Origin of the sequence: Cryobacterium mannosilyticum, from assembly GCF_004402705.1 — a bacterium.
GTDB lineage: Bacteria > Actinomycetota > Actinomycetes > Actinomycetales > Microbacteriaceae > Cryobacterium > Cryobacterium mannosilyticum.
In genome coordinates this window covers 57232-113781 of record NZ_SOFM01000035.1, presented here as the reverse complement: position 1 = coordinate 113781, position 56550 = coordinate 57232, and the positions used below count along the sequence as shown (strand labels likewise).

The window sequence follows — 56550 nt, the reverse complement described above, 5'->3', positions numbered from 1 at the left end:
GCTGGCCTCGACCAGGGCGCGGCCGGCGGTCAGTCGAACGCCCTCCGCGAGGTGCTCCGGCGTGAAGTTGTCGAGCATGATGGTGTCGACGCCGGCGGCCAGCACTGGCTCGATCTGGTCGATCCGGTCCACCTCCACCTCGAGGTGCGTGGTGTGCGAAATGCGGTCCCGCACCTGGAGCAGCGCCTCGGTGAGCCCGAGGCCGCCGGCGGTGAGCACGGCCAGGTGGTTGTCCTTGGCCATCACGGCGTCGGACAGGCTGAAGCGGTGGTTGTGGCCGCCGCCGCTCCGCACGGCGTGGCGCTCGATCGCGCGCAGGCCGGGGGTGGTCTTCCTGGTGTCCACGATCCGGGCGCGGGTGCCGGCCGTCTCGGCGACATAGAGTGCCGTGAGCGTGGCGATGCCGCTCATCCGTTGCACGAAGTTCAATCCGATCCGCTCCGCCTGGAGGATGCCACGGGCGGGCCCGGACGCCTCCGCGAGCACCTCTCCCGGCTTGAAAGCGGCGCCGTCCGCCACGAACAGGCGCACGTCGATGCGCTGGTCGGTCAGCCGGAACGCCGAGGCGAACACCGGGCCGCCGCTGAACACGCCGGGCTCCCGCGCCACGAGCTGGGCGGTCGCCACGGCGTCGGCGGGGATGAGCACCTCGCTGGTCACATCGCCCCAGGGGGCATCTTCGTCCAGGGCGGCGCGCACGACGGTGTCGATGGCAGTCAGGGTCAGCATGCGATGGCCTCCTCGGCCTCGGTGTTCGTTTCGGTCGTGTCTTTCGTCGCCCGGCTGAAGGCGACGGTATGGGCGAGCTCCGGCCGGCTGGCCGGGAAGTCGGAGCGGTAGTGGGCGCCGCGGGATTCCTCCCGGCCGAGTGCCGCCGCCACGGTGATCCGGGCGAGGTCGAAGAGGTTCGCATCTTCGTATGCCTGGATCTGCATATCAAGGCGGGGGTCGGCATCCGGGCCGGTGGCCGGTCGGTTCCAGCCGGCCAGGGTGGCGGCGGCGGCAGCGAGGCCCTCGCCGCTCCGGAGCACGCCCGCGTACTGCCACATGACTCGCTGGATCCCCTCCCGGTCGGCGAACGGCAGCGTCGATCGGCCGCTCAAGGCCGCCGCGGGCCGCGGGTCTGACGTGCCCTGGACGGCGTCGGCTCCAGCGTCCCCGGCGGTGTCCACACCGTCGACAGGGGAGACCCCCAACGCGCGCACGGCCCGGTCGGCGAACACGGCCGCCTCGAGGAGGGAGTTCGAGGCCAGTCGGTTCGCGCCGTGCGCTCCGGTGCGGGCCGTCTCGCCGACCGCGTAGAGGCCGGGCAGGCTCGTTCTGCCCCAGATATCGGTGAGCACGCCGCCCATCCAGTAGTGGGCCGCCGGGGCGACCGGGATCGGCTCGGTGGCCCAGTCCAGGCCGGCCTGGCGGCAGGCCGCGGTGATGGTCGGGAACCGGTGTTCGAGCAGGTCGCGGCCGAGCCCGGTGGCGTCCAGCAGCACGGGAGCCCCGTCCTGCCCGGCCATCTCATGGGCGATGCTTCGGGCGACGACGTCGCGGGGAGCGAGTTCGGCGCCCGGGTGCACGTCGAGCATGAACCGGGTGCCGAGCGCGTTGTGGAGCACCGCGCCCTCGCCCCGCACCGCCTCCGAGACGAGGGGGGTGCCGGGCACCGCGAGGGCGGTCGGGTGGAACTGGTAGAACTCCAGGTCGGCGACTGCCGCGCCGGCCCGCCAGGCCGCTGCCACGCCGTCGCCGGTGGCCAGGGCCGGATTCGTGGTGTGCGGGTAGAGTGAGCCCGCACCGCCGGTGGCGAGGATGACCGAGTCCGCGGTGAGGCTCTGCAGTTCGCCGTCGGGGCCGAGCAGAATCGCGCCGCCCACCCGGCCGCCCGCCACGACGAGGTCGACGAGCATGGTGTGTTCGCGCACGAGCAGGCGGGGCCCGGCGCCGTCGATTCCCGGGGTGAGCGTGCGGGCCCGTTCCGCGCGTTCCCGCACGGTGGCGACCAGGGCGGACTCGATGGCGGCGCCGGTCGCGTCGCCGCCGGCGTGCAGCACGCGCGACCGCGAATGCGCGGCTTCGAGTCCGCGGGTGACCCCGGATTCATCCCGGTCGAAGTCGACGCCGAAGCGGATGAGGTCCCGCACCCGGGCGGGACCCTCCGTGCACAGCACCCGGACGGCGGCGGCATCGCAGAGGCCCGCCCCGGCCCGCAGGGTGTCGACCATATGGGATTCCACCGAGTCGTCGGGGAACATCGCCGCGGCGATGCCACCCTGGGCGTACCGGGTGTTGCTGTCCGGCAGGGCCGCCTTGGTCACCAGGGTGACAGTGTGGCCGGCGTCGGTCGCCCGGATGGCGGCGATCAGTCCGGCCAGGCCGCTGCCGATGACGAGGATGTCGGCCATTTCAGGCGTCCTGGCGGGCCGGTGCGGGCGGCCGGGCCGCGAGCATCCGTTCGAGGGCGGTGCGGGCGGGCGCCGCGACGTCGTCCGACACGCGGATCCGGTTGAGCACGACGGGCGGCCGGTCGACGGTGCCGACCAGACCCTCGAGCACCCAGGCCAGGTAGCCGGCGTGGATGCGGTACATCGTCGAGCACGGGCAGATCACCGGGTCGAGGCAGAAGATCGTGTGTTCCGGATGCTGGGCCGCGAGGCGCTGCACCAGGTTGATTTCCGTGCCGATGGCGAACGTCGACCCTGCGGGAGCCGCCTCGATGGCCTTGGTGATGTAGTCGGTGGAGCCGTATTCGTCCGCGGCGTCGACGACCGCCATTGGGCACTCCGGGTGCACGATCACCCGCACGCCGGCGTGCTCCCGGCGGGCGGTGTCGATCTGGTCCACGGTGAAGCGCTTGTGCACGCTGCAGAAACCGTGCCAGAGCACGACCTGAGCGGCGTCGAGTTCGGCCGGCGTGTTGCCGCCCCGCAGTTTGCGCGGGTTCCACATCGGCATCCGGTCGAGCGGCACACCCATGGCTTTGGCCGTGTTGCGGCCGAGGTGCTGGTCGGGAAAGAACAGCACCCGCCGGCCGCGTTCGAACGCCCACTCGAGCACGGTCTCCGCGTTCGACGAGGTGCAGACGATGCCACCGTGCGCGCCGCAGAACGCCTTGAGCGCCGCCGAGGAGTTCATGTAGGTGACCGGGATGACGGGCACCCGGCCGTCGGCATCCGGGGCCGTACCGTACTGCTCCTCGAGCTGTTCCCAGCAGTCGGTGACCGAGTCGATGTCGGCCATGTCCGCCATCGAGCAGCCCGCGGCCAGGTTGGGCAGGATGACGGCCTGGGCCGGGGTGGAGAGCAGGTCGGCGGTCTCGGCCATGAAGTGCACGCCGCAGAAGACGATGGCCTCCGCGTCGGGCCGGCTCTTCGTGGCCTGGGCCAGCTGGAACGAGTCACCGACGAAATCGGCGTGCTGGAGCACCTCGTCCCGCTGGTAGAAATGGCCCAGGACGACCACCCGGTCGCCGAGGGTCTTCTTCGCGGCGCGGATGCGGTCGGCCAGTTCCTCCGGCGACGCCACCCGGTAGGTCTCCGGCAGCGCCCCCTGCCGTGGCGATCCGGTCGGGATCACGTCGCCCATGGACGAGCCCGGACCGTAGCCCGGTGTTCCGGCGTCGAACTCCCACGGCCCGGCGGCGAGCTCGGGGCTGCAGGTGCTGCCCGTGGCGGCTCCGGTGCTGATCAGCTGGATGGCCTGGTCAACGGATGCGATGGTCATACGGTTACTCCTCGATGGTCAGAAAAGCCAAAGCGGCAAATCAGGGGGCCGGGCATCCGGGTCAGCCGATCGACGGACCCAGCGGGCCCAGGTCGACGGCCCGCACGGAATCGTTGTATCGGTAGAGGCGGGGTGGACGGTGCCGGGCGCCGGCCACGCGCTCCCCGGTGTCAACGACGGTGCCGGAGGACTCGACCGTTCGGCGGAAGTTGGCCGGGTCGAGGGCCTTCTGCAGCACGGCCTCGTGCACATCCCGGAGCTGGGCCAGGGTGAAGGTCTCGCCGAGGAAGGCGTGGGCGATCCGGGAGTACTCGACCTTCGTGCGGAGCCGCCACAACGCGTACTCGACGATCCGGTTGTGGTCGAAGGCGAGCTCGGGGAGCCGGTCGGCCGGGAACCACTGCACGTTGTCGCCGTCCACGGCGAGCGCCGCCTCCCCTGACTCGACGAGCGCCCAGTAGACCACGGAAACAACGCGGGTGCCGGGGGAGCGGCCGGGGTCACCGAAGGTGTAGAGCTGCTCCAGGTACTTGGGCGCCAGGCCGGTGGTCTCCCGGAGGGTGCGTGCGGCCGCCGTCGCGAGTTCCTCGTCGGCCGGAAGGCTCCCGCCCGGAAGCGCCCACTGGCCGAGGAACGGCTCCCGGGTGCGGCGCACGAGCGGAAGCCAGAGGGTCTTGAAGTCGGACTCCGTGTCGGAACGAAGCGCGAAGATGACCGTCGAGACGGCGAGTGTCGCCTGTGCTGGTGCGGTCATCTGCGGTATCCACTAAGTAAAGGTCACTGTGACTCTAACTGGTGGCACCATCATATAGTCAGAATGACCCGAACTCACAACTTCGGAATGGCAGGTCAGACTCGATCGGATGCCGCCGCAGGCTCCAACGCCCTCACCCGGCGCGCTCCCTTGCCGGTCAGGCCCCAGATCGTGACCCGGGCCATTGCCTCGATCACGATTCCGCCGCTCATTTTCGAGGAGCCGCGGGTGCGCTCCACGAACGTGATCGGCACTTCGACCACCCGGAGTCCGGCGCGAACGGCGTGAAGCAGCATGTCGATCTGGAAGCAGTAGCCCAGGCTTTCGACGCTCGAGAGCCTCATCCGCTCCAGCGCGTTTGCGGTGTAGACCCGGTAGCCCCCGGTCACATCCCGCTCCTGCAGCCGCAGGAGCAGCCTGGAGTAGATCGAGCCGCCGCGGGAGAGCACCCGACGGTGCCACGGCCAGTTCTTCACCTCGCCGCCGGGGATCCAGCGCGACCCCATCACGACGTCGGCCGAATCGGCTGCGTCGAGCAGGGCGGGGAGCTGCTCAGGGAGGTGCGAGCCGTCGGCGTCGAGCTGCACGAGCCGGTCGTAGCCGCGGGAGAGGGCCCAGGAGAACGCCTCGAGGTAGGCGGCGCCGAGGCCGTCCTTGCTGGTGCGGTGCAGCACGTGCACCGCGGCGTCCGAGGCCGCTAGTCCGTCGGCCAGGGCGCCCGTGCCGTCCGGCGACGAATCGTCGACGACCAGCACGTCGGCATCCGGCACGCTGGCGCGCACGCGGCCGACGATCGGGCCGAGGTTGTCGCGCTCATTGTAGGTCGGGATGATGACCAGAGTCTGTGCCATGAAGCTACCTTGTCAGTTCGATGATGATGGTGCGGTTGACGGTCGTCGACCCGGTGACCGTGAATCCGAGCTGCTGCAGTGTGCGGATATCGTCTCCGGACGTGAATTCCTGGCTGCCCTTGTATTGAAGCACCCACACCGTGTTCGTGCCGGTGAGGCGATCACCGACGGCGGCCAGCGGGGCGGTCTGGTCCCACAGGTGGCCGGTCGAGTCGTAGGAACGGGTGAGGGTCACGTCCCGCATCCCCTGGAACGCCGCGGGGTAGAGGTGCAGGGCGAGGCGGGGCTTGCGGGAAGGCCGCACGCTGTCGTCGAAGACGACGGCGTCGCCGGGCCTCGCACCGGCCTGCACGATGTCCGCTGCCTGGCGCCAGTCGCTGCCGAAGTTCTTCCCGTATTGGCCGCGCTGGGCCTGGTAGACCGGCAGCATGAGCGACACGATCAACAGCAGGACCGACGCCTGCGCCCAGCGCGGCTTGAGCCAGGCGATTCCGATTCCCACCGCGATGGCAGCGGCGGGGGTGCAGATCGACAGGTAGCGCAGGGAGTACATGGGGGTCACGAAGTGTGTGCCGACGAGGAGCACGGCGCTCGGGAAGAGCATCCAGGCCAAGGCGATGGCGAGGGCATGCTTCGTCGCGCGGGTGTCGGCCCGACGGCCGCGGAGCACGAAGACGGTCACGACGGCCGCGCCGACCAGGGCCCAGGCGACGACCGCCAGGGGGGCGTTCCCGAACCACTGTTGCACGGCGGCGTCCAGCACCGCGATCTGCGGGCGGCGGCCGATGAAGGCGATCTGCTCGCGCTGGTGCACACTGGCGAGCATGACCGGCAGGGCAAGCAGCAGGCCGGCGACGCTGGACACCGCCCAGGCTCGGAAGGTCGCCATCCGCCGGGCGTCCCGCGGTGCCAGCAGGAATACTGCGAGCGCGAGCACCGGGATGAGCAGCACAACGTAGAGGAACATATAGATCCCGGCGGCGAGGAGCGCGGAGTAGCCGGCCCAGACCCCGGCGCGGGCGAGGCGGCCGGTCGGCGGGTGGCGCACGATGTGCTCGAGCAACACCACCAGCCAGACCGCGATGGCCGTCGCCATGGCGGTCGAGCGAGCCTCGGCTCCCATGTAGGTGACCCGGGGGAGCACGACGAAGACGAGCGCGGATATCGTCGCCACCGTGGTGCCGGTCAGTCGGCGCGCGAGGAGGTAGGTGCCCGCGGTGGCCACCCCGATGGCGATGGCGCTGGGCAGCCTGGTCGAGAACTCGGTTGCGCCGAAGGCCTGGATCCAGAAGTGCAGGATCAGGTAGTAGGCACCGTGGACCGCGTCCACATTTCCCAGCATCCTGAACAGCGACGAAAGGGACCGCTCCGCCGACATGACGCTCGCCGCCTCATCGCCCCAGTACGACGGCTGCCACGACCCGAAGGCCGACACGAGGATTCCGAGCAGGCCCAGCAGCGCGGCGGGCAGCAGCGGACCGCGCGCGGGCAGCGGCCGGGGCTCTGGCTGAGCCTCGGTGAGCGGGAGCGCGGAGAGGGAAGACACACCAACACGTTATGACACCCGGGTTAACGTTTACCCCGAGGGCCGGACGGCAGCCTGCGAAGGCTCTCAGGTTGCCCGGTCAGTCAGGACGCGCCGGTGCGGCGCGGCAGCCTGACCTCCACGGCAAGCCCGCCGCCGGTGTTCCGGAGCGAGATCCTCCCACCGGCGCGATCGACGATGGCGTGCACGATGGCCAGTCCCAGACCTGACCCGGTGCCGCCACCCGCCCGTGAATGCTCCGGCCGGGAGAACCGGTCGAAGGCCACCGGGATGAATCCGTCCGGCATCCCCGGCCCAGTGTCCAGCACGGTCATCACGGCCTCGGTCCCGGCCCGGTGCAGGGTCACCATGATCTCGCCCCGTCCATGCATGGCACTGATCGAATTGGAGACGAGGTTGTCGACGAGCTGGCCCACGTTTGTCGGAGAGACGGCGTAGCGGCCATCGGCATCCTCGCCGTCGACCTGGTAGTCGACGTCGAGATCCGCGCCGTCGCGCACCACCCGGGCGCGGTCCACCGACGCGGAGATCTCGGCGACGATGCCGTTCCAGGTAGTCTCAGGCGGCGGCTGCTGCCCTTCCAGCTTGGACAGTTCGAGCAGGTTGGTGGCAAGCCGGGCCAGCCGGTCGACGGTGACGGATGCGTCGGCGATGTCCTGCTCGAGGGCCGGCGCGTCTCCGGAATTGAGGCGGGCGAGCTCGAGTTGCGACTTCAGCACGGCCAGGGGGGTGCGGAGCTCGTGGCTGGCATCCGACACCACCTGCTTCTCGCGATCGACGCCGCGCCGGAGACGCCCGATGAAGTCGTTGAGCGTGATCGCGAGCCGGCTGACCTCGTCGTTTCCGGCGGGCACGAGCAAATGGGCCGACGCCCCAGCCGTGCTCAGGCTCTCCGCCTCGGCGCGGAGACGGTTCACCGGCCGCAGCGCGGCGCCGGTCAGCAACCAGGAGGCCAGGCCGAAGCCGACGGTGAGCACGATCGTGCCGATCGTCAGCACCCGGGTCAGCTCGTCGAGCAGCAACGACAGTGCCTCCTCATTGCGAGCGGTGACGATCACCCAGTTGCCGGTGTCGGTGACCGCGATCGTCGAGGCGACCAGGTAGCGGGTGTTGCCGGTGTCGACGGTCTGCGGATGCTCGCCGATCTCCGCCAGGTCATCAAGCCTGTTGTTCAGGCTCCGGGGGAGGGAGGACCTGTGCAGTTCCCCGCCGGGATCGATCACGGCGATGAGCTGGCCCTCCGTCGGCGCGTCGATCGGCTCGGTCGGGTTGCGGACCAGGTCGGCCACGAGAGGCGCCGCGTCGTTGCGCAGGAGCGTCTCCGTCGTGTCGATCAGGATCGACTGCACCTCGAGGCGGAAGAAGAACGCGGCGGAGCTGAACAGCACCGCGGCGACGAGCACGCTGCCGATGCTGATGCGGCCCCTGATCGACAGGCCGGGCAGTTTCATGTCGAGGCGTCCGTCACGGGGTCAACTCGACCGCATAGCCGGCGCCACGCACGGTGACGATGCGGATGCCCGCGGCGTCGGAGTCGATCTTGCGCCGCAGGTAGCTGATGTACTGGTCGACGATGTTCGGATCGATGTGCTCCGTGCCGTTCCAGATCTCCTCGAGGATCGTCGTCCGGTCGACCGTCTCACCCGCGTGGCTGCAAAGCAGGCGAAGCAGGGCGACCTCCTTGGGGCTCAGCGAGACGATGCGGCCGGCCACGGTCACCTTGAGGTCGCGGGAGTCGATGGCCAGGCGGCCGAGCTCGAGGCTCGCCGGGGTTCCCATCGAATGCCGGCGCAGCATGGCGCGAACCCGTGCGGTGAGCTCGGCGAAGGCGAACGGTTTGGTCAGGTAGTCGTCGGCGCCGCTGTCCAGGCCGAACACCCGATCCTCCACGGTGTCCCTGGCCGTGATCAGCAGCACGGGCATCGTGTTGCCCGAGTCTCGGATGCGCCGGCAGATCTCGAAACCGCTCATCCCCGGCAGCATCACGTCGATCGCGGCGAGGGCGAAATCGTCGTTATTGATCGCGATCAGCGCGTCCATACCGTTGCCGGCCCGGACGATCTCGTAGCCCTCGGCGTGCAGGCCGCGCTGGATGAGCTCGCCCATCTGGTCATCGTCTTCCACGACCAAGATCTTCATCGGGTGCCTTTCGGTTGCCGGAACCGCGTCACCTCATGCTGGCACGTCATCGTCCCCGTGCGCGGCGGCGCGGTGCGCCAGGGGAGAATCCGTGCCGGAATCGCAGCCGCTTGCCAGCCTGGTCGACGTTCGAGCGGCAGCTAGGCTGGCGCCATGATCGATTCCGCCGCTGCCGCCGATCCCGCTGCCGACAACCCCGCTGCCGCCGATCCCACCGCCGCGATCGGTGTTGCCGTCGCCCAGTTCAGGCCGGGCGCCGACCTGGCGGGCAACATCGCGGCCATGCGCGCGCTGGCTGCGACCGCGGCCGCCCGCGGCGCCCGCCTGCTGGTGTTCCCCGAGTACTCGTCCTTCTTCGAGCCCGTGCTGGGCCGCTCGTTCGTCGCGGCGGCGGAGCCGCTGGACGGCGTCTTCGTGACCGCGCTCGCCGCGCTCGCCGGCGAGTTCGGGATGCATGTCGTCGCCGGCATGCTCGAGGTCACTGCCGACCCGGATCGGTTCTCGAACACGCTCGTGGCGGTCGATCCGTCGGGGAAGCTGGTCGCGGCGTATCGCAAGCTGCACCTCTACGACGCGTTCGGGGACCGGGAGTCGGACTGGGTGCTGCCCGGCACGGTTGCGGCGCCGGAGACGTTCCGGGTCGAAGGGCTGACGGTCGGGATGCAGACCTGCTACGACATCCGTTTCCCGGAGGTGACCCGCCGGCTCGTCGACGCCGGAGCCGATCTCGTCCTGGTGCCGTCCGAGTGGGTGCGCGGTCCGCTGAAGGAACAGCACTGGCGCACCCTGGTCACGGCGCGCGCCCTGGAGAACACCGTCTACGTCGCGGCCGCCGACCACGCCCCGCCCATCGGCGTCGGCAACAGCATGGTGGTCGACCCGATGGGGGTCGAGCTGGTCACCATCGGCGAGACGACGGATGTCGCGGTCGCCTGGGTTTCGAAGACCCGGCTCGAGGCCGTGCGAGCCGTGAACCCGGCGCTGGCGCTCCGGCGGTTCACTGTGCAGCCCCGCTGAGAGGCATGCTCCGCTGGCGGGATCAGCTCTCCGTGGCGATCGTTTCCTGCGAGGTGGGGGCGGCGCGCACGGTGAACTTCTGATCCGGCCGATGATTTCGTTCCGGATGGCCGGGGATGTCGGGCTCGGCCATCGCCCGCTCCTCGCCGGTGGCCACGAGGCCCTGCGAACTGTTCGCCGAGCGCGTGAGCTGGGCCAGCCAGAGCGGATTGATCGTGGGCGGCTGGCCGCCGGAGAACTTGAAATAGAGCGGGATCGCCGGGTGCAGCCAGGCGGAACTGCGGCCGTCCCCGGCCTCGGCCGCGTTGCGCCACGACAGCAGGAAGCTCTCGCCGCGGCGCAGTTTCTGCACGATCACGATCTGCAGGTGCGCCAGGATCCGATCGTCGAATTCGACGGTGACCCGGTCGTACGTCAAGGAACCCATGGGTTGCCGCTTTCATTCGGTTGAAAAAAGCGCTCGTGAGCCTGCGATTCGGTGTGACCTTGTCTCAGGAACCAGTCGTCACCTCAGTGTGGTCGCATTGACGGTGGTTCACAAGCGAATCTGCGGCGGGGTTCCGGCTGCGCCGAGCAACCGCAGGGTCTCGCCCGGACTCTCGACGTGGCCGAAGTGCCCGGTGCCCGGCAGGGTGTGCGGAGTGAAGTCCCGGATGACCCGGCGCAGCCTGGCCGTGTCGGCCTCGGCGACGAACACGTCGGAACCTCCCCGGGTGGCCCGGACCGGGCACCGGATCCGGGACCAGACGGCATCCGCGTCGTAGCGGCCGGCGAGGGCGGATGCGGCGGCGAAGCGGCCGGGACGCACCTCGGTCGCAAGCGCGGAGATCACGCTGGGGTGCACCGCGGAGACCCGGGCGAAGAGGGGCGCGGTCAGGGGGCGGAGCACGCCCAGCCGGTCGAGTGAGCGCACCAGGGACGTGCCGGCGCGCCCGAACCCGGCGAGCACGCGCATCACCCCGAGCAGTGCGGTGTAGGCAGGGAGGATGCCGAAGCGGGACACCGGGTGCCGCACGCTGTCGATCACGGCGTAGGTCGTCGCCGAGACGAGGCCGACGGATGCCGTCTCCGCCACGAAGGACGCCGCGAGTTCCAGGGCGATGAAACCGCCCATGGAGTGGCCGAGCACCTGCCAGCGACGATAGCCGAGCGCCTCGGCGATTTCGGCGACGAGCGCGGCCGTCGCCTCGATGTCGGGCGCCCCGGCATCCGCCTGCCCGGCATCGGTGTGCGGGGTGCTGTCCCCCCAGCCGGGCAGGTCGGGGATGATCAGGTCGGTGAATCCCGGGCCGACGGCCGAGCGGGCCGACTGAAGCAGCGGTGTCCAGGTCGTCCAGGAACCGGCGGCGCCGTGGAGCAGGATCGTCGCGGTGTCGCCGCCGGTGCGGCGGCCGTGCCGCACCACGATCGTTCCGCCGCGCAGCCGCATGGTGCTGGTGGTCAGGCCGAACCGGCGGGGGTCGGAGGAGAGCGGGAACGGGCAGTAATCCTCGGTCGCCGGTGGCGGCACGGGCTGCACGGGTTGGGTGGCAACGGGCCGCGCCGGTCGCGTCAGCAGGATGGTCATGTTCCTGGTTCGTTGCCGACGATCGCGCGGATTGCTCGTTTCGGCGGAATAGACCAGGCTCCGCACCCGTTGCCGACAAGGGGCACCCGCCTTCCGATTCGGCGGCGGCGTCAGGCCGCCCGGTGGTGCCCGTCCGACAGAAAGAGCAACAGTGAATCTTTTCTCTCCCGTCACCCTTGGTGACCTCGAACTTCCCAACCGTCTCGTGATGGCACCCCTGACCCGGGTACGTTCCGGCGTGGAGGGCGTGCCGGGGCCGCTCGTCGTCGAGCATTACCGGCAGCGCGCCACCCTGGGCCTGATCGTCACGGAGGGCACCTACCCCAGCCACGTCGGTCAGGGCTTCCCCGGCCAGCCAGGTCTGGTCACCCCCGAGCAGATCGAGGGCTGGACCAACGTCGCCACCGCCGTGCACGCCGCAGGGGGACGCCTCGTCGCCCAGGTCATGCACGCCGGCCGGGTCACCCACGCCGCCACGAACGGCGGACGGGACGTCGTCGCGCCGAGCGCGATCGCCATCGCCGGGGAGACCCACTCCTACGACGGAAAGCACCCCTACCCGGTGCCGCGCGCGCTGCGCGAAGACGAGCTGCCGGGCGTGATCGCCGAGTTCGTTCAGGCGTCGAAGAACGCGATCGCCGCCGGCCTCGACGGGGTCGAGATCCACAGCGCCAACGGCTACCTGCTGCACGAGTTCCTCTCTCCGGCCTCGAACCAGCGCACGGATGCCTTCGGCGGCTCGCCGGAGAACCGCGCGCGCTTCGTCATCGACGTGGTCACGGCCGTGGCCGAGGCCATCGGCGCCGAGCGGGTCGGCATCCGTGTCTCACCGGAGCACAACATCCAGGACGCGCTCGAGCCGGATGCGGCCGACGTCGCCGCCACCTACGGCGCCCTGGCCGACGCCCTCGCGCCGCTCGGCCTGGCCTACCTGAGCATCCTGCACAAGGACCCGGCCGGCGAACTGGTTCAGGGCCTCCGCGCCCGCTTCGGCGGACCGGTGATGGTCAACAGTGGCTTCGGCGGCATCACGACCCGCTCCGAGGCGATGTCGATCATCGCCGACGACGTGGCCGACGCTGTCGTCGTCGGACGGGCCGCGATCGCGAACCCCGACCTGGTGCGCCGCTGGCTGAACGACCTGCCGCAGAACGCTCCGGACCCGCTCACCTTCTACGGCGCCGGCGCCGAGGGCTACACCGACTACCCGGCCCTCCAGCACTGACCGTCCCTCCCGCGCATAACTCCTGCAATTCCGGCCGGGCTTCCGGATCGCCCCCGTGAACACGGGGCGACGGATGCCGCGGCCCGCGATCTGCAGGAGTTACGCGCGGGCGGTGAGCCCGGCCAGTTGCTCCGAGGCACGCTCCAGCACGTCGACGCGCTTGCAGTACGCGAAGCGCACCAGTGACGCGTACTCCGGGCGGTGCTCCGGCGAGCAGAACGCGGCGATCGGAACCGCGACCACGCCGGCGAGGCCGGGCAGGGCCCGGCAGAACTCGGCGCCGTCCGGATAGCCCAGCGGGGCGGCATCCGCCACGATGAAGTACGACCCCTGCGGGCGGCTGACGGTGAACCCGGCCGCGGTGAGCCCCCGTTCGAGGACGTCCCTCTTGACGCGCAGGTCGGCGGCGATCCCGGAGTAGTAGCTCTCGGGCAGGTCGAGGCCGACGGCAATGGCCGGCTGGAACGGCGCGCCGTTGACGTAGGTGAGGAACTGCTTCACGGCCAGGATGGCGGTGACCAACGGCGCGGGCGCGGTCAGCCAGCCGATCTTCCAGCCGGTGGTATTGAAGGTCTTGCCGCCGGAGGAGATGGTGACCGTGCGCCCGCCGGCCCCCGGAAGCGTCGCGATCGGAGTGTGCGCCACGCCGAAGGTGAGGTGTTCGTAGACCTCGTCGGTGACGATCACGGCGTCGTGCCGCTCGGCGAGCTCCACGATCAGGGCGAGCGTGTCGGCCGGGAAGACCGCGCCGGTGGGATTGTGCGGGTTGTTGACGATGATCAGCCGGGTGCGGTCGGTGACCGCCGCCCGCAGCTCGTCCGGATCAGGCTGGAAATCGGGGGCTCGCAGCCGCACCGTGCGGTGCACGCCGCCGCCGAGCGCGATCAGCGCGCCGTAGGCGTCGTAGAACGGCTCGAACGTGACAACCTCGTCGCCGGGTTCGAGCAGCGCCAGGATCGTCGCGGCCAGTGCCTCGGTGGCGCCGGCGGTGACCAGGACCTCGGTTTCGGGGTTCGCCGCCAGCCCGTAGAACCGGTGCTGGTGACGGGCGATGGCATCGCGCAGCACGGGAAGGCCCCGCCCGGGCGGGTACTGGTTGACGCCGTCGCTGATCGCCTGACGCGCAGCTTCGAGCACCTCCGGCGGGCCGTCCTCGTCGGGGAACCCCTGGCCGAGGTTGATCGCGCCCGTGCGGGCGGCGAGGGCGCTCATCTCCGCGAAGATGCTGGCCGCGACCGTGCCGTCTGCGGCGAGGAGGCCGGCTCCGTGTGCGGTGCGCCGCCAGGCGCCGGGGATCGTCATCGTTTCGCCTGCATGCCTCCAAGCTACGACATCGGCCCGCGCGCCCGGCAACCGGCTGTGGAGAGTTCGAGCGGCATTGCCGAAACTGCTCTACGTTGGCCGCATGCGGTTCGTCAGTCGTCGCCGATCGGTCATGGGTGCCATGGCGTTGCTCGGCACGCTCGCGCTCGCCGGCTGCGCGCCGCCGGCCCCGCAAGCGCCGTCTCCCACGGCCACGGATGCCCCGGTCTTCGCCTCAGACGCCGAGGCTCTGGCGGCGGCCACCGAGGCATATGCCGCCTACCAGAAGATGTCAGATCTCATTCTCTCCCAGGGGGGCGCCGAACCTGAGCGCATTCGAGCGGTTGCTTCTCGGGAGTTTGCTGACACAGAGATCGCCGGATTCAAACAAGCGGCCGATAGCGGGTTACATAGTGTAGGTAGGACCTCATTTGACGGAATTGCCATCCAGAGAACCACCAAGTCGAAGGATGGGATCGCTGCGGTCTCTGTCTACCTTTGTTCTGACGTGAGCGAGGTCGACGTGCTCGACGTTAATGGCCAGTCCGTTGTTGCGGAGACTCGTCCAGCAAGGACGTCCTTTGAAGTCACCTTCGACAGGAGTTCTTTGAAAGGACCCGGGCTTGTTGTCGGTGCTCGGGAAATATGGGATCGCGGAGGTGCCTGTTGACAGGCCGCAACGGTCCAATCGCTGTCGTTTTCGTCGCCACTCTGCTATTTGCTCTTGCCGGTCCAGCTGCGGCTGAATCCGCTGCGTGCAGTTCCTTGGCAGAACAAACCGGCGGCTGTCCCAATGTCTCCGGGGCAGTGAACGGCGGCGGCGTCGATCTGTCCGCCGGATTCGACTCAGGGTCGGGCGGGGGAGGCCAGGCTGGCAGTGAGGCCGGCGGTGGCGCAGGGGGCGACCCGGCCGGCGGCGGAGGCCAGCAGTCCGCCGCGACGGTGCCCGGCCCGGGAACGATCGTGCGGGACGGGTTCACCATCAACTGCGTCGCCGGCACGCCCTGCGACCCGAACCTGATCGTCAGTGTCAGCGACCTCGTCAGCTTCCGCGCGGCGGCGCCGACGCACGAGATGGAGCCGCACGGCTGGAGCGTGGTCGGTCTGCCGACCAACTTCATCGCCACTGCCGCCGTGCACACCCGCTCGGGCACGCTGCTGGGGTTTCCGGCCGAAGTGCGGTTCACCCCGGTCGGTTTCCGCTGGGACTTCGGAGCCGGCCAGGGCCTGGACTCGGCCGGAGGCGGAGCATCCTGGGCCGCCCTGGGCCTTCCGGAATTCTCCGACACGCCCACAAGCCACATCTTCACGGAATCCGGCAGCCGCTCGATCACTCTCAGTGTCGTCTACTCGGCCGAGTACCGGTTCGCCGGTCGCGACTGGCGCGCCGTGCGCGGCACTCTGGCGGTCCCGGCGACCCCGCTCAGCGTGGTCGTCGCCCAGGCGCGCACGGTGCTTGTCAACCGGGAGTGCACCGCCGGCACGTCCGGCCCCGGCTGCTAGAGGTGCGGAGAGGCGAGCTCTGCAAGCAAGGTCACGGCTTGATCATTGAATGCTCCCAGCCTGCGCAAACCATTCACTCAGGTTCGGGCGCAAAGCTGGCATCGCTTGGAAGGAGCACACCATGACCGACAACACGCAGGACTCCGGCATCAACCCTGATCATCGCGACGACGCAGTTCCGTTCGAAGTCAATGCCGCCGGGGAAGCCATCGCTCCCACCGAAAACGCTGAGACCGTTCCGACTCCCGAGTCGGCGGCACCGGTGCAGGCTCAGCCAGAGCAGGCCCAGGCCCCGTCAGAGCAGGCCCAGGCCCCGTCAGAGCAGGCGCAGGCCCCGTCCGAGCAGGCACAGGCCCAGTCCGAGCAGGCACAGGCCCAGTCCGAGCAGGAGCAGGCGCAGGCCCAGCCGGAGCCGGCACAGGCCGGGCAGCCCCAGCCCCATCAGGCGCAGCCGACAGTCGCCTACGCCACGGACGCGTTCGGCCGTCCGCTGCCGGCGGACAGCACCGCCCCCAACTACTACGCCCCGAACATCGCACCACCGGCCTACGCCACCGCGAACGGGCTGCCGCCGCACACCCCGGGCTCCGGTCCGGTCCGGGACCCCGCCAGGCGGCGGGCAAGCATCGCCCTGATCGCTGCGCTGGCCATCGGCGCCCTCGTCGGCGGCGCATCCGGCGCGGGTGTGACGGCGTTCGTGTTCAGCAACCAGAGCAACGGCGTCCCCGTCAACCAGGCGCAGGGCCCGAGCAACGTCGTCGTCAACAACACCGACAGCGTCAACCAGATCACCGCCGTGGCGGCGAAGGCATCGCCCAGCGTGGTCACCATCGAGGCCAGCAGCGGGAACTCCGGCGGCACCGGCTCCGGTGTCGTGCTCACCGACGATGGATACGTGCTCACCAACACCCACGTCGTCACCCTCGACGGCGCGGCCGCCGACGTGACCCTCCAGGTCAAGGGCAACGACGGCAAGCTCTACGCCGCCACCATTGTGGGCACCGACCCGATCTCCGACCTCGCCGTGATCAAGCTGACCGATGCCAGGGGGCTCACGCCGATCGACTTCGCCGACTCCGGCAAGCTCAACGTCGGTGACACCGCCATCGCGATCGGCGCCCCGCTCGGCCTGGCCGGCACCGTCACCGATGGCATCGTCAGCGCGCTCAACCGCAGCATTTCGATTGCCTCCTCAGCCGCCCCCACGACGCCGGACACGACCGCACCCGATGGCCAGAGTCCCTTCTTCTTCGACCTGCCGAACAAGGACGGCAGCAAGTCCCAGCAGGGAACCTCGAACTCGGGCAGCATCTCCCTGTCGGTCATCCAGACGGATGCCGCGATCAATCCCGGCAACTCCGGCGGTGCGCTGCTCAACGCCAAGGGCGAGCTGATCGGGATCAATGTGGCCATCGCCAACGCCGGCGGCTCCTCCACTTCGGCGTCCGGCAACATCGGCGTCGGCTTCTCGATTCCGTCGAACCTGGCCAAGCGGGTCTCGGATGAACTGATCGCCAACGGCAAGGCCACCCACGGCCTGCTCGGTGCGAGCGTGACCAGCGCCGCCAGCGACCCGAAGAGCAGCACGGTCGGCGCCCTGATCAGCGAGGTCTCCTCCGGCGGTGCCGCGGAGAAGGCCGGCCTGAAGAAGGGTGACGTGATCACCAACTTCAACGGCGTTCCGATCACCGACGCCAACGATCTGACCGCCCAGGTCCGCGTGCTCGCGGCCGGCGACAAGGCCGAACTGACCTACGTGCGCGACGGCAAGTCCATCACCGTGTCCGTCACGGTCGGGCAGCTCGCCAGCTAGCAGACCGCTCCTTCCTTCCCGCTGCGCCGCCGGTTCCATGCCGGCGGCGCAGTTCTGCGTTCCGGGGCCACGCAGGGCGGCAAAGTCACGGCTGGTAGGCTCAAGCGACCCTCCGGAGGAATGCAAAAATGACCAGCCAGGTGCCACCTCGCGGAGACACACCGCTGCTCGGAGTCTCCTATGTGATGCCCGTGCTCAACGATGTCACCCACGTTCGCGATGCCGTTCTCAGCCTCCTGCACCAGGACTACACAGGCCCGTTCGAGGTCACCCTCGCCCTCGGCCCGAGCATCGACGGCACCACCGAACTCGTCGAGGAGATGGCCTCCGTCGACCCGCGCATCCGGGTCGTCGACAACGAGGTCGGATCCACGCCGGCCGGTCTGAACATCGCCATCCGGGCTTCGCAATACCCGGTCGTGATCCGGGTGGACGCCCACTCCGTGCTGCCGTCGGACTACGCGCGCATCGCGGTGGAAACCCTCGAACGCACGGGAGCAGACAACGTCGGCGGCGTCATGGACGCCCAGGGCGAGACCCCATTCCAGAAGGCCGTCGCCCGCGCCTACGGCACGAGGGTCGGTCTCGGCGGAACCCCCCTGCACGTCGGCGGCCCCGAGGGCAAGGCGGAGACGGTCTACCTCGGCTGCTTCCGGATGGACAGCCTGGTGCGGGTCGGCCTCTTCGATGAGGGCATCAAGCGCGGCCAGGACTGGGAACTCAATCGGCGCATCCGCGACGTCGGCGGAACGGTCTGGTTCACGCCGCGCCTGCGCGTTGTCTACCGTCCCCGGCCGAGTCTCGCCCGCCTGGCCAGGCAAATGGTCTCCACCGGGCTCTGGCGCGGCGAACTCGCCCGGCGTTACCCGGCGGCCAACGGCATCCGCTATTTCGCCCCGCCGGTGATGGTGGTCGGCGTCGTGCTCGGCCTGGTGCTCGGCCTGGCCGGACTTGCCGCCCTGCCCACCGGCGCGGCGCCGTGGCTGCTGCTCGGATTCCTCGCCCCAGCGGCCTACCTGCTGATCGTGGTCGTTGCCACAGTGGCCGTCACCCGCCCCGACGGGTTTCGTGCCGGCCTCTGGTTTCTCGTAGTCTTGCCGTGCATCCACTTCTGCTGGGGCATCGGATTCCTGCTCGGGTATCTCAAACTCACCACCAACATCACGGCCCACACCGGGAGGCACCCATGACGCCAGCGACACCCGCGCCCGCCAGGCCGGCGTCGATCGCCGAGTTGCGCGCCGTGGCCCAGCCGCCCGAGGTGCGCCTGCGGGCCAACGCCGAGCATTGGACCGCCTCGCTCTACCTGCGGGACATCTCTCCGTACATCACCTGGATGCTGCTGAAGACCCGGATCACCGCCAACGGGGTCACGGGGCTGATGATCCTGGTCGGCTGGTCGACGGCCGCCGCGCTGCTCATCCCGGGCGTCTGGGGCGCGCTGCTGGCGCTCATCCTCGGCCAGCTCCAGATGCTGGTGGACTGCTGCGACGGTGAAGTGGCCCGGTGGCGCAAGGAGTCCTCCCCGGCCGGGGTGTTCCTCGACAAGGTCGGCCACTACACGACTGAGGCCCTCATCCCGATCGCGTTCGGCATCAGGGCTGCGGCGTTCCCGTTCGAGGCCCCGGCGGACCTGCTCTGGACCACCCTCGCCCTGCTCCTGGCCCTGATCATCGTGCTGAACAAGGCGCTCAACGACATGGTGCACGTGGCCAGGGCGAACGCCGGTCTCACCAAACTCTCCGACACTCGCGGGGAGAAGACCCTCACGTCCAGCCGCCTCGCCCAGGTGCGTCGCCTCGCCCGATTCGTGCCGTTCCACCGCCTGTACCACTCGGTCGAACTCACCATCCTGATTTTCGTGGCCGCCATTCTCGGCAGCTTCGTGGGTGAGCCCCTCGTCGACCGGGTCGTGCTGATCGTGCTCATCCCGCTGTCGTTCCTGGCCCTGGTCGGCCACTTCGTCGCCATCATGGCCTCCAAGCGTGTCCGTTCCTGAGGCCACCCCGATCGGTCCGGTCACCCCGATCGGTCCGGTCACCCCGACGGTCGGCGTCGTCGTGCTCACCCAGGGGACGCGGCCCGACGACCTGGCCCGCGGCATCCGTTCGCTGCTGGACCAGCAGGATGTGCACCTCGACATCGTCTGCGTCGGCAACGGCTGGCAGCCGACCGGGTTGCCGGCGGGCGTCAAGTCCCTCGGGCTGCCGACCAACCTCGGGATTCCGGCCGGCCGCAACCGCGGGGTCTCCTCCGTCACCGGTGAGTTCCTGTTCTTCCTCGACGACGACGCCAGCATCCCAGACCCTCGGTTCCTCAGCGAGGCGATAGCCATGCTGCGCGCCGACCCGACCATCGGCCTTCTGCAGCCGAGGGTGGTCGACCCCTCCGGTCTCAGCTCGCCCCGCCGCTGGATTCCGCGCATCCGCAAGGGCGAGGCAACCCACTCCAGCAACGTCTTCTCGGTCTGGGAGGGCGCGGTGCTCCTGCCGCGGAAGGTCTTCGACGCGACCGGGGGCTGGGCGGAACCGTTCTTCTACGCCCATGAGGGCATTGAGCTGGCCTGGCGCGTCTGGGACCTGGGGCTTCGCACCTGGTACGCGGGCGACCTCGTTGCCAATCACCCGGTGATCCAGCCGACCCGGCACGCTGACTACTACCGGCTCAACGCCCGCAACCGGGTCTGGCTCGCCCGCCGGAACCTCCCCGCTCCCTTCGTGCCCGTCTACGCAGGCGCCTGGCTGGGCATCCAGCTGCTGCGCTGGTCGCGCAACCGTCCTGCCCTCCGAGCCTGGTTCGGCGGATTCCGCGAGGGCTGGACCAGCGACCCGGGGGAGCGGCGTCCGCTCAAGGCCCGCACCGTCTGGCGGATGACCCTGGCCGGGCGTCCGCCGATCGTCTGACTGCTCCGGGAACACCCGTTCGGGGGTCGCGGGGAGCCGCCGGCCCGCCGCAATCGGTACTCTTGACTGGTGGGTATACAAAGAGATGTCGGACTTGCACTCAAGCTGGTCAGGGACGTCATGGCATCACGCAAGGCTCAACGAGTCCTCGATGGACGCCTTGCGGTACGTGATCTCAGGCCGGACCAGCACTTCAAAATCGCGGTCTACTTCGCCGACGGCGATGTCAACCTGTACCAGATGCGCCAGTGGTACAAACCGCTGGCCAAGCTCGCCGAGACCTGGCCGGTGCTCATTCTCAGCCGGAGCGGCAGCGGGGCGCTTCCCCTGATCGACGAGGCACCCGTGCCCGTCGCCTATGTGCGGAAGGTCTCCGACCTCGAGCGGGTGCTCGAGGAGCAGGACATCCGGATCGTGCTGTACGTCAACCAGAACCCGCGGAACTTCCAGATGATGCGTTACGGGCGTCGCTGGCACGTTTTCATCAACCACGGTGAGAGCGACAAGATGTACATGGTCACCAACCAGATCAAGGCCTACGACTACGCCTTCGTCGCCGGGGACGCGGCGTTGGCCCGCCTCGACAAGGTGCTCTGGGACTACGACTTCGACAAGCGGGCCATCAAGATCGGGCGACCGCAGGCCGACCACTACGGCGGTACCCTCCCGTACACCCCGGACGAACGCCAGGTGGTGCTGTACGCCCCGACCTGGGAGGGTGACCGGCCGGCCGCTGCCTACGGTTCGATCGCGACGCACGGTGTTGCTCTCGTGACGGCCCTGCTCGACACGGGGCGGCACCGGGTGATCTACCGCCCTCACCCGCGCAGCGGTGTCGTGGACGCCGAGTACGCGGCCGCGAACCGCCGGATCATCGCGGCGATCGCCGCGGCGAATGCGCGTGACACATCCGCGAGGCACCTCTTCGACTCGAGCCCCGATCTGGGTTGGCAACTCTCCGCGGCGGATGTGGCCATCGTCGACATCTCAGCCATGGTCTACGACCGCCTGGCCGCCGGGAAGTCGCTGATGGTGACGCGGCCGGCGAACCCGGAAGCCCAGATCGACTCGAGCGGGTACCTCTCCGACTGCGAGTGGCTTGACGCAGCGGAGGCCCACGACATCGAGCGCGTTCTGGAAGATCTGAACCATGACACCGCGGTGCAGCAACGGCTGGCCGTGTGGGTGGAGCGGTACTTCGGGGACACGCGAAAAGGGGTCGCCACAGAGCGCTTCCATGCCGCGGTCCAGCACCTGATGGATGAATGGGACCGGTGCGACGCGATGCACCCTGCAGCAGCCAGCGTCGACGTCCTCGATGCGGGCCCGGTGACCCCGGACGACGCCGACCCCGACGACGGCGTTTAGTCCCGACGACGGCGTCTAGGCCCGACGACGGCGATTACGCCCGACGACGGCGTCTAGGCCTGAGGGGGCACGGGGCCATCCGCTGCAGCGTCTGACGCGCCCGCATCGGTGGCCCGTTCCGCCCGGGCCCGGCGCAGGGCCTTCGGCACCAGGCCGGGCAGCCTGCCGAGGGTTCCGCGGCCGAGTTCGGTCAGCCTGCCCGAGCGTCCCGGGAGCAGGACACTTTCCTGCACGGCCGCCTCCCGCACCTCGATTTCCCGCACCATGACGGCCCTGGCCCGGGGGTCGAGCTCAGGACGGAACCCGGCCGGGGCCTGCCCGAAGGCCAGCCGCGACGAGTGGATGACCCGCTTGCCCAGGATGTGGTTGCCGGCACCACCGATGACCGCGCCGACCCCGAACGGCAGGGCCTTGCCGATCAGGCTGGCACCCCCGCGGGCCGCGAACTGCTTGATGAACGCGCTTTTCAACCGGTCGGAGAGCGGCCCCATGATGGCCCGGGGGAGACTGGTCGTCACGAGTTCTCCCCAATATGCGGTGCGGGCGGTGCCGTTCCCGGAAAACTGGCCGGCGAGCTGGCGCACCAGGTCTGAGCCCTCATGGCCGAGCATCATGGTCATCACCAGCGCCCGCGCGCGTTCCGGGTCATCGACGGTGATTCCATGTACCTCGCTCACGGACTGCGTGAACAGCGCCGTGGCCTCGAGGAAACCGGCCGTTTCGACCCCGGACAGGGCGAGTGTGATCCCGGTTCCGACGCCGGGTATCACGGCAGTCGCGCCGACCGCCGCGCCCCCGGTCGTCACCGCGGCGAGGTAGCGCCGTTCGAGAATCGCCACGAGCTCCACGGGGCCGGCTTGGGGAGATCGGCGCCGGATGGAACGGATGTGCGCAAGCACCGCCGGGCGGTGGATCGCCATCACCCGGTCGAAGCTCTTGGTGAGGGCGGGCGGCAGTTGGCCGCCCTGGGGCAGTCCACCGGTGGTCGACACGATCGGTTTGGGTTTCCTTGCCATCGAACTGCTCTCCTTAGCGTCCCGACGAGTTTACGTGCCGGTGTCCACATCTGCCCGACCACTGGCGGGATGCTCAAGTGAAGCCTATAGATGGAGGATGCCAGAGCCTTCCTCCGAAGCATCCCGCATCCTGGGTGACCGCCTGCGTCGCCGTCGCCGCCAGTTGTCACTCAACCAGGAGGCGGTGGCGCACCGGGCCGGTCTCAATGTGTCGAACTACGCCCGCATCGAAAGGGGTCACGGCAACCCGACGTTCCACACCCTGATCAGACTCGCCGCGGTGCTCGGCCTCGAACCGGGCGAGCTGATGAGCGGGTTCTCGGCGGAGCACCTCCCGGAGCCGCGCGGCGGCCCTGAGACAGTCCTCATCCGGCGGCTGCGCTGACCCGTGGCGGCTGATCCGTCGCGCCGCCGGGCCGCCGCTCACGCGGGCTTGATGCCGTACTGGGCGTTGTAGAGCGCGAGGACCTCGTCGATGGGCCCGTCCAGCACGAGCGCTCCCTTGTCCAGGTACAGGCCGCGCGTGCAGAACCGCCGGAGGTCGCGTTCGTTGTGGGACACGAAGAACAGTGTGCGCCCGCCGGCGAGGAGTTCCTCGATCCGCCGGTAGCACTTCTCGCGGAACGCCTTGTCGCCCACCGCCAGCACCTCATCGACCAGGAGGATGGGCTCCTCGAGCCGGGAGATCACGGCGAAGGCGATCCGCACCTTCATCCCGCTGGAGAGGTGTTTGTAGGGAGTGTCGATGAAATCGCCGATCTCGGCGAAGTCGAGGATGTCGTCGAAGCGTGCGTCGATCTGGGCCCGGGTCATGCCGTGCAGGCCTGCAGTGAGGTAGACGTTGTCCCGCACCGTGAGATCGTCCACGAAACCGCCGGTGATCTCGATCAGCGGCGCCACCCCCTCGGTGACGTGCACGGTGCCCTCGTCGGGGAGGACCACGCCGGTGACCAGTTTGAGCAGGGTCGACTTGCCCTGCCCGTTGCGGCCGACGACGCCGATGGCCTCGCCGCGCTGCACCGTGAAGGAGACCTTGCGGAGCGCCCAGAACTCGTCCGGCCGGCTGCGCCGCCGCCCGCCGGCGAAGAGATCCTTGAAACTGCGGCGGCCGCGACGGTTCCGTCTGAAACGGATGCCGACCCCGGTCAGCGAAATGACTGGCGCCGCCACTAGATCTCCTTCAGGACTGCACGCTCGGTGCGCTTGAAAACCAGGATCCCGAGGCCGAGCATGGCCAGCGACATCCCGGCGCTGATGCCGACGGTGAGCCAGTCCAGGTCGCCTGGGAAGAACGCCGCCCGGTAGAGGCTGAAGATCCCGCTCAGCGGATTGAACGCCGCCCAGAAGTGCAACTGGCTGGGGAGGTCCGTGGTGCTGTAGATGATGGGGGAGGCGTAGAACAGGAACCGGAGCACAAGCTTGACCGCTCGCTCCAGGTCGCGGAAGAAGACGACGAGGGGCGCGACCATCAGCCCGATCCCGGCGGTCAGAACCGTCTGGATCAGGATGGCCAGCGGGAACAGGAACGCCCCCGCGGTGATCGGCGCGCCGGACACGATCGCGAAGAAGAGCAGAACCGGCACGGAGGCCAGGAACTCAATGCCCTTCGACAGCACCAACCGGTTGACCCAGATGGTCCGGGGGATCCTGGTGGAGCGGATGAGCTTCGCCTCGCGCAGGAACGCCCGGGTGCAGTCGGAGATGGTGCCGTTGAACCACATCCAGGGAAGCAGGGCCGAGAGCAGGAAGATGATGTACGGCTCATGGCCCGCCCCGCGATTGAAGACCTGCGTGAAGACGAACCAGTAGATACCGGCCATGACGAGCGGGTCGAGGATCGACCAGAAGTAGCCCAGGAGCGAGGTCGAGTAGCGGACCCGCAGGTCTCGCTGGGTCAGCAGCCAGAGCGAATGACGGTAGCGCGCAAACGACGTGCGTTGCTCGGGGCGCACTTCCGCATAACTACTCACTCGACCAATCGTAGGTGAGCCCGGCCCGGCCCGGCTCCATCTGGGACCCAGCGAGTCCCGGGCATGAAAAAGCCCCCCGGCACCTGATTGTTCCGGGGGGGCATGTTCATCGTCGACGTCTGGTTAGACGAAGAGGTTCGCGCGCTCCAGGTCTTCAGCGAAGTCGACCTCGACCGCGTAGAAGTCCGAGATGTCGAGCGGCTCGACGAGGAGGTTGTTCTTCTCGATGGCGAGTTCGATGCCGCGTTCGAAGTAGTCCTGGTCGCCGACCTTGGCGAGGTGGTGAAGCAGGACCGCCTTGTAGGCGCTCGAGATGTAGTTGATGCCGACCGCTTCGCCGAGCCCGCCCTTGACGGTCTTCGACAGCTCCTTGATGTAGCCTTCGGCGCTGGTGGTGTACTTCACCTCTTCATCCGACACCTTCGAGGTGTTCACGGTGACGAACGACTGGTCGCGGGCGACCATCGCCGCGGCCCGGTCGAGAATGGCGGGGTCGAAGACGACGTCGCCATTCATCCACAGCACGCCGCCGGTGCTCGACGCCTGAAGCGCGCGCATCAGGCTCTTCGACGTGTTGGTCTGGTCGTACTCTTCGTTGTAGACGAAGGATGCTTGCGGGAACGCCTCGATGATGTGCTCGAGCTTGTAGCCGACCACGATGGTGACCTTGGCCTTCTTGCCGAAGGCGTGTGCGATGTTGTCGAACTGCTGCTGCATGATCGTTCGACCGTCGTTGAGTTCGGTCAGCGGCTTCGGAAGCGAACGACCGAGTCTGCTTCCCATGCCTGCTGCCAGAATGACTACCTGGGTGGTCACGATTATCTCCTAAAAAAAGATTCGAGCGACCCCTGCATCCGATGCATAAGACTCTTGTTTCGAACAAGTTTGTCTAGGGTTCACTCATAAGTTCACGTATAGACACGCCGTTATGCCAGCATCAGTCTACCTTATGCCCTCTCTCCGGGGGAAGAGGCGGTTTCCGGAGTGTGCTCAGTCCGTGACCACGGGCGCCGTTTCGGCCCGGCATTTGTGTCGTCGGCTGACCTCCAACCTGCGGTGTCAGGCGGTCCTTGGTAGGTTAGCGGGGTGACTCTTGTGCCCCCCAACTCCGAGCCCGACGAGCCGACGACAGTCCCGCCCGTGGGGGTCGAGACGCCCGCGAAACCGCAGATTCCCGCGGACGAACGCGACATTCCGGTGTCCACGGCCGCGGCACCCGAGCCGACCGTGCGCAAGGCCCCGGTTCGCAAGGCTCCGGCCCGGCCGACGGGTGCCTCCCGCACCCCTGCGGCGCGCAGCAGCAAACCGTCCGCCGCTCCGCTCGCCGACGGCGCTGAGGTTCCGCCGACGTCCGCGGGGCCGGCCCCGAAGCCCCGGACGACAAAGCCCGCGGCGCGCACCGCCGCAGCCCGCCCCGCGACCGGTCGGGCCAAGGCTGCGTCAGCGGTCGAACCTGGCGCCGATGCGCTCGATTCTCCGGTGGCAACGCCGGCCGCCGCCCGGTCGGCGGCCGCGAAGGCGACGTCCGCTCGCACGGCCACCGCCAGGACCGAATCGGCCGCCAAATCGACTGCTGCCCGAGCCGACACGGCGAAGGCCCGCGCCGCGAAGGCCGCAGCGACCAGGGCCGCGGCACTCTCTGCATCCCTCGGCCAGGCCGTCGCCGAGCCGACCGTTGCCGAGCCGACCGCGGCTGAGCCGGCCGTTGCCGAGCCGGCCGTTGCCGAGCCGGCCGTCGCTGAGCCGACCGTGGCTGAGCCCGTTGCTGCGGAGACCGCAGTTGCTGAGCCTGCGGTCGGTGAGCCTGAGGCCGTGACGCCCGAACCGGTCGACGAGGCCGTGGAAACCGTTGTCCCACCGGCCTCGGCCGCCGAGACCCTGCCGCCAGACGACGCAGGCCCCGTCCTGGCACCGGAAGCGGATCCCACTGCGCCGCCGGCGGTGGCCGTCCGGGCACCGAAGAAGGCACCGGGACGGACGCCGCGCACCTCGACGAAACGGAGACCGAAGTCGGCCCCGCCGGTCCCGGAAGGACCGCTTACCCCGCTCGTGCTGTCGGTGACCGGGCTGAAGAAGAGTTTCGGCAACACCGTGGCCGTCTCCGGGATCGATCTCGAGGTGCGCGAGGGATCCTTCTACGGCATCGTGGGACCCAACGGCGCAGGCAAGACGACGACCCTCTCCATGATCACCGGACTCCTCCGTCCCGACGCGGGCGCCGTGCAGGTTCACGGCATCGATGTTTGGGGCAGCCCCATCGCCGCCAAGCGCATCATCGGCGTGCTGCCCGACCGGCTCCGGCTGTTCGACCGGCTCACCGGGGCGCAACTTCTCTACTACTCCGGCGTCCTGCGCGGACTCGACGGAGCGACGGTGCGCAAGCGGTCGGCAGACCTGGCCGCGGCGTTCGGCCTCGAGGATGCGCTCAATCGCCTCGTCGCCGACTACTCGGCCGGTATGACGAAGAAGATCGCCCTGGCCTGCGCGATGATCCACTCGCCGAGGCTCCTCGTGCTCGACGAACCCTTCGAGTCGGTTGACCCGGTGTCGGCCGTCAACGTCACGGAGATCCTGCAGAAGTACGTGGCCAGCGGCGGCACGGTTGTGCTGTCCAGCCACGGCATGGACCTGATCCAGCGGGTCTGCGATCACGTGGCCATCATCGTGCAGGGGGCGGTTCTCGCCTCCGGCACCATCGACGAGGTCCGGGGCGAGAAGACCCTCGAAGAGCGGTTCATCGAGCTTGCCGGCGGACGCAAGGTTGCGGAGGGCATGGAGTGGTTGCACAGTTTCTCGGACTGAAACTCCGCCTGCTCGCGAACCTGTTCCGGCGCAGTCCCTGGCAGGTCGTCGGCATCGCGATAGCGCTCGTCTACGGCCTCGCCGTGGCCGTCGGCCTTGTCATCGTGCTGGTAGGGCTCCGCTTCGTCGGCGATGTCGTCGCCGTGCGCGACGGACTCGTCGTCGCTGGGTCGATCGTCGTGCTCGGGTTCTTTCTCGTTCCCCTGGTCTTCGGCATCGACGACAGCATGGACCCGCGGAAGTTCGCGACCATGGGCATCCCGAACCGACGGCTGTCGGCAGGGCTGGCGCTCGCGTCGCTGGTCGGGGTGCCGGCCTTCGTGCTGGCGCTGGTGCTCCTCGGCACGATCGTGACCTGGTCGCGGGGAGTGGTCGAGACGTTGCTGGCCATCGTGGCGGCCGCCCTTCTCCTGGCAACGTGCATGCTGGCGTCCCGGGTGAGCACCTCGATCGCGGCGTTCCTGCTATCGACCCGCCGGTCCCGGGAGTTCACGGGCATCATCGGCGTGCTCTTCCTGGTGATGGTGGCCCCGGTCGTGCTGCTCATCCTCAATCTCGACTGGGAGCGCTACGGCCTCGACCTGCTCGGCGGGCTCTCGGCGATCCTCGGCTGGACGCCACTGGGGGCAGCCTGGGCGGTCCCCGGCGACGCCGCCACCGGCGCGTGGGGGCCGGCCTTCCTGAAGCTGCTGATCGCCGCCGCCACGGTCTACCTGCTGTGGCTGGCCTGGCAGACCCTGGTGGCACGGATGCTCGTCACCCCGGGCCGTGAGGCCCAGGCGCGCCAGTACGGCGGGCTCGGCTGGTTCGACCGGATGCCGCACACCCCGATCGGTGTCATCGCGGCCCGCAGCCTCACCTACTGGGGCAGGGACTCGCGGTACTGGATGTCGCTGGTCATGATTCCGGTCATCCCGGTCCTGGTGATCCTGCCGCTGTCCTTCGCCGGGGTTCCGCTTCCGTACCTCGCACTGCTCCCGGTGCCGCTGATGTGCATCTTCCTCGGCTGGACGATGCACAATGACGTCGCCTACGACCACACGGCCATCTGGCTTCACGTCGCCTCCGGAACCCGCGGATTCGCCGACCGGATCGGACGCCTGGTCCCGACGCTGTTCGTCGGCATCCCCTTGATCGGGATCGGATCGGCGGTCAGCGTTTCGTTCTTCGGCGACTGGACCGTGCTGCCGTCCGTGCTCGGCGTGAGCACGTGCATCCTCCTCACCGGGCTCGGCTTCTCGAGCTACACCTCGGCCCGGTTCCCCTACCCCTCCACGAAACCGGGAGACAGCCCGTTCGCACAGCCCCAGTCCACCGACACCGCCGCGGCGATGATCCAGTCGCTGACCTTCACCGGCTCGATCCTGTTGTCGCTGCCGTCGATCTGTTTCGCCGTCCTGGGCATCTTCGCCGATCCGATCTGGCACCTGCCGGCGCTGTTCTCGGGCGTCGGAGTCGGCCTGCTCACCCTCACCGGCGGAATCTGGCTTGGCTCTCGCACGTTCGAACGGCGTGGACCTGAGATGCTCGCGTCGGCGATCCGAGCCTGAGCCACCCGCAACGGATGCCGCGCTCCTGCCTACAATGTTCGTATGACTGAAGACTTTCGCGCGAGCATTGCAGAACCAGGCCAGCCGGGCGGCGGCACCTCCACGCTCGACCGCGAGCTCGAGGAGCTCATCAACCAGGAGCAAATCGAGCCGGGCGACCACGAGCGGTTCTCCCACTACGTACCCAAGGACAAGATCCTCGAGTCCGCGATCTCCGGAAAGCCCGTACGCGCCCTGTGCGGCAAGAAGTGGCTGCCCGGACGTGACCCGGAGAAGTTCCCGGTCTGCCCGACCTGCAAGGCAATCTACGAGAAGATGAAGGGCTAGCCCCAAGCCCTATCGGTACAGCGTCGGGATGACGGGATCGCCCCGGCCGAGCCGGAACGCTTCGATCGGCAGCTCCTGCATGACGCGGGCGTTGTGGGTCCGGGCCCGCACGGTGCCGGCGGCCCCGAGGTAGCCCTCGTCGATGACGCCGTCGGTGACGAACGGCACGAGCAGGGCTCGGTCGTGACCGTCCGGCGCCTCGAACCCGGTGGGGTCTTCGTCGGTCTCACCGACCAGCACGATCTCGGCCCGGGCGATTCCGGCGGCGTCGAGGCGCCGCACCGAGCGTTTGCGGCCGCCGACCGACGCCTTGGCGGTGGACGTCTTCGCGACGGAGACCCACTCGCCGGCGTCGTCCCGGTGCGCGACCAGCTTGTAGACCATCCCGGCGGCCGGGGCTCCCGAACCGGTGACGACGGATGTGCCGACCCCGAAGGCGTCGACGGGCGACGCCGAGAGAGCGGCGATCGAGTATTCGTCGAGGTCGCTGGTGACCGTGATCCGGGTGTTCACGGCGCCCAGGGAATCCAGCTGCGCCCGTGCCCCAGCGACGACGGTCGGCAGGTCGCCCGAGTCGATCCGGATCGAGCCGAGGCCGGGCCCGGCCACGCGGATGGCCAGGTCGATCCCGCGGATGACGTCGTAGGTGTCGACGAGGAGGGTGGTCGACACCCCGAAGGCGGCAACCTGGGCGCGGAATGCGTCCTCTTCGCTGTCGTGGAGCAGGGTGAACGAATGCGCGGCCGTGCCCATCGTCGGCACCCCCCAGCTCCGTCCCGCCTCGAGGTTGCTCGTCGACGCGAAGCCGGCGATGTAGGCGGCCCGGGCGGCCGCGACGGCCGAGTATTCCCCGGTGCGCCGCGACCCCATCTCCGCGAGCGGCCGGCCCAGGCTCACCGACACCATCCGGGCTGCAGCGCCGGCCACCGAACTGTCGTGGTTGAGCACGCTCAGGATGAGGGTTTCGAGGATTACGCACTCGGCGAAGCTGCCGTCGATCGTCACCAGGGGCGAGCCGGGGAAGTAGACCTCGCCCTCCTGGTAGCCCCAGATGTCGCCGCGGAAGGCGTAGTCGGCCAGCCAGTCGAGGGTGGGGCGTCGCACGACGGCGTTGGCATCGAGCCAGGCGAGTTCGGCATCCGTGAACCTGAAATCGCGGATGAGTTCGAGCAGGCGTCCGGTACCGGCGACGATGCCGTAGCGGCGGCCGGAGGGGAGCCGCCTGGCGAAGGCCTCGAACTGGCACTCGCGACCGGCGGTGCCGCTCTGGATGGCGGCGTCCACCATGGTGAGTTCGTAACGGTCGGTGCGGAATGCTGAGGATTCGGTCACCCGATAAACCCTATCCGCACCGGCCGATGATCGGCCCAGGTGACGATCTACAGGGCGCCGAAGGCGACGATGCAGTTCTGGCCGCCGAAGCCGAATGCGTTCGCGAGAGCGTAACGAACGGGTTTCACCCGCGCGGTCAGGGGAACGTAGTCGAGGGTGCAGTCCGGGTCGGGGGTGACGTAGTTGATCGTCGGCGGGATGATCCCGGTGCGGATCGACAGGGCGCAGAGCAGGCCGGACAGGGCTCCCGCCGCGCCGATCAGGTGGCCGGTCATCGACTTCGGAGCGGTGACGGCGATTCCGTCGGCCGAAGTGCCGAGCGCCTGACGGATCGCCGAGGACTCCGCGCGGTCGTTCGCCTGGGTCGAGGTGCCGTGCGCGCAGATCATGTCGATGTCGCTCGGGTTCAGCTTCGACTTCGCGAGGGCCCTGGTCATCGCGAGGCTGGCGTACTTCCCCGTCGGTTCGGGGGCCACGATGCTGTGGCCGTCGCTGGTCAGCGCCCCGCCGAGAACCTCGGCGTAGACGCGGGCTCCGCGGGCCTTGGCGTGGGAGAGCAGTTCCATCACGAAGATCACCGCGCCCTCGCCGAAGACGAGTCCGTTGCGGTCGGCGTCGAACGGGCGGCTCGCCTCGGCGGGGGAGTCATTGTTTTTGGACGCCGCGTGCATGGCGTTCAGCCCGGCGAACATGACGGGGGTGATCGCGGCTTCGACGCCGCCGGCGATGACGACGTCAGCGTCGCCCATCATCAGGAGCGTTCGGGCCTCGAGCAGGGCGTAGGCGCCGCTCGCGCAGGCGAGGGCGCTGGCGTTGACCGGGCCGTGCACACCCAGGTCGATGGCCACCTCGCAGGCGGCCATGTTGAGCAGCGATGACGGCACGAAACGCGGCGGGATGCGGCGCGAACCGCCGGAGTTGACGAGTTCGGTGGCCTCCTGGATCTCGGCATAGCCGGAAACGGCGCTGTTCACCACGACCGCGGTGTCGATTCCCTCCATGGACGGGCCGAACCCGGCGTCGGCCACGGCCTCACGGGCGGCGGCGATCGCGAGCTGGGACGCGCGGGAGGCCCGCTTAACCTGCTTAATGGACATCTGCTCGGCCGGAACGAAGTTCTTGACTTCGCCGGCGATCTGGGTCGGCAGACCCTCAGGGTCGAAGTGAGTGATCCGAGCGACCCCGCTCCGTCCGTTCGTGAGACCCGACCAGGTTTCCCGCCATGTGTTTCCCAGCGGCGTCAAGGCGCCCAACCCGGTAATTACGACTCGATCATTCACTGGGTCATCTCCTCAAACGACGAATGGGGCGTCTTCCTGCGCGGTTACCGTCGGTTGGCGGGCCTCCATATTCCGAGTGTAGTTACGCCCATATTCCCGCTCTGGTACGTGTGACGGCCGTCCCGCGGACCCTGAGAAAACGCCCACAATCGCCCGGCGTGGGGGCCGGTGAGGCGCGCTCGCGCGAAACCCGGGCCGAGCCGGGCACTTCGCCGGGATCGGAGGATTCCGACTAAGCTCGACTGTCGTGACGGATGCACCGATTGGAATCTTCGATTCCGGAGTGGGCGGCCTGACCGTCGCCCGGGCGATCAAGGATCAGCTGCCCAACGAATCGATCCTCTACATCGGGGACACCGCGCACTCGCCCTACGGTCCGAAGAAGATCGCCGACGTGCGTCGCTACGCACTCCAGGTGCTCGATGACCTCGTTGCCCAGGACGTCAAGATGCTGGTGATCGCGTGCAACACCGCCTCCGCCGCCGTGCTCCGCGACGCCCGGGAACGCTACAGTGTGCCCGTGATCGAGGTCATCCAGCCCGCGGTGCGCCGCGCGGTCGGCACCACCCGGAACAACCGGGTCGGCGTGATCGGCACCCTCGGCACCGTCAAGTCGCGTGCCTACGAGGACGCCTTCGCGGCGGCCACAGACATCCGTCTTTTCACCCAGGCCTGCCCCCGTTTCGTCGAATTCGTCGAAGCCGGCGTGACCACGGGCGGCGAGGTCCTCGCGGTTGCGGAGGAGTATCTTGCCCCCCTCAAGGCGGCGGGGGTCGATACCCTGGTGCTCGGCTGCACCCACTATCCGTTCCTGCGCGGAGCCATCTCCTACGTGATGGGTGACACCGTCACCCTCGTGTCCAGCGACACCGAGACGGCCAACGACGTCTATCGGGCCCTCGTCAGCCAGGGCGCCGAACGCGCGGACAAACGCCCGCCGAGCTACCGCTACGAGGCAACGGGCGGCAGCGCCGAGGATTTCCTCAGCCTCGCGCACCGCCTGGTCGGCCAGGACATAGCCCGGGTCGACCTCGTCGAGACCGGCACCTTCAACCTGAGCGAGCTCGTCGAATTCGCGGCATCGCATCCGAACACCAACAAGGAGACCTCGTGAACGACATTGTGCGCGCCGACGGACGAACGACAGACGAGCTTCGGCCGGTCACGATCGAGCGAGGCTGGAGCGACCAGGCCGAAGGCTCGGCCCTGATCTCCTTCGGCCGCACCAGGGTGCTTTGCACGGCATCGTTCACCAACGGCGTGCCGCGGTGGATGGCAGGCAAGGGGGCGGGCTGGGTCACCGCCGAGTACTCCATGCTTCCTCGGTCCACCAACGACCGGATGGCCCGAGAATCGGTCAAGGGACGCATCGGCGGCCGCACCCACGAGATCAGCCGCCTGGTCGGCCGGAGCCTCCGCGCCGTGGTCGACATGAAGGCGCTCGGCGAGAACACGATCGTCCTGGACTGCGACGTGCTGCAGGCCGACGGCGGCACCCGAACGGCCGCCATCACCGGCGCCTACGTGGCACTGGCGGATGCCCTCGAGTGGGGCCGGGAGAAGAAGTTCCTCGGCCAGAAGGCGCAGCCGCTGATCGACAGCGTGGCGGCCATCTCCGTCGGCATCGTCGGCGGCGTACCCATGCTCGACCTGGCCTACACGGAGGACTCGAAGGCCGAGACCGACATGAACGTGGTCGTCACCGGTCGCGGATTGTTCGTCGAGGTTCAGGGAACCGCCGAGGGAGCGCCCTTCGATCGCAGCGAGTTGAATTCCCTGCTCGACCTGGCGCTGGCCGGCACCGTCACGCTGACCGAGTTCCAGAAGAACGCGCTGGGGCGCTAGCCGTGCAGGTCGTTCTCGCCACCCACAACCCCCACAAGGTGGAGGAGTTGCGTCGCATCCTCGCCCCGCGGCTTCCCGGCATCGAGGTTCTCGCCTACGACGGGCCTGAGCCCGTCGAAGACGGCACCAGCTTCGTCGAGAACGCCTTGATCAAGGCGCGCGCGGCGGCGGCTCACACCGGGCTGCCCGCCGTCGCAGACGACTCCGGCATCTGCGTCGACGTGCTCGGCGGATCGCCGGGCATCTTCTCCGCCCGCTGGGCCGGACCGGCCAGGGACGCGGAGGCGAACCTGAGGCTGCTGCTCTGGCAGCTGGCCGACGTGCCGGAGGACCACCGGGGTGCGCATTTCGCCTGCGTCGCGGCCCTGGCCCTTCCGGACGGCACGGAACGCCATGTCACCGGGGAATGGCCGGGCCAGATCCTGCCCGAGCCGTCAGGGGAGCAGGGTTTCGGCTACGACCCGATCTTCCTTCCCGACGGCTACGCGATCTCGGCCGCCGCGCTCACGCCGAACGTGAAGAACGAGCAAAGCCACCGGGCCAGGGCCTTCGAACAGCTCGTTCCGGTGATCCGGGAACTGCTCGCCGACTGACCGCCTGGCGGGACCTCGCCGGTGCTGAGAATGGCACTCATTCCCAACTGGCGGCTCAACTGGCTATCCTCCTGCGCGCGCTCTACCTTTGACGAATGGGCCACGATCACGCGCACACCTCGCAGACGAACCGGGTGCGCCTCACTGTGGCGATCGGCATCGTCGCCGCAGTGCTCGTCGTCGAGGTCATCGGTGCCGCCCTCACCGGTTCCCTGGCGCTGCTGGCGGATGCCGGCCACATGTTCTCCGACCTTGCCGGCCTGGTCATCGCGCTCGTCGCGACGGTCGTGGCCGCCCGGCCTGCCACCGACCGGCAGACCTTCGGCTACCAGCGGGCCGAGGTCTTCGGCGCGCTGATCAACGGATTGATCCTCGTAACCGTGGCGATCTCCGTCGTGGTCGGGGCCGTGACCCGGCTGGTCGGCTCCTCGCCCGTCGAGGTGCAGGCGATGCCGATGCTGATCGTGGCCGCGATCGGCCTCGTCGCGAACATCGCCGGGCTGCTGCTCCTGCGCCCGGCGGCGAAGGGCTCCATCAATATGCGCGGGGCCTACCTCGAGGTGCTCGGCGACGCCCTCGGTTCGGTGGCGGTCATCGCAGCGGCGGCGGTCATCCTTCTCACCGGCTTCGCCCAGGCGGATGCGATCGCTTCGCTGGTCATCGCGGCGATGATCGGTCCCCGGGCGTTCGTGCTGCTCCGCGACGTCGTGCGGGTGCTCAGCGAGTCAGCGCCCATCGACACGGATGTCACGGAGATCCGGCGGCACCTGCTGGAGACTCCCGGGGTGGTCGCCGTGCACGATGTTCACGTCTGGGCGATCACGTCCGGTGCGCATGTTTTCAGCGCCCATGTGGTGGTGGAACCGGTGGTGCTCCAGTCGGGAGGTTCGGGAGAGCTGCTCGATGCCCTGTCCGGGTGCCTCGCCGAGCACTTCGACGTCGACCACTCGACGTTCCAGCTGGAGCCGGCGGAGCACGCCGCGCACGAGGACTACCCGCACCTCTGACCCGGCGCCAGACGCCAGGCATCCGGCGTCAGGCGTCAGGCGTCGTGCTTGTGCTCGTGGTGACCGTCGAACACGTCGGGGTCGAGCACCAGGCTTCCGGTGGCGGTCGTCACCCCTGCCCGGGTGGCTCGGCGGGCCTTCATGGTCGCCTGAACGTAGTGGAACACGGTGGGGATCAGCGTGATCAGGACCGCGCCGAGCAGGATCAGATCAATGTAGTGGCTGACGAAGTCGCGCACGGGTGGGATGTAGCCGAGGAAGAAGCCCGCGTAGGTCACTCCCACACCCCAGAGCAGGGCGCCCGCGAGGTTGTAGATCGAATACCGGCGGTAGTTCATCCGGCCTACGCCGGCGGCCACCGGGGCGAATGTGCGCACGATCGGGACAAAACGGGCGACGATGACGGCGAAGCCGCCGAACCGTTCGAAGAACGCGTTCGTGCGCTCCACGTTCTTGACGCTGAACAGCCCGGATTCCTTGCGCTCGAACACGCGCGGCCCGAACTTGCGGCCGATCAGGTAGCCGCATTCCCCGCCGAGGAACGCGGCGAAGCCGATGGCGAGGGCAACCCACCAGATGTCGATCTTGATGGCGCCGCTGAAGGTGAGGATGCCGGTGATGATGAGTAGGGTGTCGCCGGGGAAGAGGAATCCGACCAGCAACCCGGTCTCGGCGAAGATGATCGCGCAGACGCCGAGCAGCGCCCAGGCGCCGAACCCGTCGATCAGGTACTTGGGGTCAAGCCACGGGATGAGCGCCGAATGAATCGGCGCGGTGAGAATCAGGGCGGAATGAATCACGAATGAACTCCAGTCGGTGGCCACAACGGCCGGGCGGCGGTGATCGTGGGTGCTGTGATACAGGGTATCGCCAGATTACGGGAGAACCCCGTATGCGCCGGTCAGCGTTCAGACTTCGGGGGCGACGTCATCCGCTGGTGCGGGCGCCGGCGATGGTGAGAGCGCGGAGCGGGGGCCGCGCTCGGACCGCCAGGTGCGCACGCCGAACACGATCGACGCCGCGATGAACAGCCCGGCTATGACGTAGGCGGCGCTCTTGACCCCGGGAATGGCCGCAGCGAAGTAGCCCGTCAGGGTGAGTCCGACACCCCAGGCGATCGCGCCGACCAGATTGCTGCTGAGGAATTTGTAGTAGTTCATCCGGCCGACCCCGGCGATCACCGGCACGAACACTCGCGCCCAGGGCATGAACCGGGCGATCACCACGGACCACCAGCCGAAGGAGCGATAGAACTGCTCGGTCCTGGCGATCGCGGACCTGGTGCGGCGTCCGCCGTGCCGGTCGAGGGAGGAACGACCGAAACGGCGCCCCAGGAGGAATCCGACCTGGTCGCCGAGGAACGCGGCGAGTCCGGTGCCGATCGCGAGCACGGCGATGTTGAGGTTCGGGGTCGAGGCCGCGACCAGGCCGGAGCCGAAGAGCAGGGAATCCCCGGTGATGAAGGGGATGAAGACGCCGAGGAAGACCGCCGTTCCCGCGAAGACGAGCGCCCAGACAAGCAGGTAGAAGACGATCGCCCCGGTGTCCGCGAGCAGATCGTTCAACTGGCCGTCCAGCGCTGACGCATTGTTCATGTGCGGGAGAGGGGACTTGAACCCCCACGCTCGAAAGCACAGGAACCTAAATCCTGCGTGTCTGCCAATTTCACCACTCCCGCGACTACGGTTCCAGTGTAGTTCGTGCGACGGTGGGCGCCCGGTGCCCGGTCCGGAGCGAGAAGCCCGGTCAGGCAGGCGATGGGCGGCCGTGCAGGGCCTCCCGGAAGGAGTCGACCTGGTGTCGCAGTGCCGCGACGAGGGTGGCAACGGCGGGTTGGTGAAGCGACTCGGAGCGGAGCACCATCCAGTACTGGAGCTGCTCGTTGAACTGGGCGGGGAGCAACCGTACCAGGTCGGAGTGCTGGTCGGCCATGAAACACGGAAGGAAGCCGATGCCGGCGCCGGCCCGGGTCGCCTCCACGTGCACGAAGACGTTGGTCGAGCTGAGCGAGGCCCGCATCGACGGGACCAGCCGCCGCGGGGCATCCAGATCGTCGACCAGCAGCATCGAATCAACGAAGTAGACCAGCGGATGCCGGGTGAGCTCGGCCACGCTCTCCGGGGTTCCCTTCTCGGCGAGATAGGCGCGCGACGCGTACATGCCGAGCCGGTAGTGGCCCAGCCGCACCGCCTCGGCCCGGTGCACCTGTGGTTCGCCGACCACCACCTCGATGTCGAGGCCGGAGCGATGCTGGAGGGCGCGCCGGGTCACCGTGACGATCTCCACTCGGAGATGGGGATGGGTGCGTTGCAGGGCGGCGACGGCGGGGGCGGCGATGTAGGCGCTGAAGCCGTCGGTCGCCGACATGCGCACGACGCCGGACAGTTGGCTCTGCCGGCCGGCCGGCCCGTTCAGCACGGCCACGGCTGCTTCGACGTTCTCGGCCGCGTTGAAGGCCCTCTTGCCCAGCTCGGTCAGCTCCCAGCCTCCCACCGTGCGGGAGAGCACGCGGCCGTCGAGGGCCTTCTCCAGGGCGGTGATCCGACGGGCGACCGTGGTGTGGTTCAGCCCGAGACTGTCGGCCGCCGCAGTGTACCGACCGGTGCGGGCGACCGCGAGCAAGACCAGGAGGTCGTCGGGGTGGGGAGCCGGGGACGGCGGCGCAGCGAGGGTCATATCTGCAATTATGCACACGCCCTCTGTAGAAGTGGTCATTGATGCACAGGCGGACTCCGTGAATACTCAGTGGAGCCGTGTTGGGTGGAACTCGACCCTCGGCCAACCACCACTAAGTGTCAGCGACGACACCGAAGGAGACAGACATGAGCGTCAATCAGCGCGTCGGAGCCGGGAAGCCCGGAACGAGCGGGTCTGGTCAGGACAGCCCGGAGGAGAAATCGGGGCTGCGCAAGATCGTGGCGGCGTCGATGGTCGGCACGATCGTGGAATGGTACGAGTTCTTCCTCTACGCCACGGCCGCGAGCCTCGTCTTCGGCAAGTTCTTCTTCCCCAACGCGGGCAGCGAACTGGACGGCATCATCGCCGCATTCCTCACCTACGCCGTCGGCTTCATCGCCCGCCCGCTCGGTGGCATCGTCTTCGGTCAGATCGGTGACCGCCTCGGCCGCAAGCACACCCTGCAGGTCACGATCATCCTGGTCGGCGCCGCCACGTTCCTGATGGGCTGCCTGCCGGGCTTCAACAGCATCGGCTACTGGGCGCCCGCGCTGCTCGTCATCCTGCGCTTCATCCAGGGCTTCGCGGTCGGCGGCGAATGGGGCGGCGCCGTTCTGCTCGTGGCCGAGCACAGCCCGAACAAGACCCGCGGTTTCTGGTCGAGCTGGCCGCAGGCGGCCGTTCCGGTCGGCAACCTGCTCGCCACCCTCGTGCTGCTGACCATGTCCTGGATCCTGCCTGCCGAGCAGTTCCTCGGCTGGGGCTGGCGGGTGGCCTTCTGGCTCTCCGCGATCATCGTGGTGATCGGCTACTACATCCGCACCCACGTCAGCGAGGCGCCGATCTTCCTCGAGGCCCGCGCGCAGGTCGAGGCGGAGAAAGCGATCAGCTACGGCGTGATGGAGGTCGTGCGCAAGTATCCGAAGGGGATCCTGGGGGCCATGGGTCTGCGCTTCGCCGAGAACATCCTCTACTACACGATCGTGAGCTTCTCAATCGTCTACCTGGTCACGGTGCACCAGTACAACACGAGCCAGCTCCTGCTCGCCCTGCTGCTCGCCCACGTCGTGCACTTCCTGGTGATCCCGCAGGTCGGCCGGCTCTCCGACCGGTTCGGACGCAAGCCGGTCTACCTCGCCGGCGCCGTGCTCGGATCGACCTGGGCGTTCTTCGCCTTCCCGATGTTCGACACCCTGAACCCGGTCGTCATCGTGGCGGCCATCACCATCGGGCTGTGCTTCCACGCTCTGATGTACGCCGGGCAGCCAGCGATCATGGCCGAGATGTTCCCGACCCGGATGCGTTACTCCGGGGTGTCCCTCGGCTACCAGGTCACCTCGATCCTGGCCGGTTCGATGGCGCCGATCATCGCCACGGCGCTGCTCCAGCAGTACAAGTCCTGGCTGCCGGTGGCGTTCTACCTGGTGATCGCCTGTGCGATCACCGTCGTCGCCGTGGTCACGCTCAAGGAGACCCGGGGCATCTCGCTGCGCGAGGTCGACGCTGAGGATGCCCGCAAGCACGGCCTCGAGCCGGCGAGGGTTTCCGGCTGAGCCTGCCGAGCGACCGGCCCCGCACGCCCTTGCCAGCCCGCACCACGAAGGACCACCTGATGACCGCAGCAGCAGAGACCGTTTCCGTCCACGATGGGGGCGGCACCAGGCCCCTTCAGGGCCGGAGAGCCCTCGTCACCGGGGGAGCGAGCGGGATCGGCGCGGCCACGGTCCGGGCGCTCGCGGCCCGCGGCGCCCACGTCGTCGTCGCCGACATGGACCGGGCCGGGGCCGCGGCGCTCGCCGCGGAGGTCGGCGGTTCGAGCTGGGCGGTGAATCTGCTGGACCCGGCCGCGCTGACCGATCCGGAGCTTTCCCTGCGGTTGGCGGGCGTGGACATCCTGGTCAACAACGCGGGCGTCCAGACGATCAGTCCGATCCAGGACTTCGCTCCGGAGGACTTCCGCCGCATCATCACTCTCATGCTGGAGGTTCCCTTCCTGCTGATCCGGGCGGCGTTGCCGCAGATGTACGAGCGCGGCTTCGGGCGCATCGTCAACGTCACGTCGGTGCACGGCATTCGCGCCTCGCCGTTCAAGGCTGCGTATGTCGCGGCCAAGCACGGGCTGGAAGGCCTCTCCAAGGTGACCGCCCTCGAGGGCGGGGAACACGGGGTGACCAGCAACTGCGTCAGCCCCGGTTATGTGCGCACGCCCCTGGTCGAGAAGCAGATCAAGGACCAGGCGCTCGTGCACGGCATCCCGGAGGCGGAGGTGCTCGGCCGGATCATGCTCACGGAGAGCGCCATCAAGCGGCTGGTCGAGCCGGAGGAGGTCGGGTCGCTGGTGGCCTGGCTGGCGTCGGCCGATGCCGCCATGGTCACAGGCTCCAGCTACGGGATGGACGGCGGCTGGTCCGCCCGCTGACTTGCGGAAAAAGCACCCTCGCCAGCGGGCTAAGGCAAGTGGTGCCGGGTATGGCGACGGGGGTGTGGATAAGTTCTCCGGTGTCCTGCACCGGTGGAGCATCATTCAGGGATGAGCGAGGCCGTGCGCATCATCACCGAGCAGGTCCGGTCCCGGGTGCGCCGCGACGGCGTCGATCTCTCGACCGACCTGCTGCTGGCGGAGAAGTACGTGCACGACGAGCTCCAGCGCTACAGCGAGCGGGCGCTCGGCTCCTCCCTGCCGCTGATCCCCGACGAACGCCAGGCAGCCAGGGAGGTGGTGGCGTCGCTGACCGGGTTCGGGGCGCTGCAACCATTCCTCGATGACCCGGGCATCGAGGAGATCTGGATCAACTCGCCGTCCCGGGTGTTCGTGGCCCGCGACGGGGTTCCGGAACTGACCGACATGGTGCTTTCCGAGCGTGAGGTCCGGGACCTCGTCGAACGGATGCTGCAGGCATCCGGCCGCCGGGTCGACCTGTCCTCCCCGTTCGTCGATGCGTCCCTGCCGGACGGCTCGAGGCTGCACGTGGTCATCCCGGACATCACCCGCAAGCACTGGGCGGTGAACATCCGCAAGTTCACCCGGCGCATCCGCGACCTGAACCAGCTGGTCGGGCTGGGGTCGCTGACCCAGCAGGCATCGGAATTCCTGCGGATGTGCGTTCTGTCGGGGCAGAACATCCTCGTCTCGGGCGCGACCCAGACCGGCAAGACCACGATGCTCAACGCCCTCCTCACGGCCACCCGCCGCAACGAGCGGATCGTGACGGTGGAGGAGACCTTCGAACTCGACCTCGCCGCCCGCGACGTCGTGGCCATGCAGTGCCGCCAGCCCAGCCTCGAGGGCACCGGCGAGATCACCCTGCGCCGGCTGATCAAGGAGTCCCTGCGGATGCGGCCCGACCGTCTCATCGTCGGCGAGGTGCGTGAGGCGGAAAGCCTCGACCTGTTGATCGCGCTCAACAGTGGGCTGCCGGGGATGTGCTCGATCCACGCCAACAGCGCGCGGGACGCCCTGGCCAAGCTGTCCACGCTCCCGCTCCTGGCCGGTCGCAACATCGACTCGGCCTTCGTGCTGCCGACCGTCGCGGGCTGCATCGACATCGTGGTCCACTGCGAAATCGACCGGCATGGCCGTCGCCGGGTCATCGAGATCCTGGCGCCCAGCGGTCGGCTTGCCGGCCCCGTGATCGAGGCGAGCCCCATCTTCCTCATCGAGGGCGGAACGCTCACGGCGACCGGCGGCCATCCCGGCAAGCTCACCAAGTTCCTGGCTGCGGGGCTCGACCCCGCCATAGTGCTGCGAGCTGGTGCGGCATGAGCGTCGTTCTCGGGAGCCTGCTCGGGGCCGGCCTGCTGCTGCTGGCCTCGCCGTTCCTCTGGCCCACGCGCGGGACGGCCGATCCCGGGCGGGGCCGGCCGCACGGGGCCTTCCGGGCAGACCTGGCCCAGGCCGGCCTGGGTGCGCTTCCGCTGCCCGCGTTCGCGGCCATTTCCCTCGTCCTCGGGGTGGCCGGCTTCGCGCTGGCCGAGGCGCTTCTCGGCATCGGGGCGTTGTCGATCGTCGCGGGGCTGGGCGGCATGGCATTGCCCGTGCTGGTTGTCACCTGGCGCGCGCGGGCGGCGCGTCGGGCCAACCGGACAGTCTGGCCCGACGTCGTCGACCATCTCGTGTCCGCGGTGCGGTCGGGTCTCGCCCTCCCCGACAGCGTGAGCAGCCTCGCCGATGCCGGCCCGGTGACGACGAGGGCCGCGTTCGCGGCGTTCGCCGGGGACTACCGGTCCACCGGCAATTTCACCTATGCCGTGGACCGCCTCAAGGAGTCCCTGGCCGACCCGGTCGCCGATCGCATCCTTGAAACCCTGCGGATGGCCAGGGAGGTCGGCGGCAGCGACCTCACGATCGTGCTCCGCAGCCTTGCGGCCTGGCTCCGGCAGGACGCGGCCGTCCGGGCCGAGGTCGAGGCCCGCCAGTCGTGGGTGGTGAACGCCGCACGGTTGGGAGTGGCGGCGCCCTGGGTGATCCTGCTCCTCCTCGGGTCGCGGCCGGAGGCGGCCGTCGCGTACAACACCAGCACCGGTGTGGCCGTCGTGCTCGGCGGTCTCGGCATGTCGGTTGTGGCCTACCGGGTGATGGTGGCGCTGGGCCGGCTGCCCGAGGAACGCCGGTGGTTCCGGTGAGTGCGTCGCTGGCGTGGGGCCTGTTCTGCGGCTGCGCGCTGGGCATCGGACTGTGGTCGATGGTGAGCACCATCCCGCGTCTCAGCCGGCCGCGGCTCGTGCACAGGCTGGCCCCCTACATCCTGGACGTGTCCGTCGAGGCTCGCGCCTTCGTCGGCCGAAGGTCGGTCGACCCGATCCCCGTGCTCGGCACCCTGTTCGCCCCAGCCTTCGGCTCCCTCAAGCGGCTGCTCGGGGCCGTGCTCGGCGGCGCGGACGGCATCGAGCGGCGCCTGCGCCAATCCGGGGCAGAGCGCAGCGTCGATCGCTTCCGGTCAGAGCAGGTGGTCTGGGCTCTCGTCGCGTTCGGTCTGGGCGCTGGTCTTGCCATCACGCTGCCGATGTTCCGGGCGGTGCCCATTGTGGTGTCGGTCGTCCTGCCCGTGCTGGCCGGGCTCTGCGGCGCCCTGGCTCGGGACTGGCTCCTGACCCGCGCGGCGACGGCGCGGTTGGCGCGGATGCAGAGTGAGCTGCCGACGATCCTGGAGTTCCTCACGCTGTCCCTGTCGGCGGGCGAGGGAATCCTGGATTCGCTCGCCCGGGTGTCGCGCACGAGCACGGGGGAGTTGTCGCGGGAATTCGCCGGCGTCGTCGCCGATGTGCGGATCGGCGTGCCGCTGCACTCCGCGCTGCGGGCGCTGGCCGGCCGCCTGCACCTGCCGGCGGTGACCCGTCTCGTCGATCAGGTCTCGGGTGCGCTCGACCGTGGCACGCCCCTGGCCGAGGTTCTGCGCGCCCAAGCGCAGGATTCCCGGGACAGCGCCAAGCGGGAACTGCTCGAGGTTGCCGGCAAGAAGGAGGTGGCCATGCTCGTCCCCCTGGTCTTTCTGATTCTTCCCCTGACCATCCTGTTCGCGGTCTTCCCCGGCCTGTTCATCCTTCAGTCGGGTTTCTGACCTACCAACCCACCAAGTGATTCCCACGGAAAAACGGAAAAGAGGAGCAAGATGACCACATTGCGGCGGCGTTTCCTGGCCCTGTGGAGCGACGACACCGGGGACGTCCCCGGCTGGGTCCTGATCACCCTGATGACTGCAGGCCTGGTCATCATCATCTGGGGTCTGGCCGGCCCGGCCCTGAGCGGGGTGTTCCAGCAGGCCATCGACCGCGTGAGCGGTTTCTGACCCCCGGACGATGTTTCTCCCGCGACGCGCATCCGCCCTGGCCGGTGACCGAGGATCGGCGGCGGCCGAATTCGTCCTGGTGGGCGCGCTCCTCACGGTGCTGACCCTCACCGTCATGCAACTCGCGCTCGCCCTGCACGTGCGCAATACCGCTCTCGACGCGGCGGCCGAAGGGGCACGGTTCGCCGCCCTGGCCGACAGCAGCCTGGCCGAGGGCGTCGCGCGCACCCGGGAACTGGTCACCGTGGCACTGGGTCCCGGCTACGCCACGGATGTCGTCGCCGGCTACACCGAATACGACGGCTACCCGAGTGTGCAGGTGCGGGTCATCGCCCCGCTGCCGCTGCTCGGTCTCCTCGGACTCGATCGCGGTCTGGAGGTGGTGGGGCATGCCGCCGTGGAAGGCCTCGAGTAGGAGCTGCGGCCGGGCGGAGACGAAGCCGACCGCGGGCGTTCGCCGGTCCGTCGGCCAGCTTCTCGCCGGGGAAGAAGGGTCGGCCGCGCTCGAGTTCATCACCGCCGGGGCGATCCTCCTCGTTCCGCTCGTCTACCTCGTGCTGGCCATGTCGGCGCTGCAGGGCGGGGCGTTCGCGGTCGAGGGCGCGGCGCGGCAGGCCGCCCGCGTCTACGTTCAGGCGCCGGACGAGACCGCCGCTCGCGCCGGGGCCCTCCGGGCAGTGCAGGTCGGGCTCGACGACTACGGCATCGCCGGAGACAGCGCCGCGGTGAGCATCGACTGCGGGGCCGGGGGCTGTCTGGCTCGGCGGAGCACGGTTTCCGTCACAGTGCGGATTCGCGTGGCGTTGCCACTGGTCCCCGATCTGCTGTCCCTGCGAAGCGCGGCGAGCATCCCGATGGAAGCCGTCGCCACCCAGACGGTGTCCCGGTTCCGCAGGGCCGGCTGATGAACCGGGGAGCGCCCGGTCGTTCGGGCCGGAGGTGCGCCGCGGTCTGCCGCATCTGGGGCAGCCTCGGCCCGGACGAGGAAGGCTCGACTCTGATCCTGACGATCGTCTATGCCTTCCTCGCACTCGTGCTGATCCTCGTCGTCGTGGCCGCGAGTTCGCTCTACCTGGACCACAAACGGCTGCTCACCCTGGCCGACGGTGCCGCGCTCGCCGGCGCCGAGTCCTTCTCGCTCGACGCGGTCGGAATCACCGCTGACCCGTCCGGGCCGGTCCCCAGACCCGTGCTCCGATCCGACGAGGTGCGGGCGGCGGCCGAGGACTACCTGGCGACGGCGCCCCACGGCGGCGTCGACGGGGTGGAACTGACCGGGGCCGACTCGGCTGACGGGCAGAGCGCGAGCGTCAGGCTGGGCGCGGTCTGGCGCCCGCCGGTGCTGGTCTTCTTCCTGCCGGAGGGCGTGCCGCTGGAGGTCTCGGCCGTGGCGCGGTCGGTGTTCCGGTAGGCGACGCGGGCCCGGGTTTCCCGATCGGCGCCGGCGACCCGGTACTCTCGGAAAGCGCGCCCGACCGGGTGCGGACGAGGAGAGCCGTGACCGCCCAGCGCGATCGTCTGACCGGCGCGGGCGCCCAGCTCGCGACCGAGGTCAGCATCAACTTCGGGTCGTCCCTCGCCGGGCTCGCCATTCCGCTCGTCGGCTCACCCGTGGTGGTGGCGGCCCGGCAGCTCGTGATGGCCTGCACTGTTCTGCCGTTCTACCGTCCGAAACTGTCGACCCTGACCTGGCGCAGGCTGTGGCCTGCCCTGGCCCTCGGGCTGGTGCTCGCGATCATGAACCTGACCTTCTACGAGGCCGTCGACCTGCTCGGGCTCGGCGTCGCAGCCACGATCGAGTTCCTCGGCCCCTTCGCCCTGGCCCTGGCGTCGTCGCGTCGGCCGATCGACTTCGTCTGCGCGAGCGCGGCCGCCGCCGGGGTCTTCCTCCTGACCTGGTCGACCGGGGAGCTCAACCTCCCCGGCATCCTCTTCGCCCTCGCCGCCGCGGCGGCCTGGGCGGCATACATCCTGCTCACCCGGCGGGTGGCGGTGACCTTCCCCGGCCTGGAAGGCATCTCGGTGGCGAGCGTCGTCAGCCTGGCTCTGCTCGTGCCGTTCGCCCTGGTCACGGTCGACTACTCCAGCCTGAACTGGGGTGTCCTCGGGCTGCTCCTCGCGGTCGGAGCGCTCTCATCGGCCTTCCCGTACACGCTTGACACATTCATCCTGCGCCGGATCACCCCTCGGCTCTACGCGATCATCACCAGCTTCGGCCCGGTCATCGCCGCGCTGTTCGGCGCCCTGGTGCTGGGGGAGACGTTCCTGCTGCAGCAGCAGATCGCGATCCTCGTGGTGTGTGTGGCGGCCGGGGCGGCGATCGCCACCCAGCGGGAACGCCCGAAATCCGACCTGGAGATCACGGCGGGCGTCATCTCCTGACACCTGCGTGGCCGGGCCCGGCCGGGCTACTCGACGACGATGCCGAGGTGACCGGCCAGCAGGGGAGCGAGCAGGCTCAACTGCGATTCGTCGATGGTCGCTCCGCGCAGGCCGTCGAGGCCGCGGATGACGCTGAACTCGGCCCCGCGCAGGTCGACGTGCTTGAGGGTGGCACTGGACAGGTCGAGCGTGCCGATCCGGCAGCCGCGCAGTTCGACCCGCTGAGCGACGACGCTGCCGAGGTCGAGTTCCTCGATGATGCAATTGGAGAACAGCACATCGGTCAACTTCGAATTCCGCAGGTTCACGAAATCGAGCTTGGAACCGTCGATCTGCACGCTGCGCAGGTCTGACTCGTAGAGCTCTGTCGAGCCGAGCCTGGATCGTTCGATCCGCACGTCGCGCCAACTCGACCGCGGCGCCTTCAGCACGGCAGCGTGCAGTTCGACGGCCACGCACTCGGCCACGGATGCCCCGCGCAGCGTCGCGTCGTCGAGGGACACCCCGCGGAACTCGCACTCGAGGAAGCCGATCCCGGTGAGGTCACGGCCGGAGAGGTCGCAGCCGTCGAAGGACTGCGCGTCGTAGCTGCCGCCGGCCCTGAGCTCGGAACCGTCGGCGGCAGCTAGCCCGGTGAGCCGGATCGGGTCGAGGAGCGGACCGCGGGTCGCCGAGCGGGCTATCATCAGGACGCGGACACCGGCTCGAGCACGAAGACCGGGATCACCCGGTCGGTCTTGACCTGGTAATCCGCGTAGTCGGGGTATGCGGCAACCGCCCGGACCCACCACTCGTCCCGTTCGGCGCCGGTGACCTCGCGGGCGACCATGTACCATTTGCGCGGGCCGTCCTGCAGCTCCACCAGCGGATGCGCGACCACGTTCGCGTGCCAGACCGGGTTCTTCGGGCTGCCGCCGAGCGACGCGATCGCGGCATACCGGCCCTCGTGCTCGACCCGCATCAGCGGGACCTTGCGCAGCTTGCCCGACTTCGCGCCGACCGTGGATAGCACGACCACGGGCATCCCGCGCATCGTGGTGCCCTGGGTTCCGCCGGAGCTCTCGTACAGGTCGACCTGGTCGCGCACCCATTTTTGTGGGCTCGGTTCGTATTCTCCGTGCAGTGGCATGTCACCATTCAACGCCATCGGCGCGGCCGGCATTCCTGCTCTACGACCCGGGGGGTGGCCCTGGGCGTGACCCCGGGCGTGGACGGCGGGGCGCGTAGCGCGGGATGTAGCGCCCGAGCAGCACCGCCCCGAACAGGCCGAAGACGCCCATCACACCGCTGGCCAGTGACAAAGAGACCAGTGCGGTCAGGCCGGACACCGCCAGGGGAGCGGCCGCGCCGCCGAGGTCGGCGGTGAACCGCCAGGCGCCGAGGAAGGGCGCCGGGTTGTTCTCCGGTGCGAGGTCCGCACCGAGGGTCATCAGGAGGCCGCTGCCGATCCCGTTGGCCAGGGAGAGGAACATCGCCACCGCGATGAACCACTCCACATTGCTCGGCAGGTCGTGGGTGAACGCGAGCACGAGATGCCCGGCCCCGAGCCCGACCATCGACGGCAGCGCCGTCCACAGCCGTCCGAACCGGTCCATGATCTGGCCGCTGGCGTAGAAAAGGGCGAAGTCGATGCCGCCGGCGATGCCGATGATCAGCGCGATGTCGGGTTCGTTGATGCCGATGCTCACCGCCCAGAGGGGGAGGAGGACCGTGCGGGTGGCGCGCATGGCGCCGATCAGGCCCGCCCCGGTGCCGAGCTTGCCGAGCACGGCCCGGTAGCTCCAGATCGTGCGGAAGAGGCCCTCGGATTCCTCGGCGGCCAGTTCCTCGCCCGCGCTGCGCGTCGTGCCGTCCGCGGCGACGACCGGCTCGGGCGTGCCGAAGGTGCGCGACGGATCGCGCAGCAGCAGCAGCATGGCCGCCGCGCCGAGGCAGCAGACCACGAAGACCCAGAACACCGATTGGGTGCTGCCCGTCAACCGGATCAGTGCGGTGGCGATGAACGGGCCGATGAACCAGCCGGCTCGGAAGATGCCGCCGAGGGTGGACAGGGCCCGAGCCCGGTAGGCGAGCGGGACATACGTGGTCATGAAGGCGTGGCGGGCCAGGGCGAACACGGCCGTCGCGAGCCCGACGAGGAAGATGCCCAGCCCCAACACGAACGGGTTCGGTGCGGCGATGCAGATCAGCACGGCGATGATCGAGAGCATCGCGGCCCAGATCATCGCGTTGCGCTCGCCGATTCGGGAGACCACCCAGCCGCTGGGGATGTCGCCGATCAGTTCGCCGACCATGATCATGGCCGCGATGAGACCGGCCACGGCGAGGGATGCCCCGAGGTTGTTGGCGACGATGGGGATGAGCGGGATGATCGCCCCCTCGCCGATCGAGAAGAGCAGCGTCGGCAGGAATGCGGCGAGGGCAACGGAGCGCAGGCTGAAGGAGCGTTCGGCGTTACTCATGGCTCCTCGATGCTACTTCAGGCGCTGCCCGGCCATGGTCCGCACGGAACCGCCCGGTAGGCTGGGGTCCGACATGATTGAGCTGGACTTTTCGGAGCAGATCGCCGCACTGCGGGCCACCTTTGGCGACATCCGGGCGGTGATCGACATCGATCAACTGCGCACCGACATCGCCGACCTGAACGACCAGGCCGGAGCCCCCGACCTGTGGGACGACTCCGAGCACGCCCAGAAGGTCACCAGCGCGCTCAGCCACCGCCAGTCCGAGCTCGCCCGCATCGAGAGCATCGAACGGCGCCTCGACGACCTCGAAGTCCTGGTGGAGATGGCCAATGAGGGCCAGGGCGACGAGGAGTCCGCCCAGGAGGCGACTGCCGAGCTGGCGAGCCTGAAGAAGGTGCTCGGCGACCTCGAGGTGCACACCCTGCTCAACGGCGAATTCGACGAGCGACCCGCGGTGGTGACCATCCGCTCCGGCGCCGGCGGCGTCGACGCGGCCGACTTCGCCGAAATGCTGCTGCGGATGTACCTGCGCTGGGCCGAGCAGCACAACTACCCCGTGCAGGTGCTCGACGTCGGCTACGCCGAGGAGGCCGGCATCAAGTCCGCGACCTTCCAGGTCGATTCCCCCTATGCCTTCGGCACCCTGAGCGTGGAGGCCGGCACGCACCGTCTCGTGCGGATGAGCCCGTTCAACTCGGCAGGCAAGCGCCAGACCTCGTTCGCCGCGGTCGAGGTCGTGCCCCTGATCGAGCAGACCGAATCGATCGAGATCCCCGACAGCGACATCCGGGTCGACGTGTTCCGTTCCAGCGGCCCCGGCGGGCAATCGGTGAACACGACCGACTCCGCCGTGCGGATCACCCACCTGCCGACCGGCACCGTGGTGAGCTGCCAGAACGAGAAGAGCCAGATCCAGAATCGCGCCGCCGCCCTGCGCGTGCTGCAGTCCCGGCTGCTGCTCCTGCAGCGCGAGCAGGAGGCCGCGACCAAGAAGGAACTGGCCGGCGTCATCACCGCGAGCTGGGGCGACCAGATGCGCAGCTACGTGCTCGCGCCGTACCAGATGGTCAAGGACCTCCGCACCAACTACGAGACCAACAACCCGAGCCAGGTGTTCGACGGCGACCTCGACCCGTTCATCGCCGCGGGCATCCGCTGGCGCAAACAGGCGCCGAAGGACTGAACCGCTTTCGGACCGAGTCCGCGGTTCGGTATGTCGCAGTAGGAAAAACCCGGATGCCTGCTTAGGCTCAAGGGGCCATGATCCGTTTTGACCACATCACCAAGAAGTATCCGGGAACGAACCGACCCGCTTTGGACGATATCGACGTCGAAGTGCTGCGCGGCGAGTTCGTCTTCCTCGTCGGTGCGTCCGGCTCGGGCAAGTCGACCTGCCTGCGCCTGGTCCTGAAGGAAGACCGACCGACCAGCGGCAGCATCCACGTGCTCGGCCAGGACCTCCGGTCGATCTCCAACCGCAAGGTGCCGTATTTCCGGCGCAATCTCGGCGTCGTCTTCCAGGACTTCCGCCTGCTGCCGAACAAGACGGTCTTCGACAACGTCGCGTTCAGCCTCCAGGTGATCGGCAAGTCCCGGGGGTTCATCCAGGAAGCAGTCCCGGACACCCTGAAGATGGTGGGCCTGGCCGAGAAGGCACAGCGGTTCCCGCATGAACTCTCCGGCGGTGAGCAGCAGCGAGTTGCCATCGCCCGGGCGATCGTGAACAAGCCGCAGGTGCTGCTCGCCGACGAGCCCACCGGAAACCTCGACCCCACCACGAGCGCCGGGATCATGGCCCTGCTCGAACGGATCAACGCCGGTGGCACGACCGTGATCATGGCGACCCATGAGGCCGGCATCGTCGACCAGATGCAGCGCCGCGTGATCGAACTCGCCAGCGGCAAGATCGTGCGCGACGAACGCCAGGGCGGCTACGCCACCGCGGCGATCCCGACCATCACCGCAGGCGCCGGAACCCACCGGCGCGCGAGCGTCCAGGCGGCCCAGACCCAGACCCCTGCGGCCCGGACCCCCGAGGCCCCCATTCCCGCCGCCCAGGCCCCCGCCGTGCCGCCACGGCTCGCCTCGGTGTTCGCGCCGACGCCTTCCGAGCCGCTCACCTTCCCGCCGGCCCCCGAACCCGTCGCCGCACCCGCACCCGCAGTGCGGCATGAACCCGCGCCGACCAGGGCGGGGCGGGCACAGGCCGCCGCCATCGCCGCCGACACGGGCATGCCCCTTCCGCACGTCGAACCGGAGCCGGAACCGGCTCCGCCCACTGACCCGGGCCGCCCGATGGCACGGCCGGCGCTGCCGGTCACCCAGCACGACGTGCCCGAGCAGCTGACGCTCGCCGAGAAACTCGGCCTGCGCGCGCCCGGCGAGAAAACGGACCAGTCCGGCGAACAGAATGTAGGGCCCACCCGATGAGACTCGGACTTGTGCTCTCCGAAGCCGCCAACGGCCTGCGCCGCAACGCCTCCATGGTGGTGTCGGTCGTGCTCGTGACCTTCATCTCCCTGACCTTCGTCGGCGCCGCCATCCTGATGCAGATGCAGATCGGCCAGATGAAGAACTTCTGGTACGACCGCGCCCAGGTCGGGATCTACATGTGCACCGCCATCTCCCCGGGCGAGACGTGCACCGCCGGCGAGGCGTCCGCAGAGCAGATCGATGCGGTCAAGGCCCAGCTCGTGTCGCCCACGCTCGCGCCGTTCATCGACAAGTACTACTTCGAAACGCACGACCAGGCCTTCGAGAACTTCAAGAAGCAGTTCGCCGGCAACCCGGTGGCCGACTATGTGACGCCCGATCAGCTCAACCAGACCTTCTGGGTCAACCTGAAGGACCCGTCGCAATCCGACGTGCTCGTGGAGAGCCTGTCCGGCATCCCGGGGGTCGAGAACGTCGCAGACCAGCGCAAGTACCTCGATCAGATCTTCTCGGTGCTCAACGTGGCCAGTTACACGGCCATCGGAATCGCGGCACTGATGCTGGTGGCGGCCGCGCTGCTGATCGCCACCACGATCCGGCTCTCCGCGTTCTCGAGACGCAGGGAACTGGGGATCATGCGGCTCGTCGGGGCGTCGAACCGGTTCATCCAAACCCCGTTCATCCTCGAGGGTGTCTTCGCGGCGCTGCTCGGCTCCCTGCTGGCCGGCGGGGCGATCGTGGCCCTCGTGAACTGGTTCGTCCAGGGCTACCTCGGCGAGAGGCTCAAGGGGTTCTCGCTGGTCGGGATGCAGGACGCCCTCGTCGTGGTGCCCATCCTGCTCGTGGTCGGCGCGGTGCTGGCGGCCTTCTCGGCGAACTTCGCGATCACCCGCTATCTCAAGGTGTGACCCGGTAGCGCCACCCACAGGCTAGACTGGTGGGCTGGCTGCCACCGGGCTGCCGCACCCACCATTGCTGAGGAGTAAGCCGTGCCCAGGGAACAAGGCGAGAAGGTCGTGTCGACCAATCGCAAGGCACGCCACGACTACCTCATCGAGGAGACCTACGAGGCCGGGATGGTGCTCAGCGGCACCGAGGTCAAGTCGCTCCGGGCCGGTCGCGCCTCCCTCGTCGACGGCTACGCGTTCATCGAGTCCGGCGAGGTCTGGCTGGATGCCGTGCACATCCAGGAATACAAGGCGGGCACCTGGACCAACCACCCGCCGCGGCGCAAGCGCAAGCTTCTCCTGCACAAGCAGGAGATCATCAAGATCAGCCACAAGACCAAAGAGGGTGGCTACACCCTCGTGCCGCTCCGGATCTACTTCAGCAACGGCAACGCCAAGGTGGAGATCGCGGTCGCCAAGGGTAAGAAGGAATACGACAAGCGCCAGACCCTGCGGGAACGCCAGGACAAGCGCGAGTCCGACCGGGCAATCTCGGCGAGGAAGAACCTGGGCGACTAGGGCACGCCCCGGGTCTCGACGGGGGAGTGTTTCTGTTGTAGAGTTAAAGGCTGCACGGGGTGTTCTCCGGAACGTCTCGCGCGGCCTTGGAAACTCAACAGCGTGTGATAGTGACCCACTCGATTGCCGCGACGGCTATGCCGTGCGACGGCACTGAGTGCATATGGGGATGATCGGTTTCGACATTGCCTGCGCAATTATGAGAAGCGGGTCGAGGATGCAGGGTTATCTCGTAAACGATCTCTGCAAAACAATAAGTGCCAATTCAAACCGCACTGACTTCGCCCTCGCTGCCTAAGCGAGCGCACTAAGAAGTCCGCCAGACCGGGAATGCTCTCTACCCGGATCCTGACGTCATTGAGAGAGCTTGCTCCTACTCTGAGCCGCGGGGTGTAGGGGGACTTGAACGAGGGCTGGGCTCGTCGGATTAGATGACAGTGTCAAATTCCGGAGCCGAGTAGAACGATTTCACTGGATACACCCGTAGAAGGCATATGACCACAGCAGTGGACCGGGGTTCAATTCCCCGCATCTCCACCATCGGTCGCTATCGCACGCTGTTGCCTCTTCCGAGGACGTCGACTCGAGGGTCGACGAGAAAGGCCCGGATCCCCAGGGATCCGGGCCTTTCTCGTCGTCGATCAGTTGTCGTCGTCGTCCGTTCCGGCTGCCGCGCCGGACCCGATGATGTCGTGCCTCGGTTTCGGCATCACCGAACCGGCTCCGCGCACCGATTTCCAGATGGCCCGGTTGTACAGCTGCTCGTCGATCTTGTCCTCGGTATCCGTGTTCTGCCCTTCGACCGCTCCGGCCAGCGGAGCGTTCGCACCGTTGACCGTGGTCATGTCGTAGCTCGGCCTGATCGCCGAATACGGGTTGTTGTCGGCGGTCGAGGTGAACGACGCGCTCATCGGCGTCGCGAACGCGTCGAACTGGGTCATCGGCTGGATGCCCGCGAGCAGTCCGACGGTATGCACCATCGAGGCGGTGCTGTAGAACGTGGAATCCACCTTCCCGGTCTGGGTGTACGGGCTGATCGCCAGTGCCACGGTGCGGTGGGCGTCGACGTGGTCCGGGCCGTTCTGGGCGTCGTCCTCGGTGACGAAGATGGCGGTGTCACCCCAGATCCGGGAGTGCGACACTGTGTCGACCAGCTGGCCCAGGGCGAAGTCGTTGTCGGCCACGTAGGCCTTCGGGGTCGGTTTGCCCGCCCGGGTGGCCTGGGTGTGGTCGTTGGGGAGTCGAACGAACTGCACCGTCGGCACGGTGCCTGCGGCGACGTTGGCGGCGAAGTCCCTGGACCACTCGTCGATCCGGGGTGACCCGCAGTCCGCCTTCAGCGGTGCGAAGGTGCCCGCGGAATCGGGGCAGGAGAGGTCATAGCCCCGGTAGTCGTGGTCGGTCTGGGCGTCGAGCACCGGGTCCTGGGCTTTGGCCTGCCCTCCGGCCAGGCCGACGAAGAAGCCGTAGTTGCGGAAGCTGACACCGGCCTGGGCGAGGCGCTGCCAGACATACGTGTTATCGGGTTCCTGCGCCGCGATCTCGGGGTCGGCGTTCTCGCTGGGGTACGGGGCCTTCCGGCCGGAGTAGTTGGCCGGCCACATCTGCTCGGCGTAGGGGTTCGAGTTCGCCGACGCGACCCAGTTCCAGCCGTTCGCGCTGACCTCCGCATCCGCATAGAAATTGTCGATGGTGGTGAACTGCTTCGACAGCGCGCGAACGTTCGGAGCCGATTCGTCGCCGAAGAGATTCAAGGCCGGGTCCCCGTTGCCCCTGCCGAGGCTGCCGAGCACCTGGTCGTAGGTGCGGTTCTCCTTGACGACGTAGATCACATGCTTGATCGGGCTGTCCTGGCCGGGCTTGCGGGGGATCACCTCCCCCTCCGCCTCCGCGGACCGGTTGTTGCTGGCGACCTGCCGGGTCGCCCGCTTGAGGTCCGCGGCGGCGGGAACCTCGAAACTGCTCAGCGTGCCGGTGATCATCGAGCCGCTGTACTGATTCTCCGCCGTCGCCGCACTCGACTCGGGGTCAGGATGTCCGGAACCGTCGTTGGGTCCGGCGCCCAGGCCCTTGGCATTGGTGGTGTGCAGCCGGCCGTCGGCGAAGGAGAGGGAAGTGGGATACCAGCCCACGGGAACGACCCCGTCCACGGTCCGCGTGCCGAGGTCGACGACCGCCACGTCGTTGTTGCCCGAGTTGCTCACGAAGAGCTTCGATCCGTCGGCGTTGAGGGCCAGCCCGGTGGGATTCGACCCGATCGGTGAGTCCGCCGTGGGCGCCACGCTGATCGAAGACGTGGTGCCGGCGGCGAGGTCGATGACGGAGACTGTGTCGGCGTCCCCGTCGGAGACATAGAGGTGGGCGGCATCCGGGGCCAGTACCGACTTGTTCGGGTGCAGCCCGGTAGCGAGGGTGCCCGTTGTGGCCGGAACGCCGCCGGCAAGGGTGACCACCGACACGGTTGCGGCACCCTGGTTGGTCACATAAGCGGTGAGTCCGTCCGCGGCCAGCGTCACCCAGAGCGGACGGTGGCCAACCGGGGTTGTCGTGACGGCGCCGGAGCCGAGATCGACCACGGAGACCGCGTCGGCGAGCTGGTCGGCGACGACCAGGTGTGTGCCGTCGGGGGTCAGCGCCAGGCCGGCCGGGAAGAGATTGAGGGCGGTGCCGTCGGGCGCGGTGGTGGGCAGCGGAAGGGAGGCGCCCTCCGTGAGGACGCCTCCGGCATACGAGTAGGTGCGGATCTTGGAGTTGGCTGCGGCGCTCGCGAAGGCTTTCGTGCCGTCGTGGCTCCAGGCGAGCCCCATGTAGAGGGACTCGGGGGAGGAATACGGAATGGTCTGCGTGACCGTGCCGGCCGCCACATCCACCACCTGCAGGGATTGCGTGCCCTGCCCGTTGTTGGTCACGAGCAGTGTCTTCCCGTCCGGGGAGAGATCGGAGTTCAGGGGGAGATCGCCCAGACTGGTCTGGCGACCCGTCGGCGTGACCCGCTGGCCCACGGGCGTGACGGCCGTTCCGTCCGCCTGTGGCCCGGCTACGGTGGGGACGATCGCGGCCGCGGCAATCCCGCCGACGAGGCCGAGCACGATGAGGGCGACCAGCCCGGTGGATGTCTTTATTCTCATGGTGCCCACGGTAGGAACGCGGCAAGTCGCCCCGACGCCGTTCGTCGAGACTCCGGATGAACGTCAGACGACGTTCGCGAGCCGGGGTCGGAAATGTCGCAGGTCGGCACCCAATTCCCCGGCGGTCGGTGAGGGAAGCACGCCGATGCGCCACAATGGGCCGTGGGAGGAACTGCATGGCTGCGAAGTGGCTGCGGAGGTGGGTGCCCGGGATCGATACGGCGCTGGGTTACCGGCGCGCGTGGCTCCTTCCGGATCTCCGCGCGGGCGCGGTCCTGACCGCTCTGCTCATCCCGGTGGGTATCGGCTACGCGGAGGTTGCGGGACTCCCGCCGGCCACCGGCCTGTATGCCACGATCATCCCGTTGGCTGCCTACGCCGTATTCGGGCCGTCCCGGGTGCTGGTCCTCGGCCCTGATTCGGCGCTGGCCCCGATCATCGCGGCGGCGATCCTGCCGCTCTCCCTCGGCGATGACGGGCGCGCCGTCGCCCTGGCCGGGCTTCTCGCGATCATGGTCGGGTTGGTTCTGCTTCTCGGCGGGGTCCTGCGCCTCGGATTCGTGACCGACCTGCTCTCGAAGCCGATCCGGGTCGGTTACCTCAACGCCCTGGCCCTGCTGGTCATCGTCTCCCAGCTGCCGGCGTTCCTCGGCTTCTCGATTGAGTCGGCGTCGCCCGTCGGCGACGCCGTCGCCATCGTGTCCGGCATCGTTGGTGGCCGGATCAACCCGATTGCCCTGCTGTTCGGGCTCGGTTCGCTGGGCCTGATCGTGGTGTTCTCCCGGGGCCG

The 56550-nt window shown here is 68.7% G+C and carries 56 protein-coding genes, 1 tRNA gene and 1 other RNA gene (2 of these 58 cut by a window edge); 33 read left to right on the top strand and 25 right to left on the bottom strand.

What is annotated here, in order from left to right:
• The 8 genes from nadC to E3O32_RS11895 form a co-directional block, all read right to left on the bottom strand.
• Positions 1–729: the 5' portion of a carboxylating nicotinate-nucleotide diphosphorylase gene (gene nadC, locus E3O32_RS11930; protein ID WP_134509762.1), read on the bottom strand. 129 nt of this gene lie to the left of the window's left edge; the window shows 729 of its 858 coding nt (coding positions 1–729); its start codon is at positions 727–729; its stop codon lies off the left edge, out of view.
• Entirely contained in the window at positions 723–2396 is a 1674-nt protein-coding gene (nadB, locus tag E3O32_RS11925) for an L-aspartate oxidase (RefSeq protein WP_134509760.1), read from the bottom strand. The genes nadC and nadB overlap by 7 nt, the downstream gene beginning before the upstream one ends.
• A gap of 1 nt (position 2397) precedes the next feature.
• Positions 2398–3714 carry a quinolinate synthase NadA gene (nadA, locus tag E3O32_RS11920; protein ID WP_134509758.1) on the bottom strand — a complete coding sequence of 439 codons (1317 nt, stop codon included), beginning with the start codon at positions 3712–3714 and terminating at the stop codon, positions 2398–2400.
• 61 nt (positions 3715–3775) lie between these two features.
• The gene (locus E3O32_RS11915) at positions 3776–4468 is read right to left on the bottom strand and encodes an NUDIX hydrolase (protein WP_134509756.1); all 693 of its coding nucleotides are present in this window, start codon (positions 4466–4468) and stop codon (positions 3776–3778) included.
• A 95-nt stretch (positions 4469–4563) separates the two neighbouring features.
• A complete protein-coding gene (locus E3O32_RS11910) occupies positions 4564–5319 on the bottom strand; it encodes a polyprenol monophosphomannose synthase (protein ID WP_134509754.1) in 756 nt (251 codons plus the stop codon).
• A 4-nt stretch (positions 5320–5323) separates the two neighbouring features.
• Positions 5324–6865, bottom strand: a complete 1542-nt coding sequence (locus E3O32_RS11905; RefSeq protein ID WP_134509752.1) for a glycosyltransferase family 39 protein — start codon at positions 6863–6865, stop codon at positions 5324–5326.
• Positions 6866–6948: 83 nt separating this feature from the next.
• Entirely contained in the window at positions 6949–8316 is a 1368-nt protein-coding gene (locus tag E3O32_RS11900; protein ID WP_134509750.1) for a sensor histidine kinase, read from the bottom strand.
• Between the two features lie 13 nt (positions 8317–8329).
• A complete protein-coding gene (locus E3O32_RS11895; protein ID WP_134509748.1) occupies positions 8330–9004 on the bottom strand; it encodes a response regulator transcription factor in 675 nt (224 codons plus the stop codon).
• A gap of 153 nt (positions 9005–9157) precedes the next feature.
• On the opposite strand from E3O32_RS11895, the gene E3O32_RS11890 reads away from it, so the two are divergent.
• Positions 9158–10021, top strand: a complete 864-nt coding sequence (locus tag E3O32_RS11890; RefSeq protein ID WP_134509746.1) for a carbon-nitrogen hydrolase family protein — start codon at positions 9158–9160, stop codon at positions 10019–10021.
• Between the two features lie 22 nt (positions 10022–10043).
• Here E3O32_RS11890 and E3O32_RS11885 read toward each other — a convergent pair whose 3' ends face one another.
• Together E3O32_RS11885 and E3O32_RS11880 are read right to left on the bottom strand one after the other, a co-directional pair.
• Positions 10044–10448, bottom strand: a complete 405-nt coding sequence (locus E3O32_RS11885) for a DUF7882 family protein (RefSeq protein WP_241974868.1) — start codon at positions 10446–10448, stop codon at positions 10044–10046.
• 108 nt (positions 10449–10556) lie between these two features.
• Positions 10557–11588, bottom strand: a complete 1032-nt coding sequence (locus E3O32_RS11880) for an alpha/beta fold hydrolase (RefSeq protein WP_134509744.1) — start codon at positions 11586–11588, stop codon at positions 10557–10559.
• A gap of 151 nt (positions 11589–11739) precedes the next feature.
• On the opposite strand from E3O32_RS11880, the gene E3O32_RS11875 reads away from it, so the two are divergent.
• A complete protein-coding gene (locus E3O32_RS11875; RefSeq protein ID WP_134509742.1) occupies positions 11740–12813 on the top strand; it encodes an alkene reductase in 1074 nt (357 codons plus the stop codon).
• A gap of 99 nt (positions 12814–12912) precedes the next feature.
• Here E3O32_RS11875 and E3O32_RS11870 read toward each other — a convergent pair whose 3' ends face one another.
• A complete protein-coding gene (locus tag E3O32_RS11870) occupies positions 12913–14115 on the bottom strand; it encodes a pyridoxal phosphate-dependent aminotransferase (protein WP_134509740.1) in 1203 nt (400 codons plus the stop codon).
• A gap of 76 nt (positions 14116–14191) precedes the next feature.
• On the opposite strand from E3O32_RS11870, the gene E3O32_RS11865 reads away from it, so the two are divergent.
• The 7 genes from E3O32_RS11865 (at position 14192) to E3O32_RS11835 (ending at position 21702) form a co-directional block, all read left to right on the top strand.
• Positions 14192–14785, top strand: coding sequence for a hypothetical protein (locus E3O32_RS11865; protein ID WP_134509738.1), 594 nt, complete (start codon positions 14192–14194; stop codon positions 14783–14785).
• Between the two features lie 95 nt (positions 14786–14880).
• Positions 14881–15618, top strand: a complete 738-nt coding sequence (locus E3O32_RS11860; RefSeq protein ID WP_134509736.1) for a hypothetical protein — start codon at positions 14881–14883, stop codon at positions 15616–15618.
• Between the two features lie 121 nt (positions 15619–15739).
• Positions 15740–17431 carry a trypsin-like peptidase domain-containing protein gene (locus tag E3O32_RS11855; RefSeq protein ID WP_134509734.1) on the top strand — a complete coding sequence of 564 codons (1692 nt, stop codon included), beginning with the start codon at positions 15740–15742 and terminating at the stop codon, positions 17429–17431.
• A 128-nt stretch (positions 17432–17559) separates the two neighbouring features.
• Complete coding sequence (locus E3O32_RS11850; protein ID WP_241974866.1) at positions 17560–18621, top strand: glycosyltransferase family 2 protein; 1062 nt, start codon at positions 17560–17562, stop codon at positions 18619–18621.
• Positions 18618–19430 carry a CDP-alcohol phosphatidyltransferase family protein gene (locus E3O32_RS11845; RefSeq protein ID WP_134509732.1) on the top strand — a complete coding sequence of 271 codons (813 nt, stop codon included), beginning with the start codon at positions 18618–18620 and terminating at the stop codon, positions 19428–19430. Before E3O32_RS11850 ends, E3O32_RS11845 begins: the two co-directional genes overlap by 4 nt.
• A gap of 28 nt (positions 19431–19458) precedes the next feature.
• Complete coding sequence (locus tag E3O32_RS11840; RefSeq protein WP_134509807.1) at positions 19459–20334, top strand: glycosyltransferase family 2 protein; 876 nt, start codon at positions 19459–19461, stop codon at positions 20332–20334.
• Positions 20335–20403: 69 nt separating this feature from the next.
• Positions 20404–21702, top strand: a complete 1299-nt coding sequence (locus tag E3O32_RS11835) for a hypothetical protein (RefSeq protein ID WP_420898111.1) — start codon at positions 20404–20406, stop codon at positions 21700–21702.
• 53 nt (positions 21703–21755) lie between these two features.
• On the opposite strand, the gene E3O32_RS11830 is transcribed toward E3O32_RS11835, so the two are convergent.
• A complete protein-coding gene (locus tag E3O32_RS11830) occupies positions 21756–22718 on the bottom strand; it encodes a hypothetical protein (RefSeq protein ID WP_134509730.1) in 963 nt (320 codons plus the stop codon).
• 97 nt (positions 22719–22815) lie between these two features.
• Here E3O32_RS11830 and E3O32_RS11825 point away from each other — a divergent pair, with 97 nt between their 5' ends.
• On the top strand, positions 22816–23103 hold the full coding sequence (locus E3O32_RS11825; RefSeq protein ID WP_134509728.1) for a helix-turn-helix domain-containing protein: 288 nt from the start codon (positions 22816–22818) through the stop codon (positions 23101–23103).
• Positions 23104–23141: 38 nt separating this feature from the next.
• Here the strand turns inward: E3O32_RS11825 and E3O32_RS11820 are convergent, their stop codons facing one another.
• The 3 genes from E3O32_RS11820 to E3O32_RS11810 all read right to left on the bottom strand — a co-directional run bounded on the left by E3O32_RS11820 (position 23142) and on the right by E3O32_RS11810 (position 25504).
• Positions 23142–23888 carry an ABC transporter ATP-binding protein gene (locus E3O32_RS11820; protein WP_134509726.1) on the bottom strand — a complete coding sequence of 249 codons (747 nt, stop codon included), beginning with the start codon at positions 23886–23888 and terminating at the stop codon, positions 23142–23144.
• Positions 23888–24688, bottom strand: coding sequence for an ABC transporter permease (locus tag E3O32_RS11815; RefSeq protein WP_241974863.1), 801 nt, complete (start codon positions 24686–24688; stop codon positions 23888–23890). The genes E3O32_RS11820 and E3O32_RS11815 overlap by 1 nt, the downstream gene beginning before the upstream one ends.
• A gap of 123 nt (positions 24689–24811) precedes the next feature.
• On the bottom strand, positions 24812–25504 hold the full coding sequence (locus tag E3O32_RS11810) for a phosphocholine cytidylyltransferase family protein (protein ID WP_134509724.1): 693 nt from the start codon (positions 25502–25504) through the stop codon (positions 24812–24814).
• 270 nt (positions 25505–25774) lie between these two features.
• Between E3O32_RS11810 and E3O32_RS17645 the strand changes: the two genes are divergently transcribed.
• Genes E3O32_RS17645 through E3O32_RS11795 form a run of 3 tightly spaced genes read left to right on the top strand, consistent with a single transcriptional unit; the run spans position 25775 to position 29367 of the window.
• Positions 25775–27490: an ABC transporter ATP-binding protein gene (locus E3O32_RS17645; RefSeq protein WP_241974862.1), complete on the top strand. Its 1716-nt coding sequence runs from the start codon at positions 25775–25777 to the stop codon at positions 27488–27490.
• Positions 27466–29040: a hypothetical protein gene (locus E3O32_RS11800; protein ID WP_134509722.1), complete on the top strand. Its 1575-nt coding sequence runs from the start codon at positions 27466–27468 to the stop codon at positions 29038–29040. Before E3O32_RS17645 ends, E3O32_RS11800 begins: the two co-directional genes overlap by 25 nt.
• A gap of 42 nt (positions 29041–29082) precedes the next feature.
• The gene (locus tag E3O32_RS11795) at positions 29083–29367 is read left to right on the top strand and encodes a DUF3039 domain-containing protein (protein ID WP_134509720.1); all 285 of its coding nucleotides are present in this window, start codon (positions 29083–29085) and stop codon (positions 29365–29367) included.
• 9 nt (positions 29368–29376) lie between these two features.
• Here the strand turns inward: E3O32_RS11795 and E3O32_RS11790 are convergent, their stop codons facing one another.
• Together E3O32_RS11790 and E3O32_RS11785 are read right to left on the bottom strand one after the other, a co-directional pair.
• On the bottom strand, positions 29377–30699 hold the full coding sequence (locus E3O32_RS11790) for a nicotinate phosphoribosyltransferase (RefSeq protein ID WP_134509718.1): 1323 nt from the start codon (positions 30697–30699) through the stop codon (positions 29377–29379).
• A 47-nt stretch (positions 30700–30746) separates the two neighbouring features.
• A complete protein-coding gene (locus E3O32_RS11785) occupies positions 30747–31979 on the bottom strand; it encodes a beta-ketoacyl-[acyl-carrier-protein] synthase family protein (RefSeq protein WP_134509716.1) in 1233 nt (410 codons plus the stop codon).
• A 247-nt stretch (positions 31980–32226) separates the two neighbouring features.
• On the opposite strand from E3O32_RS11785, the gene murI reads away from it, so the two are divergent.
• From murI to E3O32_RS11765, 4 genes are all read left to right on the top strand, one after another.
• A complete protein-coding gene (murI, locus tag E3O32_RS11780) occupies positions 32227–33093 on the top strand; it encodes a glutamate racemase (protein ID WP_134509714.1) in 867 nt (288 codons plus the stop codon).
• Positions 33090–33824 carry a ribonuclease PH gene (rph, locus tag E3O32_RS11775; protein WP_134509712.1) on the top strand — a complete coding sequence of 245 codons (735 nt, stop codon included), beginning with the start codon at positions 33090–33092 and terminating at the stop codon, positions 33822–33824. Before murI ends, rph begins: the two co-directional genes overlap by 4 nt.
• A 2-nt stretch (positions 33825–33826) precedes the next feature.
• Complete coding sequence (rdgB, locus tag E3O32_RS11770; protein WP_134509710.1) at positions 33827–34417, top strand: RdgB/HAM1 family non-canonical purine NTP pyrophosphatase; 591 nt, start codon at positions 33827–33829, stop codon at positions 34415–34417.
• 95 nt (positions 34418–34512) lie between these two features.
• Positions 34513–35424 carry a cation diffusion facilitator family transporter gene (locus tag E3O32_RS11765; protein ID WP_134509708.1) on the top strand — a complete coding sequence of 304 codons (912 nt, stop codon included), beginning with the start codon at positions 34513–34515 and terminating at the stop codon, positions 35422–35424.
• Between the two features lie 35 nt (positions 35425–35459).
• Here the strand turns inward: E3O32_RS11765 and E3O32_RS11760 are convergent, their stop codons facing one another.
• The 4 genes from E3O32_RS11760 to E3O32_RS11745 form a co-directional block, all read right to left on the bottom strand.
• Positions 35460–36191: a DedA family protein gene (locus tag E3O32_RS11760; protein ID WP_134509801.1), complete on the bottom strand. Its 732-nt coding sequence runs from the start codon at positions 36189–36191 to the stop codon at positions 35460–35462.
• Positions 36192–36332: 141 nt separating this feature from the next.
• Positions 36333–37019, bottom strand: a complete 687-nt coding sequence (locus E3O32_RS11755) for a DedA family protein (protein WP_174776509.1) — start codon at positions 37017–37019, stop codon at positions 36333–36335.
• Between the two features lies 1 nt (position 37020).
• A tRNA-Leu gene (locus tag E3O32_RS11750) sits at positions 37021–37102 on the bottom strand.
• A 68-nt stretch (positions 37103–37170) separates the two neighbouring features.
• A complete protein-coding gene (locus E3O32_RS11745) occupies positions 37171–38100 on the bottom strand; it encodes a LysR family transcriptional regulator (RefSeq protein ID WP_241974858.1) in 930 nt (309 codons plus the stop codon).
• Positions 38101–38246: 146 nt separating this feature from the next.
• On the opposite strand from E3O32_RS11745, the gene E3O32_RS11740 reads away from it, so the two are divergent.
• From E3O32_RS11740 to E3O32_RS11700, 10 genes are all read left to right on the top strand, one after another.
• A complete protein-coding gene (locus E3O32_RS11740; RefSeq protein WP_134509704.1) occupies positions 38247–39653 on the top strand; it encodes an MFS transporter in 1407 nt (468 codons plus the stop codon).
• 59 nt (positions 39654–39712) lie between these two features.
• On the top strand, positions 39713–40519 hold the full coding sequence (locus tag E3O32_RS11735) for a 3-hydroxybutyrate dehydrogenase (RefSeq protein ID WP_134509702.1): 807 nt from the start codon (positions 39713–39715) through the stop codon (positions 40517–40519).
• Between the two features lie 111 nt (positions 40520–40630).
• A complete protein-coding gene (locus tag E3O32_RS11730) occupies positions 40631–41863 on the top strand; it encodes a TadA family conjugal transfer-associated ATPase (protein ID WP_134509700.1) in 1233 nt (410 codons plus the stop codon).
• A complete protein-coding gene (locus E3O32_RS11725) occupies positions 41860–42723 on the top strand; it encodes a type II secretion system F family protein (RefSeq protein ID WP_134509698.1) in 864 nt (287 codons plus the stop codon). The genes E3O32_RS11730 and E3O32_RS11725 overlap by 4 nt, the downstream gene beginning before the upstream one ends.
• Positions 42711–43658, top strand: a complete 948-nt coding sequence (locus E3O32_RS11720; RefSeq protein ID WP_241974855.1) for a type II secretion system F family protein — start codon at positions 42711–42713, stop codon at positions 43656–43658. The genes E3O32_RS11725 and E3O32_RS11720 overlap by 13 nt, the downstream gene beginning before the upstream one ends.
• A 51-nt stretch (positions 43659–43709) precedes the next feature.
• Positions 43710–43886 (top strand): hypothetical protein, encoded by a 177-nt coding sequence (locus E3O32_RS17295; RefSeq protein ID WP_166790839.1) that lies wholly within the window; start codon positions 43710–43712, stop codon positions 43884–43886.
• Positions 43887–43896: 10 nt separating this feature from the next.
• Positions 43897–44301 (top strand): TadE/TadG family type IV pilus assembly protein, encoded by a 405-nt coding sequence (locus tag E3O32_RS11715; RefSeq protein ID WP_174776508.1) that lies wholly within the window; start codon positions 43897–43899, stop codon positions 44299–44301.
• On the top strand, positions 44276–44791 hold the full coding sequence (locus tag E3O32_RS11710) for a hypothetical protein (protein WP_241974852.1): 516 nt from the start codon (positions 44276–44278) through the stop codon (positions 44789–44791). Before E3O32_RS11715 ends, E3O32_RS11710 begins: the two co-directional genes overlap by 26 nt.
• Positions 44791–45297, top strand: a complete 507-nt coding sequence (locus E3O32_RS11705; protein WP_134509696.1) for a pilus assembly protein TadG-related protein — start codon at positions 44791–44793, stop codon at positions 45295–45297. The genes E3O32_RS11710 and E3O32_RS11705 overlap by 1 nt, the downstream gene beginning before the upstream one ends.
• An 86-nt stretch (positions 45298–45383) precedes the next feature.
• Complete coding sequence (locus E3O32_RS11700; protein ID WP_134509694.1) at positions 45384–46268, top strand: EamA family transporter; 885 nt, start codon at positions 45384–45386, stop codon at positions 46266–46268.
• A 26-nt stretch (positions 46269–46294) separates the two neighbouring features.
• On the opposite strand, the gene E3O32_RS11695 is transcribed toward E3O32_RS11700, so the two are convergent.
• From E3O32_RS11695 to E3O32_RS11685, 3 genes are read right to left on the bottom strand one after another with little or no spacing between them, the layout of a single operon-like run.
• Positions 46295–46954, bottom strand: coding sequence for a pentapeptide repeat-containing protein (locus tag E3O32_RS11695; protein ID WP_134509692.1), 660 nt, complete (start codon positions 46952–46954; stop codon positions 46295–46297).
• Positions 46954–47397, bottom strand: coding sequence for a nitroreductase family deazaflavin-dependent oxidoreductase (locus E3O32_RS11690; RefSeq protein ID WP_134509690.1), 444 nt, complete (start codon positions 47395–47397; stop codon positions 46954–46956). Before E3O32_RS11690 ends, E3O32_RS11695 begins: the two co-directional genes overlap by 1 nt.
• A 40-nt stretch (positions 47398–47437) precedes the next feature.
• Positions 47438–48730, bottom strand: a complete 1293-nt coding sequence (locus tag E3O32_RS11685; RefSeq protein ID WP_134509688.1) for an MFS transporter — start codon at positions 48728–48730, stop codon at positions 47438–47440.
• A gap of 73 nt (positions 48731–48803) precedes the next feature.
• Between E3O32_RS11685 and prfB the strand changes: the two genes are divergently transcribed.
• The 5 genes from prfB to ssrA all read left to right on the top strand — a co-directional run bounded on the left by prfB (position 48804) and on the right by ssrA (position 53172).
• Positions 48804–49916: a peptide chain release factor 2 gene (gene prfB / locus E3O32_RS11680; protein WP_134509686.1), complete on the top strand. Its 1113-nt coding sequence runs from the start codon at positions 48804–48806 to the stop codon at positions 49914–49916.
• A gap of 77 nt (positions 49917–49993) precedes the next feature.
• Positions 49994–51163, top strand: coding sequence for a cell division ATP-binding protein FtsE (ftsE, locus tag E3O32_RS11675; RefSeq protein ID WP_134509684.1), 1170 nt, complete (start codon positions 49994–49996; stop codon positions 51161–51163).
• On the top strand, positions 51160–52074 hold the full coding sequence (gene ftsX / locus E3O32_RS11670; protein WP_134509683.1) for a permease-like cell division protein FtsX: 915 nt from the start codon (positions 51160–51162) through the stop codon (positions 52072–52074). Before ftsE ends, ftsX begins: the two co-directional genes overlap by 4 nt.
• Positions 52075–52155: 81 nt before the next feature.
• Entirely contained in the window at positions 52156–52632 is a 477-nt protein-coding gene (smpB, locus tag E3O32_RS11665) for an SsrA-binding protein SmpB (RefSeq protein ID WP_134509681.1), read from the top strand.
• Between the two features lie 165 nt (positions 52633–52797).
• Positions 52798–53172: a transfer-messenger RNA gene (ssrA, locus tag E3O32_RS11660) on the top strand.
• 101 nt (positions 53173–53273) lie between these two features.
• Here the strand turns inward: ssrA and E3O32_RS11655 are convergent.
• A complete protein-coding gene (locus tag E3O32_RS11655) occupies positions 53274–55760 on the bottom strand; it encodes a bifunctional YncE family protein/alkaline phosphatase family protein (RefSeq protein WP_134509679.1) in 2487 nt (828 codons plus the stop codon).
• Positions 55761–55936: 176 nt separating this feature from the next.
• Between E3O32_RS11655 and E3O32_RS11650 the strand changes: the two genes are divergently transcribed.
• Positions 55937–56550: the beginning of a SulP family inorganic anion transporter gene (locus E3O32_RS11650; protein ID WP_134509677.1), read on the top strand. 1111 nt of this gene lie beyond the right edge of the window; 614 of the gene's 1725 nt are visible here — the first part of the coding sequence; it begins with the start codon at positions 55937–55939; its stop codon lies off the right edge, out of view.

Coding starts and splice junctions, on each gene's coding strand:
- E3O32_RS11900 (WP_134509750.1), bottom strand. CDS start 8,316: ATGAAACTGCCCGGCCTGTCGATCAGGGGCCGCATCAGCATCGGCAGC.
- E3O32_RS11765 (WP_134509708.1), top strand. CDS start 34,513: ATGGGCCACGATCACGCGCACACCTCGCAGACGAACCGGGTGCGCCTC.
- E3O32_RS11655 (WP_134509679.1), bottom strand. CDS start 55,760: ATGAGAATAAAGACATCCACCGGGCTGGTCGCCCTCATCGTGCTCGGC.
- ftsE (WP_134509684.1), top strand. CDS start 49,994: ATGATCCGTTTTGACCACATCACCAAGAAGTATCCGGGAACGAACCGA.
- E3O32_RS11690 (WP_134509690.1), bottom strand. CDS start 47,397: ATGCCACTGCACGGAGAATACGAACCGAGCCCACAAAAATGGGTGCGC.
- E3O32_RS11910 (WP_134509754.1), bottom strand. CDS start 5,319: ATGGCACAGACTCTGGTCATCATCCCGACCTACAATGAGCGCGACAAC.
- E3O32_RS11830 (WP_134509730.1), bottom strand. CDS start 22,718: ATGGCAAGGAAACCCAAACCGATCGTGTCGACCACCGGTGGACTGCCC.
- prfB (WP_134509686.1), top strand. CDS start 48,804: ATGATTGAGCTGGACTTTTCGGAGCAGATCGCCGCACTGCGGGCCACC.
- E3O32_RS11890 (WP_134509746.1), top strand. CDS start 9,158: ATGATCGATTCCGCCGCTGCCGCCGATCCCGCTGCCGACAACCCCGCT.
- E3O32_RS11855 (WP_134509734.1), top strand. CDS start 15,740: ATGACCGACAACACGCAGGACTCCGGCATCAACCCTGATCATCGCGAC.
- E3O32_RS11735 (WP_134509702.1), top strand. CDS start 39,713: ATGACCGCAGCAGCAGAGACCGTTTCCGTCCACGATGGGGGCGGCACC.
- E3O32_RS11740 (WP_134509704.1), top strand. CDS start 38,247: ATGAGCGTCAATCAGCGCGTCGGAGCCGGGAAGCCCGGAACGAGCGGG.
- nadB (WP_134509760.1), bottom strand. CDS start 2,396: ATGGCCGACATCCTCGTCATCGGCAGCGGCCTGGCCGGACTGATCGCC.
- E3O32_RS11685 (WP_134509688.1), bottom strand. CDS start 48,730: ATGAGTAACGCCGAACGCTCCTTCAGCCTGCGCTCCGTTGCCCTCGCC.
- E3O32_RS11745 (WP_241974858.1), bottom strand. CDS start 38,100: ATGACCCTCGCTGCGCCGCCGTCCCCGGCTCCCCACCCCGACGACCTC.
- ftsX (WP_134509683.1), top strand. CDS start 51,160: ATGAGACTCGGACTTGTGCTCTCCGAAGCCGCCAACGGCCTGCGCCGC.
- E3O32_RS11850 (WP_241974866.1), top strand. CDS start 17,560: ATGACCAGCCAGGTGCCACCTCGCGGAGACACACCGCTGCTCGGAGTC.
- E3O32_RS11695 (WP_134509692.1), bottom strand. CDS start 46,954: ATGATAGCCCGCTCGGCGACCCGCGGTCCGCTCCTCGACCCGATCCGG.
- E3O32_RS11845 (WP_134509732.1), top strand. CDS start 18,618: ATGACGCCAGCGACACCCGCGCCCGCCAGGCCGGCGTCGATCGCCGAG.
- E3O32_RS11870 (WP_134509740.1), bottom strand. CDS start 14,115: ATGACGATCCCCGGCGCCTGGCGGCGCACCGCACACGGAGCCGGCCTC.
- E3O32_RS11825 (WP_134509728.1), top strand. CDS start 22,816: ATGCCAGAGCCTTCCTCCGAAGCATCCCGCATCCTGGGTGACCGCCTG.
- E3O32_RS11795 (WP_134509720.1), top strand. CDS start 29,083: ATGACTGAAGACTTTCGCGCGAGCATTGCAGAACCAGGCCAGCCGGGC.
- E3O32_RS11895 (WP_134509748.1), bottom strand. CDS start 9,004: ATGAAGATCTTGGTCGTGGAAGACGATGACCAGATGGGCGAGCTCATC.
- E3O32_RS11915 (WP_134509756.1), bottom strand. CDS start 4,468: ATGACCGCACCAGCACAGGCGACACTCGCCGTCTCGACGGTCATCTTC.
- E3O32_RS11705 (WP_134509696.1), top strand. CDS start 44,791: ATGAACCGGGGAGCGCCCGGTCGTTCGGGCCGGAGGTGCGCCGCGGTC.
- E3O32_RS11715 (WP_174776508.1), top strand. CDS start 43,897: ATGTTTCTCCCGCGACGCGCATCCGCCCTGGCCGGTGACCGAGGATCG.
- E3O32_RS11885 (WP_241974868.1), bottom strand. CDS start 10,448: ATGGGTTCCTTGACGTACGACCGGGTCACCGTCGAATTCGACGATCGG.
- nadA (WP_134509758.1), bottom strand. CDS start 3,714: ATGACCATCGCATCCGTTGACCAGGCCATCCAGCTGATCAGCACCGGA.
- E3O32_RS11710 (WP_241974852.1), top strand. CDS start 44,276: ATGCCGCCGTGGAAGGCCTCGAGTAGGAGCTGCGGCCGGGCGGAGACG.
- E3O32_RS11725 (WP_134509698.1), top strand. CDS start 41,860: ATGAGCGTCGTTCTCGGGAGCCTGCTCGGGGCCGGCCTGCTGCTGCTG.
- E3O32_RS11730 (WP_134509700.1), top strand. CDS start 40,631: ATGAGCGAGGCCGTGCGCATCATCACCGAGCAGGTCCGGTCCCGGGTG.
- E3O32_RS11755 (WP_174776509.1), bottom strand. CDS start 37,019: ATGAACAATGCGTCAGCGCTGGACGGCCAGTTGAACGATCTGCTCGCG.
- E3O32_RS11880 (WP_134509744.1), bottom strand. CDS start 11,588: ATGACCATCCTGCTGACGCGACCGGCGCGGCCCGTTGCCACCCAACCC.
- E3O32_RS17295 (WP_166790839.1), top strand. CDS start 43,710: ATGACCACATTGCGGCGGCGTTTCCTGGCCCTGTGGAGCGACGACACC.